At 54.1% G+C, this 56958-nt stretch carries 56 protein-coding genes, 3 pseudogenes and 1 riboswitch (2 of these 60 cut by a window edge); of the genes and pseudogenes, 28 read left to right on the forward strand and 31 right to left on the reverse strand.

Features of this window, described 5'->3' with window-relative positions; all coding sequences use genetic code 11:
- Window positions 1–324: the 3' end of an EAL domain-containing protein gene (locus PGQ95_RS11935; protein WP_308958432.1), read on the forward strand. It extends 1272 nt beyond the left edge of the window; 324 of the gene's 1596 nt are visible here — the last part of the coding sequence; the start codon falls outside the window, past its left edge; its stop codon occupies window positions 322–324.
- Between the two features lie 16 nt (window positions 325–340).
- On the opposite strand, the gene yoaE is transcribed toward PGQ95_RS11935, so the two are convergent.
- Window positions 341–1900, reverse strand: a complete 1560-nt coding sequence (yoaE, locus tag PGQ95_RS11940; RefSeq protein ID WP_045390395.1) for a CNNM family cation transport protein YoaE — start codon at window positions 1898–1900, stop codon at window positions 341–343.
- Window positions 1901–2345: 445 nt separating this feature from the next.
- On the opposite strand from yoaE, the gene manX reads away from it, so the two are divergent.
- The 5 genes from manX (at window position 2346) to mntP (ending at window position 6563) form a co-directional block, all read left to right on the forward strand.
- Window positions 2346–3311, forward strand: a complete 966-nt coding sequence (gene manX / locus PGQ95_RS11945; protein WP_430918216.1) for a PTS mannose transporter subunit IIAB — start codon at window positions 2346–2348, stop codon at window positions 3309–3311.
- Between the two features lie 55 nt (window positions 3312–3366).
- The gene (locus tag PGQ95_RS11950; RefSeq protein ID WP_015366039.1) at window positions 3367–4167 is read left to right on the forward strand and encodes a PTS mannose/fructose/sorbose transporter subunit IIC; all 801 of its coding nucleotides are present in this window, start codon (window positions 3367–3369) and stop codon (window positions 4165–4167) included.
- A 12-nt stretch (window positions 4168–4179) separates the two neighbouring features.
- Window positions 4180–5031 (forward strand): PTS mannose transporter subunit IID, encoded by an 852-nt coding sequence (locus PGQ95_RS11955; RefSeq protein ID WP_015366038.1) that lies wholly within the window; start codon window positions 4180–4182, stop codon window positions 5029–5031.
- A gap of 96 nt (window positions 5032–5127) precedes the next feature.
- Window positions 5128–5586: a DUF986 family protein gene (locus tag PGQ95_RS11960; RefSeq protein ID WP_015366037.1), complete on the forward strand. Its 459-nt coding sequence runs from the start codon at window positions 5128–5130 to the stop codon at window positions 5584–5586.
- A 199-nt stretch (window positions 5587–5785) separates the two neighbouring features.
- Window positions 5786–5935: riboswitch (yybP-ykoY riboswitch) on the forward strand.
- A gap of 61 nt (window positions 5936–5996) precedes the next feature.
- Complete coding sequence (mntP, locus tag PGQ95_RS11965) at window positions 5997–6563, forward strand: manganese efflux pump MntP (RefSeq protein ID WP_015366036.1); 567 nt, start codon at window positions 5997–5999, stop codon at window positions 6561–6563.
- A gap of 3 nt (window positions 6564–6566) precedes the next feature.
- Here the strand turns inward: mntP and rlmA are convergent, their stop codons facing one another.
- The 6 genes and pseudogenes from rlmA to mgrB form a co-directional block, all read right to left on the reverse strand.
- On the reverse strand, window positions 6567–7361 hold the full coding sequence (gene rlmA, locus PGQ95_RS11970) for a 23S rRNA (guanine(745)-N(1))-methyltransferase (protein ID WP_430918218.1): 795 nt from the start codon (window positions 7359–7361) through the stop codon (window positions 6567–6569).
- A 61-nt stretch (window positions 7362–7422) separates the two neighbouring features.
- Window positions 7423–9168 (reverse strand): peptidoglycan glycosyltransferase FtsI, encoded by a 1746-nt coding sequence (gene ftsI / locus PGQ95_RS11975; protein WP_213316883.1) that lies wholly within the window; start codon window positions 9166–9168, stop codon window positions 7423–7425.
- Window positions 9169–9358: 190 nt separating this feature from the next.
- Window positions 9359–9568 (reverse strand): transcription antiterminator/RNA stability regulator CspE, encoded by a 210-nt coding sequence (gene cspE / locus PGQ95_RS11980; protein ID WP_001062678.1) that lies wholly within the window; start codon window positions 9566–9568, stop codon window positions 9359–9361.
- 12 nt (window positions 9569–9580) lie between these two features.
- Window positions 9581–9725 (reverse strand): annotated as a pseudogene (locus PGQ95_RS11985) (DUF2627 domain-containing protein).
- Window positions 9726–10365: 640 nt separating this feature from the next.
- Complete coding sequence (locus PGQ95_RS11990; protein WP_087860564.1) at window positions 10366–10656, reverse strand: YebO family protein; 291 nt, start codon at window positions 10654–10656, stop codon at window positions 10366–10368.
- Between the two features lie 74 nt (window positions 10657–10730).
- Complete coding sequence (mgrB, locus tag PGQ95_RS11995; RefSeq protein ID WP_015366032.1) at window positions 10731–10874, reverse strand: PhoP/PhoQ regulator MgrB; 144 nt, start codon at window positions 10872–10874, stop codon at window positions 10731–10733.
- A 159-nt stretch (window positions 10875–11033) separates the two neighbouring features.
- On the opposite strand from mgrB, the gene PGQ95_RS12000 reads away from it, so the two are divergent.
- Window positions 11034–11273 (forward strand): YobH family protein, encoded by a 240-nt coding sequence (locus tag PGQ95_RS12000; RefSeq protein ID WP_015705933.1) that lies wholly within the window; start codon window positions 11034–11036, stop codon window positions 11271–11273.
- Between the two features lie 43 nt (window positions 11274–11316).
- Here the strand turns inward: PGQ95_RS12000 and kdgR are convergent, their stop codons facing one another.
- Window positions 11317–12108 (reverse strand): DNA-binding transcriptional regulator KdgR, encoded by a 792-nt coding sequence (gene kdgR, locus PGQ95_RS12005; protein WP_113373580.1) that lies wholly within the window; start codon window positions 12106–12108, stop codon window positions 11317–11319.
- Between the two features lie 177 nt (window positions 12109–12285).
- Here kdgR and PGQ95_RS12010 point away from each other — a divergent pair, with 177 nt between their 5' ends.
- Window positions 12286–13656, forward strand: coding sequence for an MFS transporter (locus tag PGQ95_RS12010; RefSeq protein WP_087860561.1), 1371 nt, complete (start codon window positions 12286–12288; stop codon window positions 13654–13656).
- A gap of 70 nt (window positions 13657–13726) precedes the next feature.
- Here the strand turns inward: PGQ95_RS12010 and htpX are convergent, their stop codons facing one another.
- The 4 genes and pseudogenes from htpX to PGQ95_RS12030 form a co-directional block, all read right to left on the reverse strand.
- Window positions 13727–14611 (reverse strand): protease HtpX, encoded by an 885-nt coding sequence (gene htpX, locus PGQ95_RS12015; protein ID WP_087860560.1) that lies wholly within the window; start codon window positions 14609–14611, stop codon window positions 13727–13729.
- Between the two features lie 234 nt (window positions 14612–14845).
- On the reverse strand, window positions 14846–16894 hold the full coding sequence (gene prc, locus PGQ95_RS12020) for a carboxy terminal-processing peptidase (protein WP_087860559.1): 2049 nt from the start codon (window positions 16892–16894) through the stop codon (window positions 14846–14848).
- A 19-nt stretch (window positions 16895–16913) separates the two neighbouring features.
- Window positions 16914–17597 (reverse strand): RNA chaperone ProQ, encoded by a 684-nt coding sequence (gene proQ, locus PGQ95_RS12025; RefSeq protein ID WP_015366026.1) that lies wholly within the window; start codon window positions 17595–17597, stop codon window positions 16914–16916.
- Between the two features lie 81 nt (window positions 17598–17678).
- Window positions 17679–18192: pseudogene (locus PGQ95_RS12030) on the reverse strand (GAF domain-containing protein).
- Between the two features lie 133 nt (window positions 18193–18325).
- Between PGQ95_RS12030 and yebS the strand changes: the two are divergent.
- The 5 genes from yebS to PGQ95_RS12055 all read left to right on the forward strand — a co-directional run bounded on the left by yebS (window position 18326) and on the right by PGQ95_RS12055 (window position 24377).
- Window positions 18326–19609, forward strand: coding sequence for a membrane integrity lipid transport subunit YebS (gene yebS, locus PGQ95_RS12035; protein ID WP_015705937.1), 1284 nt, complete (start codon window positions 18326–18328; stop codon window positions 19607–19609).
- Complete coding sequence (locus PGQ95_RS12040) at window positions 19578–22211, forward strand: PqiB family protein (protein ID WP_213794545.1); 2634 nt, start codon at window positions 19578–19580, stop codon at window positions 22209–22211. Before yebS ends, PGQ95_RS12040 begins: the two co-directional genes overlap by 32 nt.
- An 87-nt stretch (window positions 22212–22298) precedes the next feature.
- A complete protein-coding gene (gene rsmF / locus PGQ95_RS12045) occupies window positions 22299–23732 on the forward strand; it encodes a 16S rRNA (cytosine(1407)-C(5))-methyltransferase RsmF (RefSeq protein WP_213794544.1) in 1434 nt (477 codons plus the stop codon).
- A gap of 112 nt (window positions 23733–23844) precedes the next feature.
- Complete coding sequence (locus PGQ95_RS12050; protein WP_015705939.1) at window positions 23845–24084, forward strand: YebV family protein; 240 nt, start codon at window positions 23845–23847, stop codon at window positions 24082–24084.
- 101 nt (window positions 24085–24185) lie between these two features.
- Window positions 24186–24377: a YebW family protein gene (locus PGQ95_RS12055; RefSeq protein WP_045376105.1), complete on the forward strand. Its 192-nt coding sequence runs from the start codon at window positions 24186–24188 to the stop codon at window positions 24375–24377.
- On the opposite strand, the gene pphA is transcribed toward PGQ95_RS12055, so the two are convergent.
- Window positions 24374–25027: a protein-serine/threonine phosphatase gene (pphA, locus tag PGQ95_RS12060; RefSeq protein ID WP_113373578.1), complete on the reverse strand. Its 654-nt coding sequence runs from the start codon at window positions 25025–25027 to the stop codon at window positions 24374–24376. The two genes, PGQ95_RS12055 and pphA, sit on opposite strands and share 4 nt — an antisense overlap.
- Window positions 25028–25173: 146 nt before the next feature.
- On the opposite strand from pphA, the gene PGQ95_RS12065 reads away from it, so the two are divergent.
- From PGQ95_RS12065 to PGQ95_RS12075, 3 genes are all read left to right on the forward strand, one after another.
- Entirely contained in the window at window positions 25174–26142 is a 969-nt protein-coding gene (locus tag PGQ95_RS12065; protein ID WP_162750163.1) for a VirK/YbjX family protein, read from the forward strand.
- A 117-nt stretch (window positions 26143–26259) separates the two neighbouring features.
- Window positions 26260–26403 (forward strand): Ecr family regulatory small membrane protein, encoded by a 144-nt coding sequence (locus PGQ95_RS12070; RefSeq protein WP_113373576.1) that lies wholly within the window; start codon window positions 26260–26262, stop codon window positions 26401–26403.
- Between the two features lie 729 nt (window positions 26404–27132).
- Window positions 27133–28227: an acyltransferase family protein gene (locus PGQ95_RS12075; protein ID WP_430918222.1), complete on the forward strand. Its 1095-nt coding sequence runs from the start codon at window positions 27133–27135 to the stop codon at window positions 28225–28227.
- A gap of 468 nt (window positions 28228–28695) precedes the next feature.
- Here PGQ95_RS12075 and PGQ95_RS12080 read toward each other — a convergent pair whose 3' ends face one another.
- Genes PGQ95_RS12080 through yobA form a run of 3 tightly spaced genes read right to left on the reverse strand, consistent with a single transcriptional unit; the run spans window position 28696 to window position 30298 of the window.
- The gene (locus PGQ95_RS12080) at window positions 28696–29037 is read right to left on the reverse strand and encodes a YebY family protein (protein WP_087860549.1); all 342 of its coding nucleotides are present in this window, start codon (window positions 29035–29037) and stop codon (window positions 28696–28698) included.
- 13 nt (window positions 29038–29050) lie between these two features.
- Complete coding sequence (gene copD, locus PGQ95_RS12085; RefSeq protein WP_213316876.1) at window positions 29051–29920, reverse strand: copper homeostasis membrane protein CopD; 870 nt, start codon at window positions 29918–29920, stop codon at window positions 29051–29053.
- A gap of 3 nt (window positions 29921–29923) precedes the next feature.
- Window positions 29924–30298: a CopC domain-containing protein YobA gene (yobA, locus tag PGQ95_RS12090; protein WP_087860547.1), complete on the reverse strand. Its 375-nt coding sequence runs from the start codon at window positions 30296–30298 to the stop codon at window positions 29924–29926.
- Between the two features lie 134 nt (window positions 30299–30432).
- Here yobA and PGQ95_RS12095 point away from each other — a divergent pair, with 134 nt between their 5' ends.
- Both PGQ95_RS12095 and exoX read left to right on the forward strand, forming a co-directional pair.
- On the forward strand, window positions 30433–30663 hold the full coding sequence (locus PGQ95_RS12095; RefSeq protein WP_015366007.1) for a DNA polymerase III subunit theta: 231 nt from the start codon (window positions 30433–30435) through the stop codon (window positions 30661–30663).
- A 79-nt stretch (window positions 30664–30742) separates the two neighbouring features.
- Complete coding sequence (exoX, locus tag PGQ95_RS12100) at window positions 30743–31402, forward strand: exodeoxyribonuclease X (RefSeq protein WP_430918224.1); 660 nt, start codon at window positions 30743–30745, stop codon at window positions 31400–31402.
- A 2-nt stretch (window positions 31403–31404) separates the two neighbouring features.
- Here the strand turns inward: exoX and ptrB are convergent, their stop codons facing one another.
- The 3 genes from ptrB to PGQ95_RS12115 all read right to left on the reverse strand — a co-directional run bounded on the left by ptrB (window position 31405) and on the right by PGQ95_RS12115 (window position 34718).
- Window positions 31405–33465 (reverse strand): oligopeptidase B, encoded by a 2061-nt coding sequence (gene ptrB / locus PGQ95_RS12105; protein ID WP_430918226.1) that lies wholly within the window; start codon window positions 33463–33465, stop codon window positions 31405–31407.
- A 122-nt stretch (window positions 33466–33587) separates the two neighbouring features.
- Window positions 33588–34259 carry a tellurite resistance TerB family protein gene (locus PGQ95_RS12110; protein ID WP_430918229.1) on the reverse strand — a complete coding sequence of 224 codons (672 nt, stop codon included), beginning with the start codon at window positions 34257–34259 and terminating at the stop codon, window positions 33588–33590.
- 105 nt (window positions 34260–34364) lie between these two features.
- Window positions 34365–34718, reverse strand: coding sequence for a YebG family protein (locus PGQ95_RS12115; protein ID WP_087860543.1), 354 nt, complete (start codon window positions 34716–34718; stop codon window positions 34365–34367).
- Between the two features lie 136 nt (window positions 34719–34854).
- Here PGQ95_RS12115 and purT point away from each other — a divergent pair, with 136 nt between their 5' ends.
- Window positions 34855–36033 carry a formate-dependent phosphoribosylglycinamide formyltransferase gene (gene purT, locus PGQ95_RS12120; RefSeq protein ID WP_430918232.1) on the forward strand — a complete coding sequence of 393 codons (1179 nt, stop codon included), beginning with the start codon at window positions 34855–34857 and terminating at the stop codon, window positions 36031–36033.
- A gap of 53 nt (window positions 36034–36086) precedes the next feature.
- Here the strand turns inward: purT and PGQ95_RS12125 are convergent, their stop codons facing one another.
- The 3 genes from PGQ95_RS12125 to zwf form a co-directional block, all read right to left on the reverse strand.
- On the reverse strand, window positions 36087–36728 hold the full coding sequence (locus PGQ95_RS12125) for a bifunctional 4-hydroxy-2-oxoglutarate aldolase/2-dehydro-3-deoxy-phosphogluconate aldolase (protein WP_015366001.1): 642 nt from the start codon (window positions 36726–36728) through the stop codon (window positions 36087–36089).
- A gap of 38 nt (window positions 36729–36766) precedes the next feature.
- Window positions 36767–38578 carry a phosphogluconate dehydratase gene (edd, locus tag PGQ95_RS12130; protein ID WP_087860541.1) on the reverse strand — a complete coding sequence of 604 codons (1812 nt, stop codon included), beginning with the start codon at window positions 38576–38578 and terminating at the stop codon, window positions 36767–36769.
- A gap of 222 nt (window positions 38579–38800) precedes the next feature.
- Complete coding sequence (gene zwf, locus PGQ95_RS12135; protein ID WP_045390321.1) at window positions 38801–40276, reverse strand: glucose-6-phosphate dehydrogenase; 1476 nt, start codon at window positions 40274–40276, stop codon at window positions 38801–38803.
- Between the two features lie 319 nt (window positions 40277–40595).
- Here zwf and PGQ95_RS12140 point away from each other — a divergent pair.
- Together PGQ95_RS12140 and pyk are read left to right on the forward strand one after the other, a co-directional pair.
- Window positions 40596–41500, forward strand: a pseudogene (locus PGQ95_RS12140) (MurR/RpiR family transcriptional regulator).
- Window positions 41501–41625: 125 nt separating this feature from the next.
- Window positions 41626–43068: a pyruvate kinase gene (gene pyk / locus PGQ95_RS12145; RefSeq protein ID WP_015365996.1), complete on the forward strand. Its 1443-nt coding sequence runs from the start codon at window positions 41626–41628 to the stop codon at window positions 43066–43068.
- Window positions 43069–43167: 99 nt separating this feature from the next.
- Here the strand turns inward: pyk and lpxM are convergent, their stop codons facing one another.
- The 3 genes from lpxM to znuA form a co-directional block, all read right to left on the reverse strand.
- On the reverse strand, window positions 43168–44139 hold the full coding sequence (gene lpxM / locus PGQ95_RS12150; RefSeq protein WP_045390317.1) for a lauroyl-Kdo(2)-lipid IV(A) myristoyltransferase: 972 nt from the start codon (window positions 44137–44139) through the stop codon (window positions 43168–43170).
- 126 nt (window positions 44140–44265) lie between these two features.
- The gene (gene mepM, locus PGQ95_RS12155; RefSeq protein ID WP_045376156.1) at window positions 44266–45585 is read right to left on the reverse strand and encodes a murein DD-endopeptidase MepM; all 1320 of its coding nucleotides are present in this window, start codon (window positions 45583–45585) and stop codon (window positions 44266–44268) included.
- 15 nt (window positions 45586–45600) lie between these two features.
- Window positions 45601–46545: a zinc ABC transporter substrate-binding protein ZnuA gene (gene znuA / locus PGQ95_RS12160; RefSeq protein ID WP_430918234.1), complete on the reverse strand. Its 945-nt coding sequence runs from the start codon at window positions 46543–46545 to the stop codon at window positions 45601–45603.
- A gap of 78 nt (window positions 46546–46623) precedes the next feature.
- On the opposite strand from znuA, the gene znuC reads away from it, so the two are divergent.
- Window positions 46624–47376 carry a zinc ABC transporter ATP-binding protein ZnuC gene (znuC, locus tag PGQ95_RS12165; RefSeq protein ID WP_015705955.1) on the forward strand — a complete coding sequence of 251 codons (753 nt, stop codon included), beginning with the start codon at window positions 46624–46626 and terminating at the stop codon, window positions 47374–47376.
- Window positions 47376–48161: a zinc ABC transporter permease subunit ZnuB gene (gene znuB / locus PGQ95_RS12170; protein WP_045390315.1), complete on the forward strand. Its 786-nt coding sequence runs from the start codon at window positions 47376–47378 to the stop codon at window positions 48159–48161. The genes znuC and znuB overlap by 1 nt, the downstream gene beginning before the upstream one ends.
- Before the next feature lie 39 nt (window positions 48162–48200).
- Here znuB and ruvB read toward each other — a convergent pair whose 3' ends face one another.
- From ruvB to aspS, 6 genes are all read right to left on the reverse strand, one after another.
- Complete coding sequence (gene ruvB, locus PGQ95_RS12175) at window positions 48201–49211, reverse strand: Holliday junction branch migration DNA helicase RuvB (protein WP_430918236.1); 1011 nt, start codon at window positions 49209–49211, stop codon at window positions 48201–48203.
- Window positions 49212–49219: 8 nt separating this feature from the next.
- A complete protein-coding gene (gene ruvA, locus PGQ95_RS12180; RefSeq protein ID WP_015365989.1) occupies window positions 49220–49831 on the reverse strand; it encodes a Holliday junction branch migration protein RuvA in 612 nt (203 codons plus the stop codon).
- Window positions 49832–49912: 81 nt separating this feature from the next.
- Window positions 49913–50434 (reverse strand): crossover junction endodeoxyribonuclease RuvC, encoded by a 522-nt coding sequence (ruvC, locus tag PGQ95_RS12185; RefSeq protein WP_015365988.1) that lies wholly within the window; start codon window positions 50432–50434, stop codon window positions 49913–49915.
- Between the two features lie 45 nt (window positions 50435–50479).
- Window positions 50480–51220 carry a YebC/PmpR family DNA-binding transcriptional regulator gene (locus PGQ95_RS12190; RefSeq protein WP_015365987.1) on the reverse strand — a complete coding sequence of 247 codons (741 nt, stop codon included), beginning with the start codon at window positions 51218–51220 and terminating at the stop codon, window positions 50480–50482.
- 49 nt (window positions 51221–51269) lie between these two features.
- Complete coding sequence (gene nudB, locus PGQ95_RS12195) at window positions 51270–51713, reverse strand: dihydroneopterin triphosphate diphosphatase (protein WP_015365986.1); 444 nt, start codon at window positions 51711–51713, stop codon at window positions 51270–51272.
- A gap of 1 nt (window position 51714) precedes the next feature.
- Window positions 51715–53502, reverse strand: a complete 1788-nt coding sequence (aspS, locus tag PGQ95_RS12200; RefSeq protein WP_020078458.1) for an aspartate--tRNA ligase — start codon at window positions 53500–53502, stop codon at window positions 51715–51717.
- Window positions 53503–53768: 266 nt separating this feature from the next.
- Between aspS and PGQ95_RS12205 the strand changes: the two genes are divergently transcribed.
- The 5 genes in view from PGQ95_RS12205 to cmoB are tightly spaced (at most 53 nt apart) and all read left to right on the forward strand, a layout consistent with a single transcriptional unit that may run on beyond the window.
- Window positions 53769–54335: a hydrolase gene (locus PGQ95_RS12205; RefSeq protein WP_087860537.1), complete on the forward strand. Its 567-nt coding sequence runs from the start codon at window positions 53769–53771 to the stop codon at window positions 54333–54335.
- Complete coding sequence (locus PGQ95_RS12210; protein WP_087860536.1) at window positions 54332–55150, forward strand: DUF72 domain-containing protein; 819 nt, start codon at window positions 54332–54334, stop codon at window positions 55148–55150. The genes PGQ95_RS12205 and PGQ95_RS12210 overlap by 4 nt, the downstream gene beginning before the upstream one ends.
- A 53-nt stretch (window positions 55151–55203) precedes the next feature.
- Window positions 55204–55599 carry an MAPEG family protein gene (locus PGQ95_RS12215; protein WP_015365982.1) on the forward strand — a complete coding sequence of 132 codons (396 nt, stop codon included), beginning with the start codon at window positions 55204–55206 and terminating at the stop codon, window positions 55597–55599.
- A gap of 39 nt (window positions 55600–55638) precedes the next feature.
- On the forward strand, window positions 55639–56382 hold the full coding sequence (gene cmoA / locus PGQ95_RS12220) for a carboxy-S-adenosyl-L-methionine synthase CmoA (RefSeq protein ID WP_015365981.1): 744 nt from the start codon (window positions 55639–55641) through the stop codon (window positions 56380–56382).
- Window positions 56379–56958 carry the 5' portion of a tRNA 5-methoxyuridine(34)/uridine 5-oxyacetic acid(34) synthase CmoB gene (gene cmoB, locus PGQ95_RS12225; protein ID WP_430918238.1) on the forward strand. 437 nt of this gene lie beyond the right edge of the window, so 580 of the gene's 1017 nt are visible here — the first part of the coding sequence; it begins with the start codon at window positions 56379–56381; its stop codon lies off the right edge, out of view. Before cmoA ends, cmoB begins: the two co-directional genes overlap by 4 nt.

The following is a 56958-nucleotide window of genomic DNA, read 5'->3' on the forward strand; positions in this document are numbered from 1 at the left end:
TCTTTGTCCTGGCTGGAAAAACTCCGCCCGGATGTACTGAAAATTGATAAATCTTATACCGGCGCCATTGGTATTGACGGCGTCAACGCGACGGTGACCGATATGATTATCGCCCTGGCGCACCGGCTCAAAATCGTCACCATTGCCGAAGGGGTGGAAACTCAGGAGCAGAAGATTTACATGCGCAGCCACGGCGTGGATTTACTACAGGGATATTATTATGCCCGCCCGTTACCGGTAGAGGATTTTCCGCGCTGGCTGGCGGAAGAGAAGCACCGTCTGGCGGCGACTGGGAGTAAAAAACAACCCGCCGGCCAGGTTTAGCCCGGCGGGTTCGGCATTACTCTTCTTCGTCGTTATCGTGGACGGTTTTAATAACCCGTACCAGATCGACGCGGTAATCATTCGCTTCAACGATGGTGAACTGCAGCGGCGGCAGTTCGACAACATCGCCTACCCGCGGGATATGACCGTTCGCGGAGATAACCAACCCGGCAACGGTCGCGATATCATCGTCTTCGTTGACCAGGTCGTCCAGCCCCAGCGCCTGCTGTAGCGCATGGAGGTCGGTTGAACCTTTGATGAGCCAACCCTCGCCATCCAGCACAATTTCCGGCGTTTCATCGGCATCCGGGAACTCACCGGCGATCGCTTCCAGGACGTCCAGCGGCGTCACCAGCCCCTGCACCACGCCAAATTCGTTGGTGACGATGACAAAGCTACCGCGCGCCCGGCGCAGCACGCCCAGCAGGTTGATCGGGTCCAGCGTTTCCGGCACCACAATCGCCGGAGAAGCGGAAGCCATTGCGGCAACGTTCTCGCCCGCTTCCAGCGCCACCAGCATCTCTTTGGCGCGTACGATACCGATGATTTCATCAAGCTCGCCGCGGCAAACCGGGAACATGCTGTGCGGAGACGAAAGCAGTTGGCGACGAATTTCTTCTTCGCTCTGCTCAGCATCCACCCAGCTAATTTCGCCTCGCGGGGTCATGATGCTGCGCAATGAGCGCTGCGCCAGGGTCAGCACGCCGTTAATCATATAGCGTTCTTCTTCAGCAAACGCGCCTTCCGGCACCGGCACTGCCGCCGGGCTATCGCTATCGTGCGCGACAGCCGCCTGTTTGCGACCGCCCATCAGGCGCAGAATCGCATCAGCGGTACGCGCGCGCAGCGGCAACGTCGACTGGTGGCGGATAAAGTTACGCCGCGCCACCTGGTTAAAGAATTCAATGGTAATCGAGAAGCCGATTGCCGCGTACAGGTAGCCCTTCGGAATATGGAAGCCAAAGCCTTCAGCCACCAGACTCAGACCAATCATCAGCAGGAAGCTCAGACACAGCACGACAACCGTCGGATGTTGGTTCACGAAGCGGGTTAACGGCTTCGAGGCCAGCAGCATCAGGATCATCGCAATAACGACCGCAGCCATCATCACCGGCAAATGGTTCACCATGCCGACGGCGGTAATCACCGCATCAAGCGAGAAGACGGCATCCAGCACCACAATTTGTAGCACGACGACCCAGAAGCTGGCATAGCCTTTGCCGTGACCGGCATCATGCTGGCGGTTTTCCAGTCGTTCATGAAGCTCTGTCGTCGCCTTGAATAGCAGGAAGATACCGCCGACCAGCATGATCAGATCGCGCCCGGAGAACGAAAAATCGCCTATGCTTATCAAAGGCTTGGTCAACGTGACCATCCACGAGATAACCGAGAGCAGCCCCAGACGCATAATCAGCGCCAGCGACAGGCCGATGATACGCGCCTTATCACGCTGTTTTGGCGGCAGTTTATCGGCAAGAATCGCTATAAAGACCAGGTTATCGATACCCAGGACAATTTCGAGGACTACCAGCGTCAGCAGGCCAGCCCAGATGGTGGGATCCATTAAGAATTCCATGAGCGGCTCCCGTTAACGACAGCGGTAGTCATCGCGATGTCATGCACCGGCGAAACAATAGTTGCTGGTAAAAAAGCGTGTGAGGTAGAGGCGGCAAACAAGTGCCTGAAGGTGAAAAGACGTCGATGACGGTCCATACGGCGGGCTATGCCCTATACTCCTGAGTAATTAAACGGAAGCTAAACATAGCAAAATATAGCGCAGAATTGGCAAAAATTTACCTGTCTTTGCAATAGCTAAGGCTATTTTTTGCGCTGCGAAATTATTGATTATCGAAGCGTAATTTACGGAGCTCCATCACATTAATTATTTTTTCACTATCTAAAATAATTCGCGGTAGTAATTAATTTAGATCTTACACCCTTACTGAATCGATTTTTCCACAAGAGTGATTCAGGATGTATCAGACCAGATGATGCATTCACCATAATAACGGAGGTAGCAAGTGACGATTGCTATTGTAATAGGCACACATGGTTGGGCTGCAGAACAACTGCTGAAAACCGCAGAAATGCTGTTGGGCGAGCAGGAAAACGTTGGCTGGATCGATTTCGTTCCCGGTGAAAATGCCGAAACGCTGATCGAAAAGTACAATGCACAGCTGGCAAAACTGGATACCACAAAAGGCGTGCTGTTCCTCGTCGATACGTGTGGCGGTAGTCCATTTAACGCGGCAAGCCGCATTGTTGTTGATAAAGAAAACTATGAAGTGATCGCTGGCGTCAACGTCCCGATGCTGGTCGAAACCTTTATGGCCCGCGATGACGATCCGTCGTTTGATGAGCTGGTGGCGCTGGCGGTGGAAACCGGTAGCGAAGGCGTGAAAGCGCTGAAAGCCAAACCGGTTGAAAAAGCGGCGCCGGTTCAGGCTGCCGCGCCGAAAGCGGCAACGCCCGCTAAACCGATGGGTCCAAATGATTACATGGTGATTGGCCTGGCGCGTATCGATGACCGTCTTATCCACGGCCAGGTTGCGACCCGCTGGACCAAAGAGACTAACGTCACCCGCATTATCGTGGTCAGCGATGAAGTTGCCGCCGACACGGTGCGCAAAACGCTGCTGACCCAGGTGGCTCCTCCGGGCGTGACCGCTCACGTTGTTGATGTCGCGAAGATGATTCGCGTCTACAACAACCCGAAATACGCCGGCGAGCGCGTCATGCTGCTGTTCACTAACCCAACCGACGTGGAACGTATTGTTGAAGGCGGCGTGAAAATTACCAGCGTCAACATCGGCGGTATGGCTTTCCGCCAGGGTAAAACGCAGGTCAATAACGCTATTTCGGTCGATGCGACAGATATCGAAGCATTCAAGAAGTTGAATGCCCGCGGTATTGAACTGGAAGCGCGTAAAGTTTCCACCGACCAGAAACTGAAAATGATGGATTTGATCGCCAAGGTGGGTAATTAACCCGGCGCTCGCGAGCCAACCTTCACTTTAAGACTTAATCAACAGGAGAAGTACAATGGAGATTACCCTTCTTCAGATTGTGCTGGTGTTCATCGTCGCGTGTATTGCGGGTATGGAGTCGGTACTTGATGAATTTCAGTTCCACCGTCCTCTGGTCGCCTGTACGTTAATTGGCGCCGTTCTCGGTGACATGAAAACCGGTATCATCATCGGCGGTACGCTGGAAATGATCGCCCTCGGCTGGATGAACATCGGTGCGGCGGTTGCGCCTGATGCCGCGCTGGCATCCATTATTTCTACCGTACTGGTTATCGCCGGTCACCAAAGCATTGGCGCCGGTATCGCGCTGGCTATCCCGCTGGCGGCGGCAGGCCAGGTTCTGACCATTATCGTTCGTACCATTACCGTTGCCTTCCAGCACGCGGCGGATAAAGCCGCTGAAAACGGTAACCTGACGGCCATCTCCTGGCTGCACGTTTCCTCGCTGTTCCTGCAGGCGATGCGTATCGCCATCCCGGCGGTTATCGTAGCCATCTCTGTCGGCACCAGCGAAGTTCAGGGTCTGCTGAACGCCATTCCGGAAGTGGTGACTGGCGGTCTGAATATCGCAGGCGGCATGATCGTCGTCGTCGGTTACGCGATGGTCATCAACATGATGCGCGCGGGCTACCTGATGCCGTTCTTCTATCTCGGTTTCGTCACCGCGGCCTTCACCAATTTCAACCTGGTTGCGCTGGGTGTGATTGGTGCCGTCATGGCCATTCTCTACATTCAGCTGAGCCCGAAATATAACCGCGTAGCGGGTGCCCCGGCTCAGGCGGCTGGTAACAACGATCTCGATAACGAACTGGACTAACAGGTGAGCGAAATGGTTGATATGACTAAAAATACCACCGAGAAAAAACTCACTCAGAGTGATATTCGTGGCGTGTTCATTCGTTCTAACCTGTTCCAGGGTTCATGGAACTTCGAACGTATGCAGGCGCTGGGCTTCTGCTTCTCTATGGTTCCGGCAATCCGTCGCCTGTACCCGGAGAACAACGATGCGCGTAAGCAGGCTATTAAGCGTCACCTTGAGTTCTTCAACACCCATCCATACGTCGCGGCGCCGGTACTCGGCGTAACGCTGGCGATGGAAGAACAGCGTGCTAACGGCGCGGAAATCGACGATGGCGCGATCAACGGTATCAAAGTCGGTTTGATGGGGCCGCTGGCAGGCGTCGGCGACCCGATCTTCTGGGGTACCGTGCGTCCGGTATTCGCCGCGCTCGGCGCCGGTATCGCGATGAGCGGTAGCCTGCTTGGTCCGCTACTGTTCTTCATCCTGTTCAATGCCGTGCGTCTGCTGACCCGCTACTACGGCGTAGCATACGGCTATCGGAAAGGCGTGGACATCGTTAAGGATATGGGCGGCGGATTCCTGCAGAAACTGACCGAGGGGGCATCAATCCTCGGCCTGTTTGTCATGGGGGCCCTGGTTAACAAATGGACGCATGTCAATATTCCCCTGGTGGTTTCCACTATCACCGGTCAGGATGGCCAGACTCGTGTGACCACCGTGCAGACCATCCTTGACCAGCTGATGCCGGGACTGGTGCCGCTGCTGCTGACCTTCGCTTGTATGTGGCTGCTGCGTAAGAAAGTCAACCCGCTGTGGATCATCGTTGGCTTCTTCGTCATCGGTATCGCCGGCTATGCGGTCGGCCTGCTGGGTCAATAATCGTCACGTAGTAGGCCGGGGGCAGTTTTGTCCCCGGCTTTTTTTTTAGCGTAAAAACGTGTACCTGTACGCAGGTCCACGCTGCCTGGAGGATCAATGGCAATCACGGAGCTGGTGCTCATTCTGTTTATCGTCGCCCTGGTGGCTTTCGCTATCTACGACCAATTCATCATGCCGCGCCGCAATGGCCCCACCCTGCTGTCAATCCCCCTGCTGCGTCGTGGACGCGTCGACGGGATGATTTTCGTCGGCCTGACGGCGATTCTCATCTACAACAATATTGCCAGCCACGGCGAAATAATCACCACCTGGTTATTATCTGCGCTGGCATTAATGGGGTTATATCTGTTCTGGATCCGTACGCCGCGAATTCTGTTCAAAAAGAGCGGTTTTTTCTTTGCCAACGTGTGGATTGAATATCCGCGCATTAAAGCAATGAATTTGTCGGAAGACGGCGTACTGGTGATGCAATTAGAGCAGCGGCGCCTGCTTATCCGCGTACGAAATATCGACGACCTGGAAAAAATATACAAACTACTCGTTACCAGTCAATGAGTTACAGATATAGCCTGCGCTATATTTCCGCCATTCATCGCTGTCGGAATATATAGCCATGGCTATATTTACTCCCCTCACCCCGTTATATTATTTAACCAATCCTTCACTTAATATTTTAAATGAAAATCGTTATCATTTATTGTTGTTAATATTATTTTTCTGTGATTGTTTTATCTTCTAAAAATATGTTAAGGTTGCGCCCGTCGTTGGGGAGTAGCCGATTTTCCGCAGGTGGAAAATGTACGTGTCAACATACTCGTTGCAAAACGTGGCACGTACGGGTTGAGCGGTCGTTCAATCAGGCGAGACCATAGATACATCACTGCTGTACGTTATGCTCAAGCTCCGCGTATATTTACTGGGGGCAGCGATGTGTCATATGGATATTCCCCGGTCAGGACACGCTCATGAATATTTCTGCCACTATCCTTCTTGCCTTTGGTATGTCGATGGACGCGTTTGCCGCTTCTATCGGTAAAGGCGCCACCCTGCATAAACCTAAGTTCTCCGAAGCGCTACGCACCGGTCTTATATTCGGCGCGATCGAAACCCTGACGCCGCTGGTCGGCTGGGGCCTGGGCATGTTGGCCAGCCAGTTTGTGCTGGAATGGAACCACTGGATCGCGTTCGTGCTGCTGGTGTTTCTCGGCGGGCGTATGGTCATTGAAGGTTTTCGCGGCGGCGATGACGATGAATGTGAAGCGCCGCGTCGCCACGGCTTCTGGCTGCTGGTGACCACCGCATTCGCTACCAGTCTTGACGCGATGGCCGTTGGCGTGGGGCTTGCTTTCCTGCAGGTCAATATTATCGCCACCGCGCTGGCTATCGGCTGCGCCACCTTTACCATGTCAACGCTGGGAATTATGGTTGGCCGCTTTATCGGCCCGCTGCTCGGCAAACGGGCCGAAATTCTTGGCGGTATCGTGCTAATCGGTATCGGCGCGCAGATTCTGTGGGGCCATTTCGCGCCGTAGCCCTTACCCCTCGCGCTGCCAGCAGTGAATCATGAAATCGGTCTGGCAGCCAAAGATTTCCTGCTGGCGTAACGACTCCCTGACTTCCGGTTTCGCTCGCCATGCAAACGGCGTCATCTGTAGTAATGCTTCCGCCTGCGCGCCGCTCAACTGCATCGGATAAGCTAACTGCTGCTCATGACGCAGCGTAAAGCCCGGCATCGCTTCCCGGTTCTGTTCATGCAGACGAACTTCATCGTAGATTAGCCCTTTCAGTTCCATCAGATGGCGCGGCCCAGGGGTGGCGGTAATCACCCAACCGCCTGCCTTTACTACACGCGCCAGTTCATCGGCGTTACAGGGCGCATAAATACGCACGACGGCATCCAGAGATTGATCGGCAAAAGGCAACCGTTGGCTGGAAGCCACGCAGAATTCGACCTGTGGGTAACGTTTTGCGGCGGCGCGGATCGCCGATTTTGAGACATCGAGGCCGAAACTGCGTGCGGCAACGGCGGCGAAAGCATGCGTGTAGTATCCCTCTCCGCAGCCGATATCCAGCAGCTCGCCCGGGGCGAAAGTCCGCAGATAGCCGCAAATCGCCTCGCGCAGCGGTTGATAATATCCGCCATCGAGGAAAGCGCGGCGCGCCTGCATCATCTCAGCGCTATCGCCCGGATCGCGTGAACGTTTGAACTGCACCGGCAGTAAATTGACATACCCTTCCTTTGCCAGATCGAACTGGTGCCGCTGCGGGCAAATATAGCTATTTGCGCTGCGGCTAAGCGGCGCGTGGCATAGTGGGCAGGTGTAAGACATGATAACTCCGGTGGCGCTGAAAGGGCGAAAGTGTAGCGCTATTCGCCCTCGCAGACCACTGTTACAACGCGGGAGGCAGATCCTCGCGGTTATGCATGACGATAAGATTCTCAGAGCCTTGCGGCATACCGTCGGGCATCACGTTTTCCAGACGCAGTACGTCGCCCATAATCTGACTGAATACCGGGGCAGATACCGCCCCGCCGTAGTATTTGCCGTTACTGGGATCGTTTATCACCACCACCAAGGCATACTTCGGCTGACTGGCCGGCGCCACCCCGGCGGTATAGGCGACGTATTTATCGATGTATTTACCGTCAGGGCCAATTTTCTTCGCCGTACCCGTTTTTACCGCGATACGATAATCACGTACCGCCGCTTTTGTCCCGCCGCCCCCCGGTAACGCCACGCTCTCCATCATATGTTCAACCTCATGTACGATCTCTTGCGGCATAACTCGCGTCCCGATAACCGGCGGATCGATACGAGTTATCGACAGCGGGCGCTCAATACCGTAACCGCCGATCGTCGCATAGACATGCGCCAGCTGTAGCGGCGTAACCATCAGTCCATAGCCAAAGGCGAAGGTGGCACGATCCAGCTCGCCCCAATAGCGGCGATGCGGCATCAGCCCGGAGCTTTCACCGGTCAAGCCAAGCCCGGTCGGGTCGCCAAAGCCAAAGGCCTTGTAAGTGTCAATCAGATGCTGCACCGGCATCGCCAGCGAGAGGTGCGAAACTCCGGTATCGCTCGATTTTTGCAGAATACCGGTGAGCGTCAGCTCGGGATAATAACCCACATCGCGAATGCGATGGCCATCAAGCGTAAAGGGATGGGTATCGACTACGCTATCCGGCTGCACGATACCCTGCTGTAACGCGGTCATAATCACCAGCGGTTTGACCGTTGAACCCGGCTCAAAGGTATCGCTGATAGCGCGATTTCGAAAATCATCGAGCTGGGCGCTGTCGCGGTTATTAGGGTTAAAATCCGGGTAGCTGGCCATCGACAGGATTTCGCCGGTATCAATCTTGATCAACACCGCCGCGCCTGATTCCGCCTTGTTCCAACGCACGGCATTATCCAGCGCATCCTCCGTGACCGTTTGCAGGCGCTCGTCAATACTAAGCTGCAGATTATGCGCCGGAACGGCGGCCTGCTCGGTGATATTCTCAATCACATGGCCGTGACGGTCTTTACGCACCAGCCGGCGCCCGGGCGTTCCCATTAGCTGTTTGTTAAAGCTTTTCTCAACCCCTTCGATGCCCTGATTATCTACATTGGTAAAGCCCAGCAGGTTCGCCGCGACGTGCCCGGCGGGATAGAAACGGCGGGACTCATCGCGCAAATAAACGCCCGGCAGGTGCAATTTATCGATCCAGTCGGCCTGTTCCGGATTCACCTGGCGCGCCAGATAAAGAAAGCGAGCGTGCGGATGCGACTGCACCCGATGAGAGAGTTCAATAAGATCGATATGCAACGCTTCCGCCATTGCCTGCCAGCGCGGGCCATAGCCGACGCCGCCCTTTTCCAGCATGGTCTGCGGATCTATCCAGATAGCGCTTACCGGCACGCTCACCGCCAGCGGGCGTCCTTCACGATCGCTAATAGTTCCGCGCATCACGGCGATGGGTTCTTCACGCAGCGAACGCATATCCTCTTGTTTAACCAGATTATCCGGAGAGACGATTTGCAGCCAACCTACCCTCGCCAGCAGAAATCCAAGACATCCCAAAATCGCCACACACAGCAACCCAAAACGGATAGGGAGAAAATTTGTGACCGACTTACTTTTATTCTTTTGCACCGTAGCTCCAGCATTATTTTGCAACCACCTGATTTAACAGAAAATTGGCAAAACAGACTGCTAAACAGTGCTAATAAGGGTGATGTTTTGCAACAAAGCGCGTCGGAGGGGAAAAATTGGAAATACTTTGCAACAGATGCTAAAAAGCCCCGCTATAGCGAGGCTTTCTTACAAGATGAGTGGTCTTGAATCAGATAGCAGTTACGTTAACTGCAGCCGGACCTTTCTGGCCGTCCTGAATTTCGAACTCAACGTTCTGGCCTTCAGCCAGAGTTTTGAAGCCGTTACCCTGGATTGCAGAGAAGTGTACGAACACGTCTTTGCTGCCATCAGCCGGAGTAATGAAGCCAAAACCTTTAGACTCGTTGAACCACTTAACTTGACCTTTAATCTTTGCCATTTGCAAAATTCCTTAAACTGTTTTCTTCACCCGCAGGTGCTTACATAGATAAAACTGACACATAACTGCATGAGGCACTAATATAAGGTTCGGCAGAGAAGCGGTATTCAACGACAACGTGTTTACTCAGGACTTCTTTACTGAAAATGCCACACATAAACAGAACTGTACCTCGTTTAACCCGAAACGTGTTATCACACACAACGTAAATAATGGCAAGCCATTTTTAAACGTGTCACGATCGTTCGCACAAATTATCAGGAAATCATTTGATCGCCTGCACATTTATGCGTCTTTGCCGCGCCTGGCTTATCATTGCATTGTCACCAAACAAACAATAACGTATGCCTGATAAATGCAACTTTTTTACCATAGCTCAACAACTTCTGTTCGTCCAGGTACGTACGTATACGAACTGCCATATTTAAGGGGGCGTTGCGGCGTAATGTGCATAATGATGCGCAAATGACTCTGAAGAACAAGAGGAAATCGCCTTAACTATCCCTGTCATAGGGTTAATTAAAGCGCTAACTCATGACGACACAAATATTCGCTAAAATAGACGTTAATAATGAAACATTAATGACAAAGTATTGCCATCAGGCAATAGAAACGTTTCGTTATTACTTTTTTTGATTAGCTCAAAAGATTATTCAATATGTGAAATAGAGCGTAGATGTTTAATCTATTAAACGGAAACGGTTTGGCGTGGAATAAGAGATTACATAAGAATAAGTTATAGCAAAATTTTATGACACTCACAGGCGCGCACAGGATGTGCACACCTGTTCATCAACTTAACGTTCAGCAACGAGACGAATGAAATCGTCGTCGTTTTTCTCCTTCTCAGCCGCTGAAGGTTCAACAACCTCTTCTTTCTCCGGCTCATTGGCTTCACAGAGACGGCGCAGCAGCGCGTTCTGCCGCTTTTGTTGATCAAGCAGCGACTGCAGCAGTTCAATTTGCTCATTGCTACGTGAACTGGCACGATTCACAAAGAACCACAGCAGCAGCCCTACAAGCAGCAGTACAACGGAAAGCGCCAGAGACGCCAGACTTACAATCCCAGGATTCAGTAACTCACTCATTTCACCACCTCAAAGAGAAGGCGTTCATTCTACCACCCACGCGGCAGAAGAAAATCCGTCGGCACAAAAATGTCTTACCAGGGGATGAACTTGTTAATAGCGCAAATACCGCTGAAAAATTGTACATCCTGATCGCACATTACGTTAAGCATCTGAGTCCACAGCAGTAAACAACCCGCTATGACAACGATCAGCAAAACCCAGCGTAATTTTTTCACTCCACTCTCCGTACCATAATCAGATGTGGCCAGGATAACATGGCCTTCTTAAACCGCGGCTAACTGTAATACGAAAGGCGAGTTTAGGAATCATAGACTTGTATCAAATAATGTTCATGCCAGAATAAACGTCAGGATCATACAAATAACGAGGCAACAATGCGATTGATCATTCGCTCTATTGTCATACTAGCAATCGTCTGGATTGGCGTATTATTAAGCGGTTATGGCGTGTTAATTGGCAGCAATCAGAATGCTGGCGGGTTGGGACTACAGTGCAAATACCTGACGGCGCAAGGCATCACCACCGCACAATATGTTCACTCTGATAGCGGTATTATCGGTATTACCAACTGCCCGATTCTGCGTAAAAGCGTCAAGGTTATCGATCAGGGTTAAAACAACTGGAGCTACAGCATCGCGCTGTAGCTCTCTCTGACTATCAGAACGGATAATTGTTAAAACCCATCTGCTCGGAAATCTTACGCGCGGCGGCATGCAGCATCGCCACATACTCGTGCAAACGTTCTTCAGAGAAGCGTAGCGTCGGGAAGGAAATACTCAAGCCGGCAATTACCACGCCGAAGCGGTCGAAGACCGGCACCGCAATACAGCGTAATCCTTCTTCCTGCTCCTCATTGTCTTCGCCATAGCCCTGTTCGCGCACCTGGTCCAGCACTTTCAACAGCTCGCTGGTATCAGTAATGGTGCGCTCGGTGCTACGTTTGTACTCCACTCCTTCCATGATTTGCTCGACTTCCGCCCGGTCGCGCCACGCCAGCAGCACTTTGCCAATGGCGGTGCTATACAGCGGATTACGTCGGCCGATACGCGAATACATCCGCAGGTTATACATGGAATCAATTTTGTGGATATAAACGATGCTGTCTTCATCCAGCGCGCCGAGGTGAATCGTCTCTTTGGTCAGGCGAGAAATTTCACGCATCTGGATATCCGCGCTGCGGATCAGGTCAACGTTCTGCAACGCCCGCGCGCCAAGCTCGAATAACTTCAACGTTAAAGAATATTTCTCAGACTCGCCTTCCTGTGCAACATAGCCCAGTGACTTCATCGTCTGTAAAAAACGATACACCGTGCTTTTAGACATCATCACACGCTGTGACAATTCGGTGATACCAATCTCACGCTCTTCGCCCAAAGCCTGCAGGATGCCAAAAACTTTTAATACTGAAGAGACAGAATCTGGCTGTTTATCCATATCAGCAGCTGCCATTGTTCACCTCATCGTAACTGTTTTATAAAATTCAGAACTGTTTTTTATTATAAATTCACATTATGACCGTCGCAATCGTTGTTCTGCGAGTTGGTTACAAATCTGCGACTTATGGTTGAATAATCAATGCTAAAATCATTAATCAGAAAATAGTTTCCTCTAAGACTTAAACTTCACATGGATAAAAAAATTTTGGATGGCCTGCCGGTACCGCAGCGCTACGGCGCCATTCTGACGATTGTGTTAGGCCTGACGATGGCCGTACTCGACGGCGCTATCGCCAACGTCGCCCTACCGACGATTGCCACCGACCTTAATGCCTCGCCGGCATCGTCAATCTGGATAGTCAACGCCTACCAAATAGCCATCGTCATCGCCCTGCTACCACTATCGTTTCTTGGCGATATGGTTGGCTATCGGCGCATCTATAAAATCGGTCTGGTGGTATTCACTATCACCTCGCTGATTTGCGCACTCTCCCGAAGCCTTGAAATGTTGACGCTGGCGCGAGTGGCTCAAGGTTTAGGCGGCGCGGCGCTGATGAGCGTCAACACGGCGCTGATTCGCCTTATCTATCCGAAGAGACAACTAGGTCGCGGAATGGGCATCAACTCTTTCGTCGTTGCCGTCTCCTCCGCCGCGGGGCCAACCATTGCCGCCGCTATTCTTTCGCTTGCTTCCTGGCAATGGCTGTTTTTAATCAACGTACCGCTGGGGATTATTTCTATCTTCCTCGCCATGCGTTTTTTGCCACCCAACAGCACTGCCAGCAAAATTACCCGTTTCGATCTGCCGAGCGCGATAATGAACGCCCTCACCTTCGGGCTGCTCATCACGGCGCTCGGCGGCTTTGCCCAGGGGCAATCCGGTTATCTGGTGCTCGCGGAAGTCATCGCCATGCTGATTATCGGCTTCTTCTTTGTGCGCCGGCAGTTGCGCATGCCGGTACCACTGTTACCGGTTGATTTACTGCGAATTCCGATCTTTTCGCTCTCTATCTGTACCTCGATCTGTTCTTTTTGCGCTCAGATGCTGGCGATGGTCTCCCTGCCTTTTTTCCTGCAAACCGTTATCGGACGCAGTGAAGTAGAGACCGGGCTGCTGTTAACGCCGTGGCCATTGGCGACCATGGTGATGGCCCCTCTGGCGGGTTACTTGATAGAGAAAGTTCATGCCGGGCTACTGGGGGCAATGGGGCTGCTGATCATGGCCTGTGGCCTGTTTGGTCTTGCGCTATTACCCTCTTCCCCTTCCGACCTCGATATTATCTGGCGGATGGCGCTGTGCGGCGCAGGCTTCGGGCTGTTTCAGTCACCAAACAACCATACCATTGTCTCCTCCGCGCCAGGCCATCGCAGCGGCGGCGCCAGCGGCATGTTGGGGACCGCACGGTTACTGGGACAAAGTAGCGGCGCCGCGCTGGTCGCCCTGCTGTTTAACCTGGCAGGCGATAGCGGCACCCACACCGCGCTTCTGCTGGCCGGCTCCCTGGCGGTCATTGCCGCCGCCATCAGCGGGCTACGCGTAACTCAACCGCGCGCCGCCTGATAGCGCGCGGCCAAAAAAAATCCGCAGCCCGAAAGCTGCGGATTTTTATTTTCAGCGTTTGTACGCCAGATTATTTCAGATATTCTCCGCTACGCAGCGCTTCAATGCGTTTGTCCAACGGCGGATGGGTCATGAACAGTTCGCTCATCGACTTCGCTTTACCGTTGATACAGAACGCCATCATGCTGCTGGCTTCCTGCGGTTCATAGCTGGTTTTCAAGCGCTGCAAGGCAGCAATCATTTTCTCACGACCGACCAATTTGGCGGAACCAGCATCGGCGTGGAATTCACGGTAGCGCGAGAACCACATGGTAATGATGCTGGCGAGAATACCGAACACCAGTTCCAGTACGGTTGCGACCGCAAAGTAGATAAGCGGGTTACCATTGCTGCTTTCGCCTTCATCTTCACGATTACCGCCGAGGAAACCAGCCGCAATCTGCGCGATAACGCGGGAGATAAAGATAACGAAGGTGTTCACTACCCCCTGAATCAGCGTCATGGTGACCATGTCGCCATTGGCAATATGGCTGATTTCGTGCGCGATAACGGCTTCCGCTTCGTCACGGCTCATATTCTGAAGCAAGCCGGTGCTCACGGCGACCAGAGAAGCGTCGCGGCGCGCGCCGGTGGCGAAGGCGTTAATGTCCGGGGCGTGATAAATCGCCACCTGCGGCATGCCGATGCCCGCCTGCTGCGCCTGCTGCGCGACGGTACTCATCAGCCAACGTTCAGTTTCGTTACGCGGCTGTTCGATAACTTCCCCACCAACCGACTTCAGCGCCATCCATTTCGACATCAGCAGCGAAACGATCGAGCCGCCGAAACCAAACAGCAGCGCCATGATCAGCAGGCCGGTCATGCTGCTCGACTGGATCCCCGTCAGGCTAAGCACCAGGCCAAACACCACCATGACTGCCAGGTTAGTCAGCAGGAAAAGCGCGATTCGCATCATAATATTCTTTTTACCTCGATTTAACAAAACGCACTATGCGATACCCATATCGTATGGGTCAGATGCTAATTTTCAACTATCAGGCCCTGCTAAGTCACGAGAAAGACACAACTTTACATTTTGTAGCATATCGCTGACACCCTATGAGAGTGTTGACATTTTTGTTGAATAAAGTCGAAGGGCAGATGAAGAGAGAAAAAGAAACGGGCACAATCACTTGTGCCCGTTGAGGAGTTATTTGCTTACCGGCGGCTCTACCGGAGGCTGCGCTTTTTCCTGTTGCGCCAGGTCAATCGCAATATGCACGGTCTCATCAAGATATGGATCCGGTTCCTGATAATCCTTCGGCAGATCGTCAATCTTTTTGAGCAGCGGCTTGCCTTCGCGTTTCAGGCGATCGTTCACCCGCGCCAGACGAATCGCATCATCTTCTTCATTCTCTTTCTCACGCTGCGCGTAGTTCAGAGAAACGATATTGCGCTTGTCTTTCATGGCGTTAAAGCGTGCAATATCTTTAATGATGTACTGGAATTCCGGATCTTTCGCGATACGGTCTTCATGGCGCTTAAGCAGTTCTGGTTCGAACGGTTTCATATCGCCCGACTTCACGTAGGTCGCCGGATCGATACTATCCCACGGCAGCGCGTTATCTTCATACTGCTCGCCGGTATCGCGATCTTCTTTACCGGTTGGCATCATGATGTCCGGAGTAACCCCTTTACGCTGAGTGCTGCCGCCGTTAATGCGGTAGAACTTCTGGATGGTGTACTGCACGGAACCTAACGCCGGCCATTCCGGGCGCAGCATTTGATCGTAGATACGATTAAGCGAACGATACTGCTGAACGGTACCTTTACCAAAGGTCTGCTCGCCGACGATCAGCGCACGGCCATAGTCCTGCATCGCGGCGGCAAAAATTTCCGATGCCGAGGCGCTGAAGCGATCGACTAAGACCACCAGCGGGCCTTTATAGTAAACCACACCGTCGGTATCGCTATCTTCGCGGACCTTACCGTTGTTATCACGCACCTGCACCACCGGGCCGGATGGGATAAACAGACCGGAGAGCGAAACCGCCTCCGTCAGCGCCCCACCGCCGTTACTGCGCAGATCGATGACGATACTGCTGACATTCTGTTTTTCCAGCTTCTGCAGTTGCACTTTGACATCATCAGTCAGACCAACGTAGAACCCCGGGATATCCAGCACGCCGACTTTTTCTTTACCGACGGTTTTAACCGACATCTTAACCGCGCGGTCTTCAAGACGAATACGCTCGCGGGTCAGAGTAACAATACGGGTTTTTGCCCCTTTGCCAGCCGGCAGAACTTCCAGGCGAACTTTGCTGCCCTTCGGTCCTTTGATCAGCGCGACAACATCATCCAGCCGCCAGCCGATAACATCAACCATGCTCTTACCCGGCTGACCGACGCCGACGATACGGTCGCCAACGCTAATCGCTTTGCTCTTCGCCGCCGGACCGCCGGCAACCAGTGAATTGATCACCGTGTAGTCGTCGTCCATCTGCAGCACCGCGCCAATACCTTCCAGAGACAGGCTCATTTCAGTATTGAACTGTTCGGTGTTACGCGGGGAGAGATAGTTGGTATGCGGGTCGATTTCGCGCGCGAAAGCGGTCATCGCCAGCGAGAAGACGTCTTCGCTGTTGGTTTGGGCCAGGCGACGAATCGCAAACTTGTAACGCCTGGTCAGGGTTTCACGAATTTCTTTATCGTCTTTACCCGCCAGCTTCAGGCTCAGTTCATCGAACTTCACCTTGGCGTCCCAAAGCGCGTTAAGCTCGGCTTCATCCTTCGGCCACGGCGCTTTGCTGCGATCGAGGTTGAAGTTGTCGTTGCCGGTAAAATTCATCGGACGATCCAGTACCTTTAAGGCGTACTGGTAACGCTCAAAGCGACGCTTCTGCGCGAGGTTATACAGGTCGTAGAAAACGTCCAGTTTACCGCTGCGCAGTTCGTCGCCGATTTTATTTTTTTGCGCCGCATACTGAGAAACATCGCTGGCCAGCAGCACGTTATGGCTGTAATCCAGCAGATTCAGATAGCGGTCGAAAATCTTTGCCGAAAAGGCGTTATCGAGATCAAACTGCCGATAATGGGAACGGGTAAAGCGCGAGGTAACGCGCTCACTTACCGTCGCGTGCTGCGGCTCTTCTTTCAGCACGGGAATTTGATCGACTCGGGTGATATCGTCCACGGCGAAGGCATGGCCTGCTATTGCTAGCAGGCCCGCAAGCGCGGTGAGCTTAAAAAGTTTGTTCATGCCTGGCCCGGCCTCCGTTTCAGAACACCAGGTGTTCTGCGCGTACAATCATTGACATACCAGAAGTCAGCTGTACACGAACGCCATCTTTGGTGATTTCCACAACGGTGGCGTCCATTGCGTTGTTGCCTGCTTTCACCTTCAGAGCCTGACCGACGCTTAATACAGAGACGTCAGACACCGGGGTAAGGCGTTGCTCTTCACGCGGTGCTTTGGCAGCTGCAGGACGCGGCTTACGCTGTTCACTACCTTCTTTACGGCGAGCCTGCGGCTGAGGACGCGGTTTACGCTCGCGACGTGCCCCTTCTTCCTGCTGGCCTGCCGCGGCAGCGGCTTCGCGCTTCTTAGCCTGCTGGCTGGCGCGCTGCGCCTGAACGCGAGCTTTGGCTTCTTCGAGCTGCTGACGGGCGTGAGCAACGTGTTGCTCTTCCAGTTCGCCGCACGGGTTGCCGTCGAGATCGACGCGAATCGCTCCCGCTTTCACGCCGTACAGATAACGCCAGCTCGAAGTATAAAGACGTAAGGCAGCGCGCAGTTGGGTTTTGCTGAGATTCATCTCTCCGCCAACTCGCTCTACAAGATCCTGAAAAATACCGATTTTCAGGGGGCGCGCTTCGCCTTCAGCGCTGAAACACTGAGGAAAACGTTCGGCCAGAAATGCGATTACTTCTTTACTGCTATTCAACTTAGGTTGATTTTCCATGAAATTTCCTGATTACAACGGACGTAGCCAACAAGCCGCAGGCATGAACAGGCGTCATTATAATGACGTCATCGCTAAATGCTACGTTATCCGTTGATTATCCTGCGACGTGGGCAAAGATTTTTTGATAATCGGTCGCCGCAATCAGCGTTTCAAGGCGCGAGACCAGCTCTGCAAGCCCCTGTTCGTCTTCTGCGGTGAAGCGGGAATACGCCGTGCTATCGATATCCAGTACGCCAATAATCTGATTGTTTACCTGCAACGGAAAGACGATTTCCGAATTGCTGGCGGCGTCACAGGCAATATGGCCGTCAAACGCATGGACATCTTCCACGCGCTGGACGCGGTTCTGCGCCACGGCGGAACCACAAACGCCGCGACCGACCGGAATACGTACACAGGCCAGCTTACCCTGGAACGGCCCCAGCACCAGCGTGTCGCCTTCCAGGAGATAAAACCCGGCCCAGTTGACCTCTTCCAGCCGTTCAAACAACAACGCGCTGGTATTTGAGATCATTGCCAAAAAACTGGTTTCGCCTGCCATAAGCGCCTGAAAATCGCGGTTCAGATCCGCGTAGAATTCTGTTTTGTTCATTTTTTAATCACTTAGTTGTCTTACTATCTCATCTGCAGATGCCTACTAAAATAAGCATTAAATGCCTTCGGGCTCAAGATGAATTCATTCCTGGGTTAATATAGTGGGATACATTCATTCCCGAACGTAATAAATGCTGATAAAAACACCCTCAATCACGCCGACGAAGAAGATTACCGTTCATTCGGTCAGTTCGCCAACGCCGCATGCGCACTATCAGCGCTGTACGCAGTGCGACATGCTGTTCCGCATACCGGTTGTGAAAAGAAATCAATGCGCCTGGTGCCCGCGGTGCAACGCGAAGGTCCGTGACGGCCGCGATTGGTCCCTCTCCCGGCTCGCCAGTATGGCGTTTACGATGATGTTGCTGATGCCGTTCGCCTGGAGCGAGCCGCTGCTGCGTTTGCATCTGCTCGGCGTGCGTATTGACGCCAACGTTTTGCAGGGGATCTGGCAGATGACCAACCAGGGCGATCCCATTACCGCCGCGATGGTGCTCTTCTGCGCGGTGGTTGCGCCCGTTCTGCTGGTAGTTTCCATCGCCTACCTTTGGCTTGGTAACGTGCTGGGGATGAACCTGCGGCCGGTGCTGCTGATGCTCGGCAAACTGAAAGAGTGGGTGATGCTGGACATTTATCTGGTCGGTATCGGCGTTGCCTCCATAAAAGTCCAGGACTATGCCTTCCTGCAGCCCGGCATCGGCTTGATCGCCTTTATCGCACTGACCCTACTCAGCATCCTGACGCTCATCCACATGAACGTGGAAGAGTTGTGGGAGCGTTTTTATCCCGAACGCCCGGCCATGCGCTACGACACCAATCTTCAGGTTTGCACCGGCTGTCACTATACCGGTTATCGCGACTCCCGCGGCCGCTGCCGCCGGTGCCATACCTCGCTGCATCATCGCCGGCCGCAAAGCCTACAGCGTAGCTGGGCGGCCCTGATTGCGTCGCTGGTTTTCCTGCTGCCGGCCAACCTGCTACCGATTTCGATAATCTACGTCAATGGCGCGCGCCAGGAAGATACGATTCTTTCGGGGATCATTTCACTCGCCAACAGCAACATCGCAATCGCCGGCGTAGTGTTCATCGCCAGTATTTTGGTACCATTCACCAAAGTTATAGTGTTATTTACCCTGCTGGTCAGCATACAATTCAAGTGCGAACAGGGGCTACGTACGCGTATCCTGCTGCTGCGGCTGATTACCTGGATCGGCCGCTGGTCGATGTTGGATCTGTTTGTTATCTCATTAACCATGTCGTTGATAAACCGCGATCAGCTCCTGGCTTTTACCATGGGGCCGGCGGCGGTGTATTTCGGCGGCGCGGTAATTTTAACTATCCTTGCAGTTGAATGGCTGGACAGCCGCTTACTTTGGGACGCTCATGAGTCAGGAAACGCCCGCTTCGCCGACTGAAGCCAAAATAAAAACCAAACGCCGTATCTCGCCATTCTGGCTGTTGCCGGTCATCGCGCTGATGATTGCCGGATGGCTCATCTGGACCAGCTTTGAAGGTCGGGGAACGACGATTACCATCGATTTCCAGTCCGCAAACGGGATTGTTCCGGGACGTACCCCTATCCGCTATCAAGGGGTAGAGGTTGGTACGGTACAGGATATCTCTTTGAGTAAGGACCTCAGCAAGATCGAAGTTTCCGCCAGCGTGAAGAGCGATATGAAAGACGCGCTGCGCAAAGACACCCAGTTCTGGCTGGTGACGCCAAAGGCTTCACTGGCCGGCGTTTCCGGGCTGGATGCGCTGGTCGGCGGTAACTATATCGGTATGATGCCAGGTAAAGGCGAACCGGAAGATCACTTCGTCGCCCTGGATACTCAGCCAAAATATCGCATCAACAACGGCGAACTGATGATTCATCTGCAGGCGCCGGATCTCGGTTCGCTGAACAGCGGCTCGCTGGTCTATTTCCGTAAAATTCCGGTTGGCCGGGTGTATGACTACACGCTCAACGCCAACAATCAGGGGGTGACGATTGATGTATTAATCGAGCGTCGCTTCACCAATCTTGTTAAAAAAGGCAGTCGGTTCTGGAACGTCTCCGGGATTAAAGCCGACGTCAGCCTGAGCGGTGCCAAAGTCCAGTTGGAAAACCTCTCCGCGTTAGTTAACGGCGCCATTGCCTTTGACTCGCCTGACGACTCCAAAGCGGCGGCGCAAAACGACGAGTACAACCTGTATGAGGATCTGGCGCACAGCCAGCGCGGGGTGCTGGTGACGCTGGAGCTACCCGACGGTGATGGGTTGAAGGCGGGCTCTACGCCGCTAATGTACCAGGGGCTGGAAGTAGGTCAGTTAACCAAACTCAATCTCAATCCCGGCGGTAAAGTTACCGGTGAGATGACCGTCGACCCGAGCGTGGTCACCCTGCTTCGGGATAAGACGCTGATTCAAATGAAGAAGCCGAAAATCTCGCTGGATAACCCAAGCGTTAGCGCTCTACTCACCGGCAACACCTTCGAGCTGGTCCCTGGTGACGGCGAACCGCGAAATCACTTTATGGTTATGGCAGCCGATAAAGCGCTACTGGAAGAGCCCAACGTCGCCACCGTGACGCTATCGGCGCCGGAAAGCTATGGCATTTCTGCCGGCCAGCCGCTGATGCTACACGGCGTTAAGGTCGGCCAGGTGCTGGAACGCAAGCTCACCGCAGAGGGGGTCACTTTCCAGGTCGCCATTTCGCCGGAGTATCGCAATCTGGTACGCGGCGATAGCAAATTTGTCGTCAACAGCCGCCTTGATGTGAAAGTTGGGCTGGATGGCGTGCAGGTACTTGGCGCCAGCGCCAGCGAATGGGTTGATGGCGGGATCCGCATCATCCCCGGTGAAAAAGGGGAAATGCACAACAGCTATCCGCTGTATGCCAACCTGGAAAAAGCGCAGGAAAATAGCCTCAGTGAAATCCCGACCACCACGCTGAGTCTTTCCGCGGAAACGCTGCCCGATGTGCAGGCAGGCTCGGTAGTGTTGTATCGCAAATTCGCCGTCGGCGAGATCATCTCGGTGAAACCGCGCAGCAACGCTTTCGATATCGATCTGCATATCAAACCGGAATATCGCCATTTGTTGACCAATAACAGCGTTTTCTGGGCGGAAGGCGGCGCGAAGGTAAAACTCGACGGTAATGGGCTAACCGTGCAGGCGTCGCCGCTGGCTCGCGCGCTGAAAGGCGCCATCAGCTTTGATAACCTCAACGGCAGCAGCGCCAACGCGCGCTTGAACAATAAGCGTATCTTGTACGCCTCCGAAACCGCCGCCCGCGCGGTGGGCGGCCAGATTACGCTGCACGCTTTCGATGCGGGTAAAATGGCGGCGGGTATGCCGATTCGCTATCTCGGTATCGACATCGGCCAGATCCAGTCGCTGGAGTTGATTACGGCAAAAAATGAAGTTCAGGCGAAAGCGGTGCTTTATCCGGAATATGTCGGCACCTTTGCCCGTGCCGGTACCCGCTTCTCGGTGATTACGCCGCAGATCTCTGCCGCCGGCGTTGAACATCTGGACACGATCTTCCAGTCGTATATCAATGTTGAACCTGGCCGTGGTTCGCCGCGCCGCGACTTCGAGATTCAGGACACCACCATCACCGATTCGCGCTACATCGACGGCCTGAGCATTATCGTCGAAGTGCCGGAAGCCGGTTCGCTCGATATTGGTACGCCGGTGCTGTTCCGCGGCCTGGAAGTGGGTACCGTGACCGGGCTGACGCTGGGCTCGATGTCCGACCGCGTTATGGTTAAGCTGCGTATCAGTAAGCGTTATCAGTACTTAGTGCGCAATAACTCGGTGTTCTGGCTGGCTTCCGGCTATAGCCTCGACTTCGGTCTGATTGGCGGAGTGGTGAAAACAGGTACCTTCAACCAGTTTATCCGCGGCGGTATCGCCTTTGCCACCCCGCCGGGAACGCCGCTGGCGCCGAAAGCGCAGGATGGCAAACACTTCTTGCTGCTGGAAAGCGAGCCAAAAGAGTGGCGCGATTGGGGAACGGCGCTGCCTAATTAATTCTCTCCAATGCCTGAACGCCCCGGTGTCCCGCTCCGGGGCGTTTATGGTAAACTGCGCCCCCTTTTTGCTTGTGGTGCGCTGCTCGTGGCTCAAAACGCTGTCTTTCTCCCGGAACTCTTCCTCGCTCAAATGCGTGCGGCAATGCCAACGCATCTTTCGTTCGATGACTTCATCGCCGCCTGCCAGCGCCCGCTGCGCCGCAGTATTCGCGTCAATACGTTGAAGATTACGGTCGCTGATTTTCTGCAACTGGTCGCCCCTTACGGCTGGCAGTTAACGCCGGTCCCGTGGTGCGCAGAGGGTTTCTGGATCGAGCGTGATGATGACGATGTACTCCCGCTGGGCAGCACCGCCGAGCATCTGAGCGGGCTATTTTATATTCAGGAAGCGAGCTCGATGCTGCCGGTAGCGGCGCTGTTCGCCGATGGCGAAATGCCGGAGCGAGTGATGGATGTCGCCGCCGCGCCAGGTTCCAAAACGACGCAAATCGCCGCCCGGATGGGCAACCGCGGCGGGATCCTGGCAAACGAATTCTCCGCCAGCCGGGTGAAAGTGCTGCACGCCAATATCAGCCGCTGCGGCATTAATAACGTTGCCCTCACCCACTTCGATGGGCGCGTCTTCGGCGCCGCTCTGCCTGAGTGCTTCGACGCGATTTTGCTCGATGCCCCCTGCTCGGGCGAAGGAGTAGTGCGTAAAGATCCCGACGCGCTAAAAAACTGGTCGCCGGAAAGTAATCAGGAGATTGCCGGCACGCAAAGAGAACTCATTGACAGCGCATTTCACGCTCTGCGTCCTGGCGGTACCCTCGTCTACTCCACCTGTACGCTGAACCGTGAAGAAAACGAGGAAGTGGTTAACTGGCTGCTGCAAACCTACCCGCAGGCGGTTGAAGTCATGACCCTGGATTCACTCTTCCCGCAGGCTCACGAAGCGCTCACCGACGAAGGTTTCCTGCACGTGTTCCCGCAGATTTTTGATTGTGAGGGTTTTTTCGTTGCCCGCCTGCGTAAAACCACCTCTATCGATCCCCTACCTGCGCCAGGTTATAAAGTGGGCAAGTTCCCTTTCGCACCGATGAAAGGACGTGAGGCAGCGGCTGTCACCGCAGCCGCCAACGCCGTTGGCCTGCAATGGGCAGAGCATCTTCGTTTATGGCAACGCGATAAAGAAATCTGGCTGTTCCCGCAAGAACTGGAAGCGTTAATCGGCAGGGTTCGTTTTTCGCGCATCGGAATTCGCCTCGCTGAAACGCATAACAAAGGCTACCGCTGGCAGCATGAAGCAGCGATCGCGCTTGCTGCGCCAGAGGAGCCGTTTGAGCTCACCTTAGCGGAAGCGGAAGAGTGGTATCGTGGGCGCGATGTCTATCCCGAGGCGCCGCCGCGGCAGGATGAAGTGATTGTCACTTTCCAGGGCGCGCCATTAGGACTCGCCAAGCGCGTGGGATCGCGGTTGAAAAACAGTTACCCTCGCGAACTGGTGCGCGACGGCAAACTTTTCGCCGGAAAGTCGTGACCGCGCGCCAAAAAGCGCACTTTTTGACTGGCGATATACTCCCCGTTGTCTACGCTGAAAAATGACGGCCTAACTGGTCGTACCACAACTCAGCAGACAAACGGGGTGAATGATGAGTAAAACTAACGTACGAATCGGCGCGTTTGAAATCGACGACGCCGAGCTGCATGGCGAGTCACAGGGTGAGCGAACGTTAAGCATTCCTTGCAAATCCGATCCTGACTTATGCATGCAATTAGACGCCTGGGATGCCGAAACCAGCGTTCCCGCCATTCTCAATGGCGAACATTCTGTGCTTTACCGTAAACATTACGATCGCCAATCCGATGCCTGGGTCATGCGCCTTGCCTGACTCAAATGAACCCGTCGCCTGAGACGGGTTATTTATATCCCTCCCCCGCTGCGCTAACTTCCCCTACACTTACCTTATGTTCATTCGCTAATGAGGGCGGGATGTTTGCCTTAGTATTATTCATTTGCTATCTGGACGGCGGGTGCGAAGACATCGTAGTGGATGTCTATGATAGCGAACGACAATGCCTCGTCGCTATGGACGACCAACGAATTCGCCAGGGAGGCTGTTTCCCGGTAGAAGATTTTATCGACGGCTTCTGGCGTCCGGCGACGGAATATAGCGACTTTTAAACAGCCGACTGCAGCCGCACCAGCGTTAGCTCTCCGCCAAACACCGCGCCGGTATCAATGTAGTGTTGGTTATCGCTATCGTAACGGCGTTTAAGCGGCGTATGGCCAAACCAAAAGTGATCCGCCCCGGCTATCTCTCCGTGCCGTCCCGCCAGATGATCGGTTAAACGCTGGCGGCCCCAGAGCACCTGATGCTCGTCCACGGGCAACTGCCAACGATAAACGCTGGCGGGATAGTCGGCATGGGCAATCACGTGGGTGGTATCCTGGCAGCGGAGTTCAATGATTAACGGCACATCCCGGCAGCGGTTAAACAGCAAATCAGCCAACCGTTTCTGTTCCTGTGAGGCGGTTGGATACCAGCCGCCGCCGTTCATCGTCCACAGCGCCATTTCCCCGCTCGCCAGCGCATCCAGCGCCATTTGCTCATGGTTGCCGCGCACCGCTCTGAACCACCGGCAATGCAGCAAGCCCAGACATTTCACGCTTTGCGGCCCACGGTCAATCAGATCGCCAACAGAGATCAGAAGATCCTGCCAGGGATCAAATTTACGCTGCCGCAGCTGGGACATTAATAAATCAAAACAACCATGTAGATCGCCCACCAGCCAGATATTACGCCAGGCGCTACCTTCTACGCGCTGATACATATTTCCACCCCCTCAGTTAATTATACAAAATATGACTGAAGGCGTGGTTAGAAATACATACGTCAATCAACGTTAAACAAGGCGTAAATATAGTCTGGCGAAGCATTAAGCTTGTCCCGCGAGATCCGTAAAATAAAAATAAAATAATGACGAGGTATGACATCGTGACGGACAATAGCCTGCATTCATCATGCACACTTCAGCAACGCTCAAATTTGATTGCCGATCTCGTAATGGGGCGTATCACGCCTGCGCCAATCTGGCAAAAACGCAATTATCGGCTCAAATTCTTGCTGCGTACGGCACTGTTCTATCAGCCGACCCGCGAGATGCTGGACACCCTTTCTGCGCGTGGTGATTTCCGCCAACTGCTGGCGGCGCAGGCTACGCTGCCAGGTAAAGTACATCGCCAGTATTTAGTGCGCGACCTTAACGCCCGTCAGCGTTCCCAGGCTATCATTAGCCACTATCAGTACGTCGACTCGCTGGGCGAGAACCGATTGGCAACGGCCATGATATCGCCGTCAGAACGACCGTTACTGACCCTGTCCGCTAAAGATGATGCGGCCTTCACGCTCTTTGCCTCGTCAGCCGGCAAAGCCGAACGAGAAGGTGAAACGACTCTTTGGCTTCGCGATAGCCAGCAGCAACTGTTGGCCAGCGCCACGTTTAGCGTAGTCCGCCATCAAGGGCAGTGGCAACTGGTCATCGGCGGCCTGCAGGGGCCGCGTCGGCATGTTTCCCATGACGTCATTAAACACGCAACCCGCGCCTGCTACGGTCTGTTTCCCAAACGCCTGCTGTTGGAGTTCATCTGGCTGCTGGCCGCCCGAAGCAATATTCAGGCTATTTACGGCGTCAGCGATAATGGTCATGTGTTTCGCGCGCTGCGCTATCGTTTAAGTAAAGGCCGGCACTTCCACGCCAGCTACGATGAGTTCTGGCAATCAATTGAAGGCGTGCGTGACGATAGTTATCGCTGGCGCCTACCGCTGAAGCTGGAAAGAAAATCGCTGGAGAGTATCGCCAGTAAAAAGCGCGCCGAATATCGCCGCCGTTTCCAGTTCATGGATGAGATGGCCGTACAGGTGGCTAATCTGCTAAGTGTAAAATAAATATTCACGTCTTATTACGAAAAAGATTCGCCGTTTTTAATAACGGCGTTTTCATTTGTACACTCTTTGGTTAATATCGTGGCCTGTTGATAATCGGTTTAAGTTGGCCATTGACCCATGAGTAAAACTGAGATTTTCCTGCTGCTGGTTATCCTGCTTATTTTAGTTAGCGCGCTGTGGTTTATTTTCAGTGACGAGATATGGGTATTGGTCAGCTATCTGGAAACCTTACTCTATCCTACGTTAATCGCCCCGGAATAACTTCATTGCCCTTCCAGAGAACCGCATTAATTGTATAGCATTCCATCATTGCCTTATTTAATTTATCATACAAATAGGTATACTACTGACTTCCGATGTAGACCCATCTTTCACCTGCACTATGGGTCTGGTTGTGTGCAGGTGTCTTCTTTCTGTTGTGTTTTTACACACCCACTGCCTTTTAACAGCAACACGCTAGCAATACCGTGAATTGCAACCTGTAGATTGGCTGCGTACTCAACGGTCCCCATGCGATAGAGCTACGATGTAACACACTTTTAGCAACCTTTTACCCCATGCTCCACCGGGGTAGAGGAGCTGATATGATCTGGCCGCCATATCGGGATAACTGACATCTGATGATCGGTGGCTGCAAGTTAACCTGACGTTTAGGTTGGCATATAAATATGAGCGTTATAGCTAATTTAATCTCTAAATCCGTCAATAAATCATTCACACCTCAAATACCAACAAACAACCCATACAGGGACAATATATAAAGAGCTAAAACACCGCATCGATTTATATTAAATATTTTCTGAAAAAGTAACAAAAAAAATGAACATCTAAAACAAAAAAACCATAACCAATTGATAATAATGAAAAATAAAAACAGAGTGCAATAATTGCTAATACTTGTAGATCACCACCCCCTCTTATTTATGCTGAGAGCCCGCATTGTAAGTGGTAACATCTGCGGAAATCCCCCCCCCTCAGGTTGTTGATTAAATGAACAGCAAGCAAGAAATATTATCAATACATTATCTTCGCGGCATAGCAGCATTATTAGTCGTACTACTTCACATTTCCTGGTATATGGGTGATGAATGGGGGCATTTATTCGATGCCGGAAGGATTGGTGTGGATATATTTTTTATAATTAGTGGGTTTATTATTGCCTATGCTACAAGACATGGCAATGAAAATACGGTTTTATTCCTGGGGAAAAGACTTGTTCGAATTTACCCTTGTCTTTTTATTGTTTGGGTATTCTATTGCGTTACCGTTTTTCGCGACACTAACCTATCGACCATGATTAAATCATTACTTCTGTTTCATAAAAATTACTCCGCCCCCGCTCCTGCGTATGACTTTAACCTGATGGGGACTCCATGGACGTTAACCTATGAAATTTATTTTTATATTGTATTTTCAGTAGCTATGAAAGTATCGCACAAATACAGATCCGTGCTATGCTCCCTGTTCTTAATAGCATTAACAGTCATATCTCAGATCACATATAATGGCGCTTTTGAGTTCAACCGATATGTGTCTGCAAATATATTAGTACAACATTGGTATCAGGTTCCACTCAAAATTATTAGTACCACAATCACATGGGAATTCATTGCTGGGATGGCTCTTTTCGAACTGAGAGGATGGCTTGTAAAATATAGAAGCAAACTCGTTGAACAAGCCTTAATTATATTGTCAATAATATATTTGACGATGTTATATGTCAATGGTGGTCATGGCTTAATATTCAAGGCTGGTATTTTTTACGGGGCATTTTTAATATTCTTCACAGCATTATACTTTGAAGCCGGGAATGCAATGTTCAAAAATAAGTTCCTGTATTTCCTGGGCAATATTTCATATTCGATGTATCTGATTCATTATGCAATTAACCAGTACATCAGAATTCATACCAACTGGATTTGGAGTGATATCCCAGGGGTTATAAAAGTCGCGGCTATACTCAGCCTGACTTTCGTCTTCTCTTATTTATCATATCGACTCATAGAATTACCCGCGATGAAAGTGTTTAAATACTATATAAAAAGACATTCTGTTAAAGCGCATGAGACAAAGTTGGCCGTATAAAAACGGGGTTGTCCCTCTCTTTGATCCTTCACACATCAAAGTTGCGCCATTTCACTAAAGCCGCATTTTGGGTATCGGAGTTGCCGTAACGGCAGGACGGCAATTTTTATGTAAAAATAATGTTAAGCTGGTTTTGGTTGTGATATAAGGTAGAAAGTTCAGCATTCGGCCGTTTGAGCACTCTCAGCGGGATGAGTGTAACTCGCTGAATAACAGATAAAAAGAGACCGAACACGATTCCTGTATTCGGTCCAGGGAAATGGCTCTTGGGAGAGAGCCGTGCGCTAAAAGTTGGCATTAATGCAGGCTAAGTCGCCTTGCCTTATAAGAATAGATGACTGTGACAGGTTTTCCAGTCCGCGACAAAAGTGGTTGAAAAATTGCTGACAAATAACAAAAAACCGCCGCGTTCTCTTACCAAACGCCGGCGGTTTTTTTACCTTTAAAACAAAGTGATATAGGTCATTATCAACAAAGCTTTTGCGCTCGTTCGATAAATGGCGCCAGGCTCATTTTTTGCCCCGGATGCTGCGGATCGTCAGCCTGAATGATGGAAATCGGCTGTGCGGTAGTCTTACCGGCCTTCACTTCCTGCTCGGCGACATCATTCAGCGGATACTGCACCAGGGTGCTCGGGTTGATGGCGTACAGCGCATTACCCGGGCGGCAGGTTAACATGACTTCTTCACGGGTGAACGCCCAGTTGTCCTTACCCACTTCAAAACGGCTCACGGTAATCACCTGTGGCGCCGCCAACGCGGCGCCTGAGCTTGCCAGTAACAACATTGTCAGAACGATTTTTTTCATCATTTAGCCAGTTAATTCAATTAGGTTGCCAGGTCGCGAACAGGCTGACGGCTAGTACTGCCAGCGCGGCAAGCGCCATTTCCAACTGTGTAGTGCGTAAAATAGTTCGTTCCGCCCACGAGCCGTTACCTGACATTCGCGGTACCAGAACATACCTGTTCACCAGCGCAATTGCTACCATCCCGGCGACCAGCGCACATTTGAACAACAACATCACTCCCCACGGTGAATCGCCAATCAGCCGCCCCTGTATCAACAGCGTATTGCCAATCCCGCTGGCAATCGCGCCAGCCACGGCCAAATGCCCGTAACGTGAAAAGCGCATCATGGCGGTTATGGCTACCTGACGCCAGCGCCCGCGCGCCAGCCGCAGGCAGTAGACAAATGGCAGCAGCCCACCGGCCCAGGCAGCGACGCAAAACAGATGTAGCGCGTGATTAGTACGCTGTAATGCGCCAGTCCAACCATCATGCATCGCCGCATGCCCCACGCCTGCCATTAACAACAACTGCGCGCAAAATAGCAGCAACAACAGACGCGCCGGGCGACGCGGTTTGATCCACGCAACAGTCAGCGCAATCCACGCCAGTACCATCTGCCACAGCCAGACGCCGCCAAACTGCGTCCCGATAACAGCGCGCCAGATTGCAGGTTGCCAGACATCGTTCCAGCCATCCCCCATCAACCCGCCCTGCGCCATCAGCATCAAAGTGGCTGAAATAGCGCTAATCATTAGCAGGTAGCGCAGCAGTGGATAAAAACGCTGCATCAACAGGCGACGCAGCGAGACTGGCGCCCACCATGCGCCGTACAGCGCGCAACCGAAGGCCGTCATCAATGAGATGAAGTGGACAAACCGCAGGCCGACATATATTCCCGACAGCATGGTTTATTTCACGCTGAAGTGGTATTGCCCTTTGGTCTTATGGCCGTCAACGGAGACCACATGCCACTCTACGGTGTACTCGCCCGCCGCCAGCGGTTCATTCAGCGGCAGCGTTAATTGCGCTTTATTACCGTCGCTGCGGGCCAATTTGCCGGTAGCTACTGGTTTATTCTGCGGGCCGCTGAGGGTCACGCCGCTGAAAGTGGTTTCCACCCCTTCGCTGAAGGTTAAGGTGAGCGCCTGCGGCGACGTTGAGACCGTCGAATCGGCCGCCGGGATTTGTTGCTGGAGATGGGCATGGGCAAAAGCGCTGGCGGTGGTCAACATAGCGCTGAGAAATACGGCGGCGTATAGCGCGCGTCCGGCGATGTTTCGCATTAACGTCATTCCTTTTTGTTATGTATGTTGGACAGAGAATAACCCTGTATAATAGCAGAGTCGAGCTAAGCATCCGGGACTTGCCTTTCAGCGTCACGCTTAGTAACTTTTGCTCCGTAATGAAGGAGGTACTGATGGCAAATAATCTGGCAAAAATTTCGCAAGATGAAATGGACAAGGTCAACGTTGACCTCGCAGCGGCCGGCGTCGCTTTTAAAGAACGCTACAATATGCCCGTCGTTGCCGATCTCGTCGAACGAGAGCAACCCGCTCACCTGCGCGACTGGTTTCGTGAACGACTGATCGCGCACCGTCTGGCATCCGTGTCACTTTCCCGCCTGCCGTATGAACCGAAAGCGAAATGATTGCTCATTCCTTGAGGATACCCCCATTGGCAACCGCCGCGCATTCTATTACGCTGGGGTTTTTGGCGAGGAGTAAGCCATGCTGCGCGTAATCGATACCGAAACCTGCGGTTTGCAGGGCGGCATTGTTGAAATTGCCTCCGTCGATATCATCGACGGCCAGATAACCAATCCCATGAGTCATCTGGTGCGCCCTGACCGCCCAATCAGCCCGCAGGCAATGGCAATCCATCACATTACTGAAGAGATGGTGGCCGATAAGCCCTGGATTGAAGAAATCGTGCCGCACTACCAGGGTAGCCCATGGTATGTCGCCCATAACGCCAGTTTCGATCGCCGGGTATTACCGGAAATGAACGGCGAGTGGATTTGTACTATGAAGCTGGCGCGCCGCCTGTGGCCGGGGATTAAGTACAGCAATATGGGGTTGTATAAGTCGCGCAAGCTGAGCGTAGCTACCCCGCCGGGTTTGCATCACCACCGCGCGCTGTACGACAGCTATATCACCGCCGCCTTACTGCTGGATATCATGCAGGTCTCCGGCTGGTCGCCGGATGAAATGGCCAACATTACCGGCCGCCCGGCGCTGCTGACTACCTTTACCTTCGGCAAATATCGCGGCAAAGCGGTGTCGGAAGTGGCGGAAAACGATCCAGGCTATTTACGTTGGCTGTTCAATAACCTGGACCGGATGAGCCCGGAACTGCGTCTGACCCTTAAACACTATCTCGGCGAGTAACGCTACACTTCCACCTTGCCGGGCAAAGTCCCCTGCGCGAGGGCGATTAAAAAGGCGTATTCCAATGCCACGCCCTCGTAGCTTTTAAACCGTCCCGACTTGCCGCCATGCCCGGAATCCATATCGGTACATAGCAGCAGCAGATTGTCGTCGGTTTTCAGCTCGCGTAGCTTCGCCACCCACTTCGCGGGCTCCCAATATTGCACCTGCGAATCATGCAGCCCGGTGGTCACTAGCATATGCGGATAAGCCTGGGCAGATACGCCATCATAGGGGCTATAGCTCTTCATATAGTGATAATAGGTTTCGTCCTGCGGGTTTCCCCACTCCTCAAACTCACCGGTAGTGAGCGGAATAGATTCGTCGAGCATGGTGGTCAGTACGTCAACAAACGGCACCTGCGCCACTACGCCATGGAACAACTCCGGTCGTTGGTTAATCGCCACGCCCATCAGCATGCCGCCGGCGCTGCCGCCCATGCCATAACATAATTTAGGGTCGCCATATCCCTGCGCCAGCAGCGCATCGCAGACGTCCAGATAATCGTTAAAGGTATTCTTTTTGTTGAGGAATTTGCCGTCTTCATACCACTGCTGGCCAAGTTCGCCGCCGCCGCGAATATGGGCTATTGCAAAGACAAAACCGCGATCCAGCAGGCTCAGACGGCTGGCGCTAAAATCGGCGTCCATGCTGGCGCCGTAAGAGCCATAGCCGTACACCAGTAGCGGGTTGGCCCCTTTACGAAAGTGTTCGCGGTGATAGACCAGCGATACCGGCACCTCCACGCCGTCACGCGCTGTCACCCACAGATGTTCGCTGCGATAACAGGCAGCGTCAAAGCCCTGCACTTCCTGTTGTTTGATAACCCGCCGCTCGCCGGTATCCATATCCAGCTCAAACAGCGTATCCGGAGTAGTCATCGATGAATAACCATAGCGTAGCCGCGAGGTCTCCGGTTCCGGATTATAGGCAAGCCAGGTGACGTAGGCGGGATCGTCAAAGGCGATACCTACCACTTCTCGCGTTTTACGGTTGATTTGCCGCAGGCTGGTCAAGCCACGCTGACGCTCCTCAACCACCAGCCAGTCGGTGAATAGAGTAAAGCCTTCGAGCATCACGTCAGGACGCGCTGGGATCAGCGTCTGCCACTGGTCTTCATCGCGGAGCACGGTGCGGTAAAGCCCGAAGTTTTTGCCCTCGCGATTAGAACGCAGATAAAACGCGTGCTGATAATGGTCGAGGCTATATTCATGATCCTTACGTCGTGGCAAAAAACACACCGGTGTCGCATCGGGAAGCTCCGGGTTAAGTAATAACACTTCGCTGGTGGTGGCGCTGGCAAGATAAATCACCACAAACTGCTGGGAGGTAGTCTTATGCACGCTGACGTAAAACGTGTCGTCTTTCTCTTCGTAGACCAGGACATCGTTATCTGCGGTGGTGCCAATGGCATGCCGCCAGACCTGATAAGGCAGCAGCGTCGTCGGATGTTTGCGCACATACCACAAGAAGCGCGAGTCGTTGCTCCAGGCGAATCCTGGCGTGACGTTTTCCAGGATTTCAGCCGACCATTCGCCGCTGTTCAGATCCTTAAAACGTAAGCCATACTGACGCCGTGAAAGGTAATCTTCCGCCACCGCCATCAGCTGGTTGTTCGGCGCGACGCCTAATCCGCCGAGAGTGTAGAATTCGCTTTTCGCCGCCCGCTGGTTGGCGTCGAGCAAAATCTCCCATTCATCCCACTCTTCTTTGAGCACTGACTGACGTTGGTAAATCGCGTATTCACAGCCGGGTTCATAGACCTGACGATAGCGGTAGCCATTTTTGCTATAAGGTGCGGAGACCTCCCGCTGCGGAATGCGATCGATGATTTCTTTCAGCACCCGCTCCTGCAGGCTGCTTTGCGAGTCCATCACCTTTTTACCGTAGTCATTTTCCTGATGGAGATAATCCAGCACTTCCGGGCGCGCGCGTTCGTCATCGCGCAGCCAGTAGTAATTATCGATGCGAGTGTCGCCATGTAGCGTCATGGCGTGGGGGATCCGTTTGGCTTTCGGTAGCATGCGTTATTCTTCTGCGTCTTATTATGGAATCACAAAATCACTCAGGGCATCGTGCGCCCTGAACGATGTCGTGTCTATAAGGGTGGCAAAAGTGGCCAGCGATGCAAGCGGAACGCTCTCTTTTAAGAATCAAGCGCCTGCTTTTGCGCCTGAACATCGCGTTCTATCTCTTCGCGGACATCTTCAGGCAGTTTGAGCGCGTCACCGAGCGCATCCAGGTAGCTGCGCTCCATAAAATGGTCGATATCAATTACCGCACAGCTGAGGTAGTAAATTTCCAGCGCTTCTTGCCCATCGCGCACGCTTTGCGCCAGCCGCTGCGGGTCGAGCGGCTGGGTTAAAACCCTGTCGATCAACACCCGGCCCTGCACGTCGATGTTCGCCGCTCGCAACTGCTCTTCTATATGCTGACGTTCACGCTCGTCAATATGACCGTCGCTTTTGGCGGCAAAGACTAGCGCGGTAATCAGCCGCTCGCTGCGCGCATCAAGCACAACCGGTTCCTGGGCAGGCGCTGTTGATGTCTGTGTCACGATATCCGCCTGCTGGCCGCGCATTTTTTGCTGATACTTATTCCACAGCACGCTGCCTGCCACCGCGCCGCCGCCAACCAGCAGCGCGCCGGTGCCAAATTTCGCCAGCAGCTTGCGCGATGACTTGCTGGCGACCAATAAGCCCGCAAGACCGCCCAATGCGCCGGGCAGCAGGTTTTTAGCGGATGACGACTTTTCAGCGGAGACGGGGTTACCCTGCTGGCCCAGCAGGGACTGAAGTTGATTAAGCCAGTTAGCCATAACATTCCTCATAGCGCGAGATGCGATGCCATCAGCCTAAACGACGAGACGTCAGGAAATGTTATGGCTGGCTAAAGATGCGAAAATTTCCGTTGCGCCCGGTTATCAGGCAGCTTTCACTTTCCGCGGTTTTTTTGCGGCGCCTTCTTCGGCGGAAGAGGACTCAGCCTCGGCAATTGCCGACTCCGGCATTTCTGCCGCCGCCTCAGCATGATCTTCTGCTTCCGGCAATTTCCCTGACTTCAGAATGTGGTGTAAGGCGTCTTTGCGCTCGGCCAGCCACATCGACATATTGTCACGCTGAGCTTCATCTAATTCCAGCGGGCACGCGACCAGCCAGTCATTGAGCACCTCTGCCAAATCGAGCATTTTGTCGTAAGCATCGGCCTCTTTTTTGCTGGCAAAAGACATTTTTTCCTCACCTTCACGGATCACGACGTATTTGATTTCAACCGCCATTGTGCAGCCTCTTTATACTGTATTTATATACAGTATATCAAATTTCGCCGCCGTTCTCAACTTACGCGTATAAAGACAGACGCAAACGTTTTCGTTTATAATGCGCGGCATGTTCTGTTTACGCTGAGAGTAGGTTATGACTTTATTAGGTACCGCGCTGCGCCCCGCGGCCACGAAGGTAATGTTGTTAGGTTCCGGCGAGCTCGGAAAAGAAGTCGCCATTGAATGCCAGCGGTTAGGTATTGAAACCATCGCCGTCGACCGCTATCCCGATGCGCCGGCGATGCAGGTGGCCCATCGTTCTCACGTCATCAACATGCTGCACGGCGACGCGCTGCGTGAACTGATCGCCTTAGAAAAACCGGATTATATCGTGCCGGAGATCGAAGCCATTGCTACCGACACTCTGGTTGAACTGGAACAAGCCGGGCAAACAGTGGTGCCGACGGCGAGAGCCGCGAAACTCACCATGAATCGTGAAGGCATTCGCCGGCTGGCGGCCGAAGAGCTGCAAATTCCCACCTCTGCCTATCGTTTTGCCGACAGTGAAGAGGGGTTCCGCGCTGCCGTCGACGAAATTGGTTTGCCTTGTATCGTTAAGCCGGTGATGAGCTCCTCCGGTAAAGGCCAGAGCTTTATCCGCTCGGCTGACCAGCTCAGCGCCGCCTGGCAATACGCTCAACAGGGCGGGCGCGCAGGCGCCGGACGCGTCATCGTCGAAGGAGTGGTAAATTTTGATTTTGAAATTACGCTGCTCACCGTCAGCGCCGTCGACGGCGTCCACTTTTGCGCCCCGGTAGGCCATCGTCAGGAAGATGGCGACTACCGTGAATCCTGGCAGCCCCAACAGATGAGCGATCTCGCGCTGCAACGCGCGCAGGAGATCGCCCGCAAAGTGGTGCTGGCGCTGGGTGGATATGGGCTCTTCGGCGTTGAATTGTTCGTTTGCGGCGATGAGGTGATCTTCAGCGAAGTCTCCCCTCGCCCACACGATACCGGTATGGTCACTCTGATCTCGCAGGATCTGTCGGAATTCGCCCTGCACGTTCGCGCCTTCCTTGGCCTGCCGATCGGCGCCATCCGCCAGTATGGCCCGGCGGCATCGGCGGTGATTTTGCCGCAGCTAACCAGTGAGAACGTGACCTTTAGCAATTTGCAGGCCGCCGTCGGCGCGGGTCTGCAGTTGCGTCTGTTCGGTAAACCGGAAATCGCCGGCGCGCGTCGCCTGGGCGTTACGCTGGCGGTTGCTGATAACGTCGATGAAGCCATCAGCCGCGCCAAAACCGCCGCCGCCGCGGTTGTCGTGAAGGGATAAAAAAAGCCCGGTCGCTCACGCGCGCCGGGCTTCAGTCATTTAAGGCGCAGAAATTATTTCGCGCCTTCTACCGCTTCGCGGGCCAGTTTGGTGATGCGATCGTAGTCGCCATTTTCCAGCGCGTCGGCCGGAACCAGCCAGGAGCCGCCGATGCACAGCACGCTGTTAAGCGCCAGATAGTCGCGGTAATTCGCCGGAGAGATGCCGCCGGTCGGGCAAAAACGAATGTGGCCGAATGGACCCGCAATCGCCTGCAGCGCTTTCACACCGCCGTTCGCTTCCGCCGGGAAGAATTTGAACTCTTTCAGGCCATACTGCATGCCCAGCATCAGCTCGGATACGGTGCTAATACCCGGGATCAACGGGATCGTGCCTTCGCCGGTCGCCGCTTTCAGCAGGGATTCGGTCAGGCCCGGGCTAATAGCGAACTGCGCGCCTGCTTCAGTAACGGCTTTCAGTTGCTCAACGTTGGTCACGGTGCCGGCGCCGACAATCGCCTCCGGCACTTCTTTGGCGATAGCGCGGATAGCTTCCAGCGCGCACTCGGTGCGCAGCGTGACTTCCAGAACGCGTACACCGCCTGCAACCAGCGCTTTCGCCATCGGCACCGCGTGTTCCAGCTTTTTCACCACGATAACCGGTACGACCGGGCCGTTAGTCAGGATTGCTTCTGCAGTTGTTTTCCAGTTTTTCATCAGAGTTTTCTCTCGCCAGATCTACAAATCGAATCGTCTTAAAAAGTAATGCAGGTTGCGCCCTGCTCGGCTCCGGAGAGCTTCTCGCGCAGCGCGCCGAACATCTCGCGGCCGGTACCGACCCGCGAGCTGCTCAGGTCAGGAATATGCGGCTGGCGGGCGGCCAGTTCGGCTTCATCGACCAGCAGGGTCAACTCGCCGGTCTGCCCGTTAACGCGAATGATGTCGCCATCGCGCACTTTCGCCAGCAGCCCGCCATCGTAGGCTTCAGGAGTTACATGGATGGCTGACGGTACCTTGCCTGATGCGCCGGAAAGTCGGCCATCGGTGACCAGCGCAATTTTGAAACGGCGGTCCAATAATACACCAAGTGGCGGCATAAGTTTATGTAATTCTGGCATGCCGTTCGCTTTCGGCCCCTGATGGCGTACGACGACTACGCAATCTTTATCCAGCAGCCCCGCTTCAAACGCGGGTAGCACGTCGTGCTGGCTCTCAAAGACGACCGCTGGCGCTTCGATAATCTGGTTCTCAACCGGCACTGCGGAGGTTTTCATTACCGCACGACCGAGGTTACCGCTCAGCACTTTGGTACCGCCATGGCGGGAGAACGGTTTCTCGAAGGTAGCGATGACCTGATCGTCAAGCGGCGCGGTCGCCCCTTCACGCCAGTCCAGTTCGCCGTTATTCAGCCATGGTTCCATGGTGTAACGCGACAGCCCGAAGCCGGCAACCGTGTTGACATCTTCGTGCAGCAATCCGCCTTTCAGCAGCTCGCGAACCAGTACCGGCACGCCGCCTGCCGCCTGGAAGTGGTTAATGTCCGCCGGACCGTTTGGATACAGACGCGCCAACAGCGGCACCACATCGGAAAGATCGGAGAAATCATCCCAGTTAATGATAATGCCCGCCGCGCGCGCCATTGCCACCAGATGCATCGTGTGGTTGGTGGAACCGCCGGTCGCCAGCAGCGCAACGATACCGTTGACCACCACTTTTTCGTCAATCATTTTGCCCAGCGGCATCCACTCATTGCCGTTACCGGTCATGCGCGTCACCTGACGCGCGGCGGCGCTGGTCAGCGCTTCGCGCAGCGGAGCGTCCGGATGAACAAACGAGGAACCAGGCAACTGCATGCCCATAAACTCAACCACCATTTGGTTGGTGTTGGCGGTACCGTAGAAGGTACAGGTGCCCGGCGCATGATAAGAGGCGGCTTCGGATTCAAGCAGCGCCATACGGTCAACCTTACCTTCGGCGTACAGCTGACGAATGCGCACTTTTTCTTTATTCGGCAGGCCGCTGGCCATCGGGCCAGACGGAATAAATACCGACGGCAGATGGCCGAAGGAGAGCGCCGCCATGGTCAGTCCCGGAACAATTTTATCGCATACGCCAAGATACAACGCGCCGTCGAACATATTGTGCGACAGACCGATGGCGGCAGACATGGCAATCACTTCGCGGCTCAACAGCGACAGTTCCATACCATCCTGGCCCTGCGTCACGCCGTCACACATTGCCGGCACGCCGCCGGCCACTTGCCCTACCGCATTGGCGGAGTGCAAGGCTTTGCGAATGATATCCGGATAATGTTCATAAGGCTGGTGGGCGGACAACATATCGTTATAGGAGGTGATAATGGCGATGTTGTTGCGCAACATGCTCTTCAGAGACGCTTTATCTTCTGACTGACAGGCGGCAAAACCGTGCGCCAGGTTGCCGCAGGCCAACTGTGAACGATGGACTGTATCGCTTTTGGCTTGATTAATCCGTGCGAGGTAGGCTGAGCGGGTTTCGCGCGACCGTTCGATAATGCGATTTGTTACCCGTAACATTGTCGAATTCATAGAGGCTCCTCAAAATTTATCTGTCCGGCCACCGCGCGATGACGTCGAAGAATGGTGTAAATGGCACCACCACTGGGGCTCAGGGGCAAAATGTCTACGGGCAGTGTAATAAAAAAAGCCCCGGGGGTGAATCCTCCCGGGGCTTAAAAGATTAAAAATTATGCGCCAGACTGCGCCAGATCATGTTACCGGTAAAATAACTCTCCCGGATTAACGATACACTTACTCGAATTCGTTCCAGGAACGGCCATCGCGGGTGATCATCGCCACCGACGCCACCGGTCCCCAGGTCCCTGCCTGGTAAGGCTTCGGCGCGTCGCCGTCGGCCGCCCATGCGCCGGTAATGGAGTCAACCCACTTCCACGCTTCTTCTACTTCATCGCGACGCACGAACAGAGCCTGGATACCGCGCATGGTTTCCAACAGCAGGCGTTCGTAGGCATCCGCCAGGTGAGTTTGATTGAAGGTTTCGGAGTAGCTCAGATCCAGCTTGGTGATCTGCAGATTATGCTTGTGATCGAGGCCTGGAACTTTGTTAAGCACCTGAATATCCACACCTTCATCTGGCTGCAGACGAATGGTCAATTTGTTCTGCGGCAGCTCCTGCCAGGTCTCTTTGAACAGGTTCAGTTCCGGAGTTTTGAAGTAAACTACCACTTCGGAGCATTTCGTCGGCAGGCGTTTACCGGTACGCAGGTAGAACGGAACCCCAGCCCAGCGCCAGTTATCGATATCCACGCGGATGGCCACAAAGGTCTCCGTATTACTGGATTTGTTAGCGCCCTCTTCTTCCAGATAGCCCGGTACTTTTTTGCCTTGCGCAAACCCGGCGGTGTACTGACCGCGGACGGTTTTCTCACGCACGTTCGAGCGATCGATACGGCGCAGCGATTTCAGCACTTTCACTTTTTCATCGCGGATGCTGTCGGCAGTCAGATCGGACGGCGGCGACATGGCGATCATGCACAGGATCTGCAGCAGGTGGTTCTGGATCATGTCGCGCATCTGCCCGGCTTGATCGAAATAACCCCAGCGGCCTTCAATACCCACTTCCTCCGCCACGGTGATTTCAACGTGGTCAATGGTGCGGCAGTCCCAGTTATTGACGAACAAGGAGTTAGCAAAGCGCAGCGCCAACAGGTTCAGTACCGTCTCTTTGCCCAGGTAATGGTCGATACGGTAAACCTGGCACTCTTCGAAATACTCACCCACCTGGTCATTAATTTCACGCGAGGTTTCCAGCGAGGTTCCGAGCGGTTTTTCCATCACCACCCGCGCGGGTTTGGCATTCAGCTTCGCTTCGCCCAGACCTTTGCAGATAGCGCCGAATGTGCTGGGCGGCATCGCGAAGTAGTTAATGGTGACGCGGTTTTCCTGATCCAGCATTTCGCCCAGACGCGTAAAACCGCTGGTATCGTTGACATCAAGGTTACAGAAGTCCAGACGACCGCTCAGGGTATCCCATAGACCTTCGTCGATTTTCTCTTTCATGAAGGTTTCTAACGCTTCACGTACGACTTTAGTGTAAGCGTCTTTATCCCAATCGGCGCGACCTACGCCGATGATGCGGGTTTCAGGGTTAATCTGGCCAGCCTTTTCAAGCTGATACAGGGAAGGCAACAGTTTACGGCGCGCGAGGTCACCTTTCGCGCCGAAAATGACCAGATCGCATGCCTGGGCCGTTTGCGTTACCGCCATGTCATTCTCCTCAGTTGATAGTCTGGTGCTTATGCCAGGCTAAATTTGTAATTTTCTTACGCTGCACTGTACTGTGTTTACGAATTTCCTGAAACCCTTGGCGGTGCTTTCCCGACGTTACCGCACATAGAGGAAAAGCGTTCGCCGACAAATTGGGCATCAGGCTAAGAATGTTCGTTGTTTCGTCTGGTTTTCAGTTAGTAAAATACGACTCTGATCATGTAATGAAAAAAAACGACATTTTTTCTCGTCATTCCTCACCGCTTCTGATTGCGGAGGGGTATATTCTTGCTAAAACGCCTGATGATTTCACCCATTAATGAAATCGTTTCCATTGATGAGCGCCTGTAAACAATGAACATGCTGGAAAAAATCCAGTCCCGACTGGAAAACCTTAGCAAATCTGAACGCAAAGTGGCGGAAGTCATTCTTGCCACCCCGGCGCAGGCCATTCACTCAAGCATTGCGGCCTTGGCGCTGGAAGCCGGCGTCAGCGAGCCGACCGTAAACCGATTTTGTCGCAGCCTGGAAACCCGGGGCTTCCCCGATTTTAAACTGCATCTGGCACAAAGTCTGGCACACGGTACCCTCTATGTTAACCGTAATGTCGATGAAGACGACAGCGTCGAATCCTATACGGCGAAAATTTTCGAATCAGCAATGGCCAGCCTCGATCAGGTGCATCACGCGCTGGATATGTCGGCGGTCAACCGGGCAGTGGATCTGCTTACCCAGGCGAAGAAAATTTCCTTCTTCGGCCTGGGGTCTTCAGCCGCCGTCGCGCATGACGCGATGAATAAATTTTTCCGTTTTAACGTCCCGGTCATCTACTCCGACGATATTGTCCTGCAGCGCATGAGCTGTATGAATTGTAACGATGATGACGTGGTGGTCATCATTTCACACACCGGGCGCACCAAAAGCCTGGTTGAACTGGCGCAACTGGCGCGTGAAAACGATGCCATGGTCATTGCCATTACTTCAGCCGGCACCCCGCTGGCGCGGGAGTCGACGCTGGCCATTACTCTGGACGTCCCGGAAGACACCGATATTTATATGCCAATGGTGTCGCGTCTGGCCCAGCTCACGGTAATTGATGTGCTGGCGACCGGCTTCACCCTGCGCCGCGGAGCAAAATTCAGAGATAACTTGAAGAGGGTCAAGGAAGCGCTGAAGGAATCGCGCTTTGATAAAGAACTACTCATGAGTAGTGATAAACAATAATAGTTATTATAAGTCAGAGACCAATTATGTCTCGGCAGCGTAGCAGTTCCGCCCGTTAGCGGATTTGGCGCTACCGAATCCATGTTCACGCAACACCAAAGTTGTTTTAGTCAACGGAGTATTACATGTCCAGAAGGCTTCGCAGAACCAAAATCGTAACGACCTTAGGTCCGGCAACTGACCGCGATAACAACCTCGAAAAGGTTATCGCCGCGGGCGCTAACGTCGTACGCATGAACTTCTCTCACGGTACCCCGGAAGATCACCAGCTCCGCGCAGACAAAGTCCGTGAAATTGCAGCAAAACTGGGCCGTCACGTAGCGATTCTCGGCGACCTGCAGGGGCCGAAAATCCGTGTCTCTACCTTCAAAGAAGGCAAAATTTTCCTTAACATTGGCGACAAATTCCTGCTCGACGCCAACCTGGGTAAAGGTGAAGGCGATAAAGAAAAAGTCGGCATCGACTATAAAGGCCTGCCGGCGGACGTCGTGCCAGGCGATATCCTGCTGCTCGACGATGGTCGCGTGCAGCTGAAGGTCCTGGAAGTACAGGGGATGAAAGTTTTCACCGAAGTTACCGTTGGTGGCCCGCTATCTAACAATAAAGGTATCAACAAACTCGGCGGCGGGCTGTCTGCAGAAGCATTAACCGATAAAGACAAAGCCGACATCGTTACCGCCGCAAAAATTGGCGTTGATTACCTGGCGGTCTCCTTCCCGCGCTGCGGCGAAGACCTGAACTACGCTCGCCGTCTGGCCCGTGACGCTGGCTGCGATGCGAAAATCGTCGCCAAAGTCGAACGTGCGGAAGCGGTCTGCGATCAGGATGCCATGGACGACGTTATTCTCGCCTCCGACGTGGTGATGGTGGCTCGCGGCGATCTCGGTGTGGAAATCGGCGATCCGGAACTGGTGGGTATCCAGAAGGCGCTGATTCGCCGCGCTCGCCAGCTTAACCGCTCGGTCATCACCGCCACGCAGATGATGGAATCGATGATCACCAATCCAATGCCGACCCGTGCGGAAGTCATGGACGTGGCGAACGCCGTGCTGGACGGTACCGATGCCGTAATGCTGTCCGCAGAAACCGCTGCCGGCCAGTATCCGTCAGAAACCGTCGCCGCGATGGCGCGCGTGTGCCTGGGCGCAGAGAAGATCCCAAGTCTCAACGTTTCCAAACACCGTCTTGACGTCCAGTTCGACAATGTCGAAGAAGCGATTGCCATGTCGGCGATGTATGCGGCCAACCACCTGAAAGGCATTACCGCGATTATCACCATGACCGAGTCCGGCCGCACCGCGCTGATGACTTCGCGTATCAGTTCCGGCCTGCCGATTTTCGCCCTCTCCCGTCACGAGCGCACCCTGAACCTGACGGCGCTCTATCGTGGCGTGACGCCGGTGCATTTCGATAGCCATAACGACGGCGTTGCCGCCGCGCACGATGCGGTTAACCTGCTGCGTGATAAAGGCTATCTGGTCTCCGGCGACCTGGTGGTCGTCACCCAGGGCGACGTGATGAGCACCATTGGCAGCACCAACACCACCCGTATTCTGACCGTCGAGTAATCGCCTTCAGTGATGGGAAAGCCTCCTTACGGAGGCTTTTTTATGCTTGTTATTCTGGTAAATGCAGGCGCCATAGCCCTGCTCAGCGCAGCATACAGCTTACTTCTTCGGAAACAGTTCTTTGCGCTTATAAGGCTCAGTTTCGCCCGGCTTACGCGTCTTCAGCAGTTTCAGGATCCAGGTATACTGTTCGGTGTGCGGCCTGACGAAAATCTCAACCTCTTCGTTCATACGACGCGCAATCGTCGTGTCATCGGCTTCCAGCAGATCGTCCATCGGCGGGCGTACCAGTACCGTCAGACGATGCGTTTTACCGTCATACACCGGGAACAGCGGCACTACACGCGCACGGCAGACTTTCATCAGACGGCCAATCGCCGGGAGCGTCGCTTTGTAAGTCGCAAAGAAATCGACAAATTCGCTATGCTCGGCGCCGTGATCCTGGTCGGGCAGATAATAGCCCCAGTAGCCCTGGCGCACCGATTGAATAAACGGCTTGATACCATCGTTACGCGCGTGCATGCGCCCGCCAAAACGACGGCGTACGGTGTTCCAGACGTAATCAAAGACCGGATTTCCCTGGTTATGGAACATCGCCGCCATTTTTTGCCCGCCTGAAGCCATCAGCATCGCCGGAATATCCACGCCCCAGGCGTGCGGCACTAAAAAGATGACCTTTTCATTATTACGGTGCATCTCGTCAATGATCTCTTTCCCCTGCCAGTCAACGCGGGACATCACGCGCTGCGGATCGCGCATGCCGAGTTCGGCCATCATCACCATTGCCTGCGGAGCCGACATATACATCGCATCGATGATAGCTTCACGCTCTTGTTCGCTTTTTTCCGGGAAGCAATACAGCAGGTTAATCTGCGCCCGACGGCGGGAGCTTTTTGCCAGACGGCCTACAAAACGCCCCAGTTTGCCGAGAATGGGGTCGCGGAAAGAGGGAGGCGTCAGCGCGATTCCGGCGAAGGCGAAAACGCCCAGCCACGCGCCCCAGTAGCGCGGCAGTAAAAAAGATTTCTCAAATTTGGGGATAAATTCAATGTTATTTTTTTTCGTTTCCATGCCCGGTCCGCAGAAGGTCTGCTCAATCAATAAAGATAATGGCTTAGTTTAGCGATACGTCACTCATCGCACAAAAGAAAAAGCCGGCGCATAGCGGGCGCCGGCTTTCAGTGAAGATAATTCAGACTAATCAAAGCGCAGCTGCGGGATAACCTCTTTGGCCTGCGCCAGGTAATCGGTACGGTCGGAACCGGTTAAACCTTCGGTACGCGGCAGTTTTGCCGTCAGCGGGTTAACCGCCTGCTGGTTGATCCAGACTTCATAGTGCAGGTGCGGGCCAGTAGAACGCCCGGTATTGCCCGACAGCGCGATACGGTCGCCGCGTTTCACTTTCTGCCCCGGTTTCACCAGCAGCTTACGCAGGTGCATATAACGGGTGGTATAGGTGCGGCCATGACGCACGGCAACATAGTAGCCTGCCGCGCCGCTGCGTTTCGCCACCACCACTTCACCATCGCCGACGGAAAGCACCGGCGTGCCCTGCGGCATAGCGAAGTCAACGCCGCGATGCGGCGCGACGCGACCGGTCACCGGATTCAGGCGACGCGGGTTGAAGTTAGACGACACGCGGAACTGACGCGAGGTCGGGAAGCGCAGGAAGCCCTTCGCCAGACCCGTACCGTTGCGATCGTAGAATTTGCCATCTTCGGCACGGATCGCGTAATAGTCTTTGCCATCGGAACGTAAACGCACGCCTAACAGCTGGCTCTGCTCGCGCTTGCCATCCAGCATTTCACGCGACATCAGAACCGAGAATTCATCGCCTTTTTTCAGCTTACGGAAGTCCATCTGCCACTGCATCGCTTTGATGACCGCGCTGATTTCCGTACTGGTGAGGCCAGCATCACGAGCGCTGGAGACGAAGCTGGCGCCAACGGTGCCTTTCAGGACGTTATTGACCCAATCCCCTTTCTGCAGCTCGCTGCTCATTTTAAAGCCATTGGCGACGCGATTATAGGTACGCGTCTCGCGGCGCGACATCTCCCACGTCAGGCTTTGTAGATCGCCATCGGCGGTTAGCGTCCAGGAGAGCTGTTGTCCGATTTTAAGATTACGCAGCTCTTTATCAGCAGAGGAGAGTTGAGCGATGTCGCCCATATCAATACCGTACTGATTAAGAATACTGCTCAGCGTATCGCCGGTAGAAACCACATATTCATGGCCGCCGGAGTCGCTATCGGATTTGTCATCGAGCTCGTCCTGCGGGATAGCTTCTTCTTCCTGCGGCGCCTGATCGATGGGTTCGGAAGCTTCCGGCAGCAGAGAGCGGATTTCGCTTTTTTCCAGCTCAATCGTTCTGACTATCGGGGCTGATTCCGGGTGGTAGATGTAGGGCCGCCAGACGGCGACCGCTAACGTTAGAACGCTCAACGACCCCAGCATAACGCGATGAGGTCGCGGCAAGTTGTTGAATGCCTGAGTGACAGCGCGGGCTATCTGTTGCACGTATTCACTTCCTCGTTAATCTCCTTTCAGGCAGCTTGAATACTGATGCCCCAACTGGCTCAGGAACTGTGGGTAACTGTCTTTACCCAGTTTAATTCCGATTCCAAGTGGATCCAGGGTTCCCATGCGCACGGAGGTCCCCCTGGCAACAGCTTCGATAACCGCTGGCCTGAATTGTGGCTCAGCAAAAACGCAAGTCGCTTTTTGCTCAACCAACTGTGTTCTTATTTCGTGTAAACGCTGCGCACCAGGCTGGATTTCAGGGTTGACGGTAAAATGCCCCAATGAGGTCAAACCGTAATGTTTTTCGTAGTAGCCATAGGCGTCATGAAAAACGAAATATCCCTTACCTTTCACCGGCGCCAGCTCGTTACTCACCTGTTTGTCGGTTGCGGCTAATTTTGCCTCAAATTCCTTCAGGTTGGCGTCAAGTTTGGCTCGACTCTGCGGCATAAGTTCCAATAATTTATCGTGGATTGCAACCGCTGAGAGCCGCGCTATCTCTGGGGAGAGCCACAGATGCATATTGTAAATGCCGTGATGGTGATCGCCGTCACTTTTTTCGCCATTAGCATGTTCGTGACCATGTTCGTCATCGTCATCATCCGTCCCTTTGATGAGCAACGGTTTCACCCCATCCAACTGCGCGATAGTGACCTTTTTGTGCTCCGCAATGCTTTGCGTTGACTTGTCCATGAATGCTTCCATTTCTGGACCAATCCACACCACTAAGTCTGCGTTCTGTAAGCGTTTTACATCAGATGGGCGCAGGGAATAATCATGCTCGGAAGCACCGTCAGGTAGCAAAACCTGGGTATCCGTTACGCCATCGGCGATAGCGGAAGCGATAAAGCCAAGGGGTTTCATGGAAGCGACGACGGCAGCATGAGCCACCGGGGCATGAGCGAACAAAAAAGCGGCGCTAAGTCCAGCGCAAAGAAGCGTATTTTTATGTAACATAATGCGACTAATCATCGTAATGAGCGAAAGTGATGTGATATTATAACATTCAATCGCTAGTGCAACCCCTAATTTGACATGACGAATCTTGTAACGCTGGAAAAAGTCGCGGTCGTCTACGGCCAGCGGCGCGTGTTGTCTGACATTTCGCTAACGCTAAAACCAGGCAAAATTTTAACGCTTCTTGGCCCAAATGGCGCCGGGAAATCGACGCTGGTGCGCGTGGTGCTCGGCCTGGTGACGCCGACAGAAGGTGCTATCCAGCGCGAGAAAAATCTGCGTATCGGCTATGTGCCGCAAAAACTGCATCTTGATGCGACCATGCCGCTGACGGTCAGCCGCTTTATGCGCCTACGTCCCGGTACCCGTAAACAGGATATTATGCCGGCGCTGCAGCGCGTGCAGGCCGGGCATCTAATCGATGCGCCAATGCAAAAGCTCTCCGGCGGCGAAACCCAGCGCGTGTTGCTGGCGCGCGCCCTGCTGAATCAACCACAACTGCTGGTGCTGGATGAACCTACCCAGGGCGTCGACGTCAATGGGCAGGTGGCGCTGTATGATTTAATAAACCAACTGCGTCAGGAGCTGAACTGCGCGGTCTTAATGGTTTCCCACGATCTGCACCTCGTCATGGCCAAAACCGATGAAGTGCTGTGTCTGAACCAGCATATTTGCTGCTCCGGAACTCCGGAAGTGGTCTCGATGCACCCTGAATTTATCTCCATGTTCGGCCCGCGCGGCGCGGAACAGCTTGGCATTTATCGTCACCAACATAATCACCGCCACGACCTGCAGGGGCGGATTGTACTGCGTCGGGGAAATGGTCGCTAATGATTGAATTACTGTTACCCGGCTGGTTAGCCGGCATGATGCTCGCCTGCGCGGCAGGCCCCCTGGGTTCGTTCGTGGTCTGGCGGAGAATGTCCTACTTTGGCGATACGCTGGCGCATGCTTCGCTGCTTGGGGTGGCGTTTGGTCTGCTGCTCAACGTGAATCCGTTTTATGCGGTTATCGTGGTCACGCTGCTGCTGGCGGGCGGCCTGGTGTGGCTGGAAAAACGCCCTCACCTGGCGGTCGATACCCTGCTGGGTATTATGGCCCACAGCGCGCTGTCGCTCGGTCTGGTGGTGGTGAGCCTGATGTCGAACGTTCGCGTCGACCTGATGGCCTATCTGTTTGGCGATCTGTTAGCCGTTACCCCACAGGATTTAATCTCCATTGCATTAGGCGTAGTGGTGGTGGTCGCGATATTGCTCTGGCAATGGCGTAACCTGCTGGCGATGACTATCAGCCCTGATTTAGCGTTTGTTGACGGCGTGAAGTTGCAGCGGGTTAAACTGTTGCTGATGCTGGTGACGGCATTGACTATCGGCGTGGCAATGAAATTCGTCGGCGCGCTGATCATCACTTCGCTGTTGATAATCCCGGCCGCTACCGCCCGCCGCTTTGCCCGCACGCCGGAACAGATGGCCGCAGTAGCCGTTGGCGTGGGTATGCTGGCGGTAACCGGGGGATTAACCTTCTCGGCGTTCTACGATACCCCTGCAGGCCCTTCGGTTGTGCTGTGCGCAGCGGCGCTGTTTGTTCTGAGTATGACGAAGAAAGCGGCGAGTTGATTGAGAGGCTACCCGGTAGCGGAAAGCTACCGGGTTTCATCAGGGCATTTCCGGCGGGGTAATACCGAAGTGATTCCAGGCGCGCACCGTCGCTATTCGGCCACGCGGCGTGCGCTGCAGGAACCCCTGCTGAATTAAGTACGGCTCCAGCACGTCTTCAATGGTTTCGCGCTCCTCGCCGATAGCCGCCGCGAGATTATCGAGGCCGACCGGCCCACCGAAGAATTTGTCGATTACCGCCAATAGCAGCTTGCGATCCATATAATCAAACCCTTCTGCATCCACGTTGAGCATATCCAGCGCCTGAGCGGCGATCTCAGCGGAGATAGTGCCATCGTGACGGACTTCGGCGAAGTCGCGCACCCGGCGCAGCAGGCGGTTGGCGATACGCGGCGTACCGCGCGCGCGACGGGCGACTTCCAGCGCCCCTTCTTCGCTCATCTCCAGCCCCATATGACGGGCGCTGCGGCCAACAATGTGCTGCAGGTCCGGCACCTGATAAAACTCGAGGCGCTGTACGATACCAAAGCGGTCGCGCAGCGGCGAAGTCAATGAACCAGCGCGGGTGGTCGCGCCAATCAGGGTAAACGGCGGCAGATCGATTTTAATCGAGCGTGCGGCCGGGCCTTCGCCAATCATGATATCCAGCTGGTAATCTTCCATCGCCGGATACAGTACCTCTTCCACTACCGGTGAAAGGCGGTGGATCTCATCAATAAACAGGACATCATGCGGCTGAAGGTTGGTCAGCATTGCCGCCAGGTCTCCGGCCTTTTCCAACACCGGGCCGGAGGTGGTGCGCAGATTCACGCCCATTTCGTTGGCGACGATATTGGCAAGCGTGGTTTTCCCCAAACCCGGCGGGCCAAAAATCAGCAGGTGATCGAGCGCATCGCCGCGCAGTTTCGCCGCCTGGATAAAGATCTCCATCTGCGAACGCACCTGCGGCTGGCCGACGTACTCTGCGAGCAATTTAGGGCGGATAGCGCGGTCAGCGGCCTCTTCGAAACCAATGCTGTCGCCTGATACCAGCCGATCTGCTTCAATCATCCCTTACCTCACAACGCCGCGCGCAGCGCTTCGCGGATTAGCGTTTCACTATTAGCGTCCGGACGGGCGATTTTGCTCACCATCCGGCTGGCCTCTTGTGGTTTATAGCCCAGCGCCACCAGCGCGGCAACCGCTTCTTGCTCCGCGTCGTCGGCAGTTGGGCCGGCAGGCGTGGTCAGCACCAGATCGGCGGCCGGAGTAAACAGGTCGCCATGCAGGCCTTTAAAGCGGTCTTTCATTTCGACAATTAAACGCTCAGCGGTTTTCTTGCCGATACCAGGCAGTTTCACCAGCGAGGCGACCTCTTCACGCTCAACGGCATTCACGAACTGCTGCGCCGACATGCCGGAAAGGATAGCCAGCGCCAGCTTCGGCCCGACGCCGTTGGTTTTGATAAGCTCTTTAAACAGCGTGCGTTCCTGCTTGTTGTTAAAGCCGTACAGCAGCTGCGCGTCTTCACGCACCACAAAATGGGTGAAGACGATGGCTTCCTGCCCGGCTTCCGGTAGCTCATAGAAGCAGGTCATCGGCATATGGACTTCGTAACCTACGCCCCCGGTTTCCAGTAATACCAGCGGGGGTTGCTTTTCGAGAATGATGCCTCTGAGTCTGCCTATCACGTAGCGCTCCTGAATAAAGGGCCGAAAGTCTAATGCGTTATCATAAAAAAAGGCTGGATGAATATCCAGCCTGATTTGTGATTATCGTAACCGCCCTCGCGCCAGGTTGAGCCGGGTCTCGCTAATCTGAGCCAGGTTCTGACTGAGGTGGCAATGGGTGATGGCGATGGCCAATGCATCCGCCGCATCCGCCTGCGGATTTGCCGGAAGTTTCAGCAAGGTACGCACCATATGCTGTACCTGGCTCTTTTCCGCGCTACCGATGCCGACGACGGTTTGCTTAACCTGGCGGGCGGCGTACTCAAAGACCGGCAGGTCCTGGTTCGTCGCCGCGACAATCGCCACCCCGCGCGCCTGCCCAAGCTTCAACGCCGAATCGGCATTTTTCGCCATAAAGACCTGCTCGATAGCGAAATAGTCAGGCTGGAACTGGGTAATAATTTCGGTGACGCCGGCGTAAATCAGCTTCAGCCGCGACGGCAGATCGTCTACTTTGGTGCGGATACATCCGCTGCCAAGGTAGCTCAACTGCCGCCCGACCTGGCGAATCACGCCATAACCGGTCACGCGTGACCCCGGGTCAATGCCGAGAATAATGGCCATCACGCGCCTCCAGTATTAACTCACCCGCAATACCGGCTACCGGCATCACAGCGTTGCGGCAACCTCATCGGAGATTTCGCCGTTATGATACACTTCTTGCACGTCGTCGCAGTCTTCCAGCATATCAATAAGACGCAGCAGCTTCGGCGCGGTTTCCGCATCCATATCCGCTTTAGTCGACGGGATCATTGAGACTTCAGCAGCGTCAGCTTTCAGGCCTGCAGCTTCCAGCGCATCACGTACCGCGCCCATCTCTTCCCAGGCGGTGTAAACGTCAATGGCGCCGTCGTCATAGGTAACTACGTCTTCAGCACCCGCTTCCAGCGCAGCTTCCATGATGGTGTCTTCGTCACCTTTCTCGAAGGAGATCACGCCTTTTTTGCTGAACAGATAGGCCACGGAGCCGTCGGTTCCGAGGTTACCACCAGTTTTGGTAAAGGCGTGGCGCACTTCGGCTACGGTACGGTTACGGTTATCGCTCAGACATTCAACCATTACCGCAGTGCCGCCCGGGCCGTAACCTTCATAAATGATGGTTTCCATGTTCGCGTCTTCATCACCGCCGACGCCGCGCGCGATAGCGCGGTTCAGGGTGTCGCGAGTCATGTTGTTGGACAGCGCTTTATCTACCGCCGCGCGCAGACGCGGGTTGGATGCCGGATCGCCGCCGCCCAGACGCGCAGCGGTGACCAGCTCGCGGATGATTTTAGTAAAGATCTTACCGCGCTTGGCATCTTGCGCCGCTTTGCGGTGTTTGGTGTTGGCCCATTTACTATGACCTGCCATAAAAAACTCTCCAAAAAAGCCGTCTTCCCGCGACAAACGCCGCGGGATGTTATCCGGCGTTAATTACAAATTCTTCAATCGCCTGCCGGTTGCTCCACGATTTAGTTAGCGCGGCGGCATCCGACGCGCTAACCCAGCGGTAATCCAGATGTTCAGTGAAAACAATCTGGCGCTCATGGGGCAGCGCAAGACGGAACCAGAATTCCGTATTGCGCTCGACGCCCGGCGCATAGCGATGACGTAAGTGAGAAAATATCTCGAACTCCACCGTACGCTGACAGTCAATTAAGGCCAGTTGCTCGCGAGCAACGTCAATGGCGACCTCTTCCTTTACTTCGCGCGCGGCGGCCTGCAACGCGGTTTCCCCCTCTTCCAGGCTGCCGGTAACCGACTGCCAGAAAGCGGGATCGTCGCGTCGCTGCAACATCAGCACCCGCTTCGTATCTTCGGCGTAAATCACCACCAGAACGGAGACGGGCAGCTTGAATGACATCTTAGTTGTTCTCCGGAGACTCTTTTGCCTCTTTCGCCACAACCTGAATCCCCAGTTCGCCTAACGCGGCAGGATTCGCGAAGCTCGGCGCTTCGGTCATCAGGCACGCGGCAGCCGTGGTTTTCGGGAAGGCGATAACGTCACGGATGTTATCGGTACCGGTCAGCAGCATGGTCAGGCGATCGAGGCCAAACGCCAGGCCGGCGTGCGGCGGCGTACCGTATTTCAGCGCATCCAGCAGGAAGCCGAATTTTTCACGCTGTTCTTGTTCGTTAATGCCCAGAATACCAAACACGGTTTGCTGCATTTCACCGCTGTGGATACGCACCGAACCACCGCCGACTTCGTAGCCATTGATGACCATGTCGTAGGCGTTAGCCACAGCGTCTTCCGGCGCGGCTTTCAGCTCAGCGGCGGTCATATCTTTCGGCGAGGTGAACGGGTGGTGCATCGCGGTCAGGCCGCCTTCGCCGTCGTCTTCGAACATCGGGAAGTCGATAACCCACAGCGGCGCCCATTTGGTCTCGTCGGTGAGATTCAGGTCTTTGCCCAGCTTCAGACGCAGCGCGCCGAGGGCATCGGCAACCACTTTCTTGTTGTCAGCGCCGAAGAAGATCATGTCGCCGTCCTGCGCGCCGGTGCGTTCAAGGATAGCTTCAACGATTTCGGCGTTGAGGAATTTCGCCACCGGGCTATTGATGCCTTCAAGGCCCTTCGCACGCTCGGTCACTTTAATATAGGCCAACCCTTTCGCGCCGTAGATCTGCACGAATTTGCCGTATTCATCAATCTGTTTACGGGTCAGCGCCGCGCCGCCCGGCACGCGTAAGGCAGCAACGCGGCCTTTGGCGTCGTTAGCCGGGCCGGAGAAGACGGCGAATTCTACCGCTTTCACCAAATCGGCTACGTCTACCAGCTCCATCGGGTTACGCAGGTCCGGCTTATCGGAACCGTAACGACGCTCTGCTTCGGCAAAGGTCATCACCGGGAATTGACCGAGGTCTACGCCCTTCACGTCCTGCCACAGCTTGCGTACCAGATCTTCCATCACTTCACGCACCTGCGGCGCGGTCATGAACGAGGTTTCAACATCAATCTGGGTAAATTCAGGCTGACGGTCGGCACGCAGGTCTTCGTCGCGGAAGCATTTGACTATCTGATAGTAACGATCGAAACCGGACATCATCAGGAGCTGTTTGAACAGCTGCGGAGACTGCGGTAGCGCGTAGAATTTACCTTTGTGTACGCGCGACGGCACCAGATAGTCACGCGCGCCTTCCGGCGTAGCTTTGGTCAGCATCGGGGTTTCGATATCGAGGAACCCGTGATCGTCCATGAAGCGGCGCACGAAGCTGGTGATTTTTGCGCGGGTTTTCAGGCGCTGAGCCATTTCCGGACGACGCAGGTCCAGGTAGCGGTATTTCAGGCGCGCTTCTTCGGTGTTGACGTGGTTGGAGTCCAGCGGCAGCGCTTCCGCGCGGTTGATGATGGTCAGGTCAGACGCCAGCACTTCGATTTCGCCGGTGGCCATCTCGCGGTTAACGTTGCGCTCTTCACGCGCACGCACGGTACCGGTGATTTGGATGCAGAACTCATTACGCAGTTCGGAAGCCAGTTTTAATGCATCCGCACGATCCGGATCGAAAAACACCTGCACGATGCCTTCACGGTCGCGCATATCGATAAAGATAAGGCTACCGAGATCACGACGACGGTTGACCCAACCACACAGGGTCACTTGCTGCCCCACGTGGGACTGACGTAGCTGTCCGCAATATTCTGTACGCATGAGATATCCCTTAACTTAGCCGCAGGCGGATGTTGCCTGCCTTGCAGGCGACGAGGTCGCAGCTTTGCTGAATGTCACTACTGAATGAAAAAAGGCGGCTATTATACTGGAAATTCTGTCTGACGATAAGCCCGACGCAGTTTGTACGCTGCTTTGCTGCGCGCTTATTGCTTGTGCTCACATAAATTAACAAAATTTGTTACCCTTGAGCCGAATTAGCAACGGTATTGTAGCGGCCTGACAACAGAACAAGATACGGGGATACCATGTTAGAACTCAATGCGAAAAAAACCGCGCTGGTCGTTATTGACCTGCAAGAAGGCATTTTACCCTTTGCCGGCGGCCCGCACCGCGCCGACGAGGTGGTGGCGCGCGCGGCAAAGCTGGCTGAAAAATGTCGTCAACAGGGTTCGCCCGTCATCATGGTTCGGGTCGGCTGGTCCGCCGATTTCGCTGAAGCGTTAAAACAGCCGGTGGATGCCCAGGCTGGCGCCGCGAAGTTGCCTGAAAACTGGTGGATCTATCCGCCAGCGCTTGGCAAACAAGATAGCGATATTGAAGTGACGAAACGCCAATGGGGCGCGTTCTACGGTACCGATCTTGAACTGCAGCTTCGCCGCCGCGGTATCGACACCATTATTCTTTGCGGTATCTCCACCAATATCGGCGTGGAATCCACCGCCCGCAATGGCTGGGAACTCGGTTTTAATCTGGTCATTGCCGAGGATGCGTGCAGCGCCGCTTCCGCCGAGCAGCACCAGGGCAGTATGACGCATATCTTCCCGCGCATCGCCCGCGTGCGCAGCACTGAGGACATTCTCGCCGCCTTATGATTTATATCGGGCTCCCGCAATGGTCGCACCCTAAATGGGTGCGCCTTGGCATCACCGGCCTTGAAGAGTATGCCCGCCATTTTAACTGCGTGGAGGGTAATACCACCCTGTATGCCTTACCAAAGGCCGAGATTGTCGATCGCTGGTATCAACAAACTCACGATGATTTTCGGTTCTGTTTCAAATTCCCGGCCACGATTTCACATCAGGCGGCACTGCGCGACTGCGACGATTTAAGCCACGAATTTTTTACCCGTCTGGCGCCGCTGGAATCGCGCATCGGCCAGTACTGGCTGCAGTTGCCCGCCACCTTCGGGCCACGAGACCTCCCTGCCCTGTGGCAGTTTCTCGATACGCTACCGAAAAACTTCACCTACGGCGTTGAAGTTCGCCATTCTGAGTTTTTCGCCAAAGGCGATGCTGAACAACAGCTTAATCGTGGCTTGCACCAGCGCAACGCCAACCGCGTGATCCTCGATAGCCGCCCGGTACATAGCGCCGTCGCGCGCAACCCGGCGATGATTGACGCGCAAAAAAAGAAACCCAAAGTTCCGGTTCACGCGGTCATGACCGCGGAGCAGCCGATGGTGCGTTTTATCGGCAGCGACGATATGGCGCAGAATCGCGAATTATTTCGCGTCTGGTTACAGACGCTGCCAAAGTGGCATCAGTCAGCCACGCCATGGCTGTTTCTACATACCCCGGATATCGCCCAGGCGCCTGAACTGGTGGATACGCTATGGGAAGATTTACGTGCGGTGCTGCCGGGCGTCGGCGCGGCGCCGTCAATTCCGCAGCAATCCTCGCTTTTCTGATATCCTGCTATGATAGTCGGAGCCACCTGACATAATTAAAGGGAGTTTTGGGTATGGTCAGCGCGCTGTATGCGGTTTTGGGTGCGTTATTGTTAATCAAGTTTTCCTTCGACGTGGTACGTCTGCGCATGCAGTATCGCGTCGGCTATGGCGACGGTGGTTTTAGCGAACTACAGGTCGCTATTCGCGTTCATGGCAATGCGGTGGAATACGTCCCCATTGGGCTCATTCTGCTGTTGTTCATGGAAATGAACGGCGCGCTAACCTGGATGGTGCACGTTTGCGGTATTTTGCTGATTGCCGGACGCCTGATGCACTCGTACGGTTTCCATCATCGCCTGTTCCGCTGGCGGCGTTCCGGAATGAGCGCCACCTGGTGCTCGCTGTTGCTGATGGTGCTGGCTAACCTGTGGTATATGCCCTGGGAGTTGGTTTTCTCCCTGCGTTAGCGCACAATACGCCGTTTTCGTTTTTTCGGGTTTAACGTTATGTCTCACCGCGACACGCTTTTTTCCGCGCCGATCGCCAGTCTCGGCGACTGGACCTTTGATGAACGGGTAGCCGAAGTCTTCCCGGATATGATCCAGCGCTCTGTTCCTGGTTACTCCAATATTATTTCGATGATCGGCATGCTGGCTGAGCGTTTTGTTCAGCCAAACACTCAGGTTTACGATCTCGGCTGCTCGCTCGGCGCCGCGACGCTTTCCGTACGTCGCAATATCGCGCATCCGGGATGCAAAATTATCGCCATCGATAACTCCCCGGCTATGGTGGAACGCTGCCGTCGTCATATTGATGCCTATAAAGCACCGACGCCGGTTGAGGTTATTGAGGGCGATATTCGCCATATCGCCATTGAAAATGCTTCGATGGTCGTGCTGAACTTCACTATTCAGTTCCTCGAGCCGAGCGAACGTCAGGCGATCCTGGATAAAGTCTATCAGGGGCTAAATCCTGGCGGCGCGCTGGTGCTTTCCGAAAAATTTAGCTTCGAAGACGCCAACGTCGGCGAACTGCTGTTCAACATGCACCATGACTTCAAGCGCGCCAATGGCTATAGCGAACTGGAAATCAGCCAGAAACGCAGCATGCTGGAAAACGTGATGCTGACGGATTCAGTGGAAACCCACAAAGCGCGACTGCGCCAGGCGGGGTTTGAACATGCCGAACTGTGGTTCCAGTGCTTTAACTTTGGTTCATTGGTGGCGGTTAAATCCGAGGAACGGGCATGATCGACTTCAGTAATTTTTATCAGTTGATCGCGAAAGGGCCGCTCTCCCACTGGCTGGAAACCCTGCCCGCTCAGGTCGCGGCCTGGCAACGCGAAGCGCTGCATGGCAAGTTTCGCGAATGGGAACGCGCCGTTGAGTTTCTGCCCGAGCTGACGCCCTGGCGTCTCGATCTATTGCATAGCGTCACGGCGGAAAGCGAAACGCCACTCAGCGAAGGCCACCAGCTGCGAATTGAGAATCTGCTGCGAAACCTGATGCCGTGGCGTAAAGGCCCTTATTCGCTGTATGGCATTAATATCGATACCGAATGGCGTTCCGACCTGAAATGGGAACGCGTGCTGCCGCATCTTTCCGATCTCACCGGTCGTACTATCCTCGATGTCGGCTGCGGCAGTGGTTATCACATGTGGCGGATGATTGGCGCCGGCGCGCATCTGGCGGTCGGTATCGACCCAACCCAGCTGTTCTTATGCCAGTTTGAAGCAGTGCGTAAACTCATCGGCAACGATCAGCGCGCGCACCTGCTGCCGCTCGGCATCGAACAACTGCCGGCGCTGGAAGCCTTTGATACCGTCT

Origin of the sequence: Klebsiella sp. 141240 (assembly GCF_050600805.1) — a bacterium.
GTDB classification, from domain to species: domain Bacteria; phylum Pseudomonadota; class Gammaproteobacteria; order Enterobacterales; family Enterobacteriaceae; genus Klebsiella; species Klebsiella aerogenes.

Bases quoted from the DNA above. Each gene is read 5' to 3' on its own strand.
- nudB (WP_015365986.1), bottom strand. From the start codon at position 51,713: ATGTCATTCAAGCTGCCCGTCTCCGTTCTGGTGGTGATTTACGCCGAA.
- PGQ95_RS12125 (WP_015366001.1), bottom strand. From the start codon at position 36,728: ATGAAAAACTGGAAAACAACTGCAGAAGCAATCCTGACTAACGGCCCG.
- PGQ95_RS12190 (WP_015365987.1), bottom strand. From the start codon at position 51,220: ATGGCAGGTCATAGTAAATGGGCCAACACCAAACACCGCAAAGCGGCG.
- zwf (WP_045390321.1), bottom strand. From the start codon at position 40,276: ATGGCGGTAACGCAAACGGCCCAGGCATGCGATCTGGTCATTTTCGGC.
- prc (WP_087860559.1), bottom strand. From the start codon at position 16,894: ATGAACAAACTTTTTAAGCTCACCGCGCTTGCGGGCCTGCTAGCAATA.
- PGQ95_RS12040 (WP_213794545.1), top strand. From the start codon at position 19,578: ATGAGTCAGGAAACGCCCGCTTCGCCGACTGAAGCCAAAATAAAAACC.
- PGQ95_RS12050 (WP_015705939.1), top strand. From the start codon at position 23,845: ATGAGTAAAACTAACGTACGAATCGGCGCGTTTGAAATCGACGACGCC.
- exoX (WP_430918224.1), top strand. From the start codon at position 30,743: ATGCTGCGCGTAATCGATACCGAAACCTGCGGTTTGCAGGGCGGCATT.
- kdgR (WP_113373580.1), bottom strand. From the start codon at position 12,108: ATGGCAGCTGCTGATATGGATAAACAGCCAGATTCTGTCTCTTCAGTA.
- PGQ95_RS12210 (WP_087860536.1), top strand. From the start codon at position 54,332: ATGATTTATATCGGGCTCCCGCAATGGTCGCACCCTAAATGGGTGCGC.
- htpX (WP_087860560.1), bottom strand. From the start codon at position 14,611: ATGATGCGAATCGCGCTTTTCCTGCTGACTAACCTGGCAGTCATGGTG.
- ruvC (WP_015365988.1), bottom strand. From the start codon at position 50,434: ATGGCCATTATTCTCGGCATTGACCCGGGGTCACGCGTGACCGGTTAT.
- PGQ95_RS12000 (WP_015705933.1), top strand. From the start codon at position 11,034: ATGCGATTGATCATTCGCTCTATTGTCATACTAGCAATCGTCTGGATT.
- PGQ95_RS12080 (WP_087860549.1), bottom strand. From the start codon at position 29,037: ATGATGAAAAAAATCGTTCTGACAATGTTGTTACTGGCAAGCTCAGGC.
- yoaE (WP_045390395.1), bottom strand. From the start codon at position 1,900: ATGGAATTCTTAATGGATCCCACCATCTGGGCTGGCCTGCTGACGCTG.
- purT (WP_430918232.1), top strand. From the start codon at position 34,855: ATGACTTTATTAGGTACCGCGCTGCGCCCCGCGGCCACGAAGGTAATG.
- yobA (WP_087860547.1), bottom strand. From the start codon at position 30,298: ATGCGAAACATCGCCGGACGCGCGCTATACGCCGCCGTATTTCTCAGC.
- znuB (WP_045390315.1), top strand. From the start codon at position 47,376: ATGATTGAATTACTGTTACCCGGCTGGTTAGCCGGCATGATGCTCGCC.
- PGQ95_RS12110 (WP_430918229.1), bottom strand. From the start codon at position 34,259: ATGGCTAACTGGCTTAATCAACTTCAGTCCCTGCTGGGCCAGCAGGGT.
- PGQ95_RS12215 (WP_015365982.1), top strand. From the start codon at position 55,204: ATGGTCAGCGCGCTGTATGCGGTTTTGGGTGCGTTATTGTTAATCAAG.
- edd (WP_087860541.1), bottom strand. From the start codon at position 38,578: ATGAATTCGACAATGTTACGGGTAACAAATCGCATTATCGAACGGTCG.
- PGQ95_RS11990 (WP_087860564.1), bottom strand. From the start codon at position 10,656: ATGAGTGAGTTACTGAATCCTGGGATTGTAAGTCTGGCGTCTCTGGCG.
- proQ (WP_015366026.1), bottom strand. From the start codon at position 17,597: ATGGAAAATCAACCTAAGTTGAATAGCAGTAAAGAAGTAATCGCATTT.
- rlmA (WP_430918218.1), bottom strand. From the start codon at position 7,361: ATGTCTTACACCTGCCCACTATGCCACGCGCCGCTTAGCCGCAGCGCA.
- znuA (WP_430918234.1), bottom strand. From the start codon at position 46,545: ATGTTACATAAAAATACGCTTCTTTGCGCTGGACTTAGCGCCGCTTTT.
- cmoA (WP_015365981.1), top strand. From the start codon at position 55,639: ATGTCTCACCGCGACACGCTTTTTTCCGCGCCGATCGCCAGTCTCGGC.
- pphA (WP_113373578.1), bottom strand. From the start codon at position 25,027: ATGTATCAGCGCGTAGAAGGTAGCGCCTGGCGTAATATCTGGCTGGTG.
- mntP (WP_015366036.1), top strand. From the start codon at position 5,997: ATGAATATTTCTGCCACTATCCTTCTTGCCTTTGGTATGTCGATGGAC.
- PGQ95_RS12055 (WP_045376105.1), top strand. From the start codon at position 24,186: ATGTTTGCCTTAGTATTATTCATTTGCTATCTGGACGGCGGGTGCGAA.
- cspE (WP_001062678.1), bottom strand. From the start codon at position 9,568: ATGGCAAAGATTAAAGGTCAAGTTAAGTGGTTCAACGAGTCTAAAGGT.
- PGQ95_RS12010 (WP_087860561.1), top strand. From the start codon at position 12,286: ATGGATAAAAAAATTTTGGATGGCCTGCCGGTACCGCAGCGCTACGGC.
- yebS (WP_015705937.1), top strand. From the start codon at position 18,326: ATGCTGATAAAAACACCCTCAATCACGCCGACGAAGAAGATTACCGTT.
- PGQ95_RS12065 (WP_162750163.1), top strand. From the start codon at position 25,174: ATGACGAGGTATGACATCGTGACGGACAATAGCCTGCATTCATCATGC.
- PGQ95_RS12095 (WP_015366007.1), top strand. From the start codon at position 30,433: ATGGCAAATAATCTGGCAAAAATTTCGCAAGATGAAATGGACAAGGTC.
- PGQ95_RS11950 (WP_015366039.1), top strand. From the start codon at position 3,367: ATGGAGATTACCCTTCTTCAGATTGTGCTGGTGTTCATCGTCGCGTGT.
- ptrB (WP_430918226.1), bottom strand. From the start codon at position 33,465: ATGCTACCGAAAGCCAAACGGATCCCCCACGCCATGACGCTACATGGC.
- pyk (WP_015365996.1), top strand. From the start codon at position 41,626: ATGTCCAGAAGGCTTCGCAGAACCAAAATCGTAACGACCTTAGGTCCG.
- lpxM (WP_045390317.1), bottom strand. From the start codon at position 44,139: ATGGAAACGAAAAAAAATAACATTGAATTTATCCCCAAATTTGAGAAA.
- PGQ95_RS11960 (WP_015366037.1), top strand. From the start codon at position 5,128: ATGGCAATCACGGAGCTGGTGCTCATTCTGTTTATCGTCGCCCTGGTG.
- PGQ95_RS12115 (WP_087860543.1), bottom strand. From the start codon at position 34,718: ATGGCGGTTGAAATCAAATACGTCGTGATCCGTGAAGGTGAGGAAAAA.
- PGQ95_RS12075 (WP_430918222.1), top strand. From the start codon at position 27,133: ATGAACAGCAAGCAAGAAATATTATCAATACATTATCTTCGCGGCATA.
- PGQ95_RS12070 (WP_113373576.1), top strand. From the start codon at position 26,260: ATGAGTAAAACTGAGATTTTCCTGCTGCTGGTTATCCTGCTTATTTTA.
- PGQ95_RS11955 (WP_015366038.1), top strand. From the start codon at position 4,180: ATGGTTGATATGACTAAAAATACCACCGAGAAAAAACTCACTCAGAGT.
- aspS (WP_020078458.1), bottom strand. From the start codon at position 53,502: ATGCGTACAGAATATTGCGGACAGCTACGTCAGTCCCACGTGGGGCAG.
- ruvB (WP_430918236.1), bottom strand. From the start codon at position 49,211: ATGATTGAAGCAGATCGGCTGGTATCAGGCGACAGCATTGGTTTCGAA.
- znuC (WP_015705955.1), top strand. From the start codon at position 46,624: ATGACGAATCTTGTAACGCTGGAAAAAGTCGCGGTCGTCTACGGCCAG.
- PGQ95_RS12205 (WP_087860537.1), top strand. From the start codon at position 53,769: ATGTTAGAACTCAATGCGAAAAAAACCGCGCTGGTCGTTATTGACCTG.
- copD (WP_213316876.1), bottom strand. From the start codon at position 29,920: ATGCTGTCGGGAATATATGTCGGCCTGCGGTTTGTCCACTTCATCTCA.